Origin of the sequence: Aquibium oceanicum (assembly GCF_001889605.1) — a bacterium.
GTDB classification, from domain to species: domain Bacteria; phylum Pseudomonadota; class Alphaproteobacteria; order Rhizobiales; family Rhizobiaceae; genus Aquibium; species Aquibium oceanicum.
On sequence record NZ_CP018171.1, the window covers coordinates 4618796 to 4675484 of the forward strand.

The window sequence follows — 56689 nt, forward strand, 5'->3', positions numbered from 1 at the left end:
CATCGCGGCCCGGGCGTGCGGGTTGCACGGCGCAGTCGAAGCGCGGGCTGACGGTGCGGTCGCGATTGCCTTTGACGCCGGCCGGCCCGAGGCAACGGATCTCTTCGCCGCGATCCCGAAGCGGCAGTGCACCCGCTCGGACTATTCCGGCCGGGCGGTGACGGGATCCGACCTCGCCCTGCTCGAGCAGGCCGCGGCGGGAGACGGAATCCGCCTCGTCTTCCTGCTGGAAAAGCCTCGGATCGAAAACGTCCTGGAGTACGTCCTTTCGGCGAACACGGCGCAGATGGACGACGACGCCTTCATGAGCGAACTGAAGCACTGGCTGCGTTTCAACGAGGCCCAGGCGCTCGCCGCCCGCGACGGCCTGTTCTCCGCCTGCTCGGGCAACCCGACACTGCCCGGCTGGCTGGTCCCGCTGGTCTTTCCCTTCGCCTTTACCACGAGCGCCGAGAACGACCGATATGCGGCGCAGATCCGCTCGTCCTCCGGCATCGCCGTCTTCATCTCCGCCAGGGACGACCGCGCCCACTGGATCGAGGCGGGCCGGAGCTTCCAGCGCTTTGCCCTGAAAGCCACCGCTCTCGGCATCGCCCACGCCTTCGTCAACCAGCCCGTGGAGGTCCCAGCGAGCCGCTCCGAGTTTGCAAGTTGGCTTGGTCTGGGCGCTGAGGAGCGGCCGGACTTCATCGTCCGCTTCGGCTACGCTCCACCATTGCCGATGTCCCTGCGCCGCGACGTGAGGGACATTCTGGTCTGACTATTCGCGGCGCCAGCGGAGTTTTCAGGCCGTCGCCAGCGCCGCCAGGATCTCCGCCGCCGCGAGTGCCGCGATCACCGCCGGCCGCTTGTCGCGCACGGCGTCGCCCCCGATCGGGCAGACCAGACGCGCGAATGCGTCTTCGCTGCCGCCGGCGTTCTTCAGGTACCAGCTCTTGAATGTCGCCTTCTTGGTCGCCGAGCCGATCATCCCGACATAGGCGGTGTCGGTTCGCCGCAACGCCTCGGCGACGATGAGGAAATCGAGCGCATGGTCGTGCGTGAGCACCACGAAGGCCGAGCCGGCCGGCGCCTCGCGCACGATCTCTTCCGGCACCGCCGTCAGCCGCGTCTCGATGTCGAGGGGGAAATCCAGGATGGCGTCCGCGCGCGTCTCAACGATTGTCGCCCGCACCGGCAGCAGCGCCAGCGTCTGCGCGAGCGCATGCCCAACATGCCCGCCGCCGAAGACGTAGACGGCGGGCAGCCGTGCATCCTCAGCTTCCGTCTCGGCCATCAGCACTGCCCGGACCCCGTCGTCCACGACGGAGATCGCCAGCCCCACGCGCCCGCCGCAGCACTGGCCGATTTCCGGGCCGAGCGGAATGTCGAGCAGGGCGCCAGCCCCCCCTTCTCCCCGTTCACGGGGAGTAGGTGCCCCGAAGGGGCGGATGAGGGGCGCTGCCGGCCCTGCTCCGCTGCGTCGATCCTTGTTCTCTTCCGGAGAGGGAGCGGAGGCAGGCGGCGATTCCGGCGCCAGCATCTCCCGCGCCTTGTCGATCGCCATGAATTCGAGCTGCCCCCCACCGACCGTTCCGAAGATCGCAGCGGGAGCCACGAGCATCCACGTGCCCGCCTCGCGCGGCGTCGATCCCTTCGCATCGGTCACTTCGACCCGGGCGACGAGCGGGTTCGCGTCAAGGAAGGCACGGAGGTTTGGCGAGGAAGCCGGCATCAGGTGATGTCTCCTCCGGGAAGGCCTCGCGCAGGCGGACGCGACCCCCTCCCCCTTGAGGGGAGGGTTGGGGTGGGGGTCTGCGCGCAGCGCAAGAAAAACAGGGATACGAAGATCCTTCGGGCCCTTCGGGCAGACCCCCACCCCCCACCCCTCCCCTCAAGGGGGAGGGGAGTTCCGGTCGCAAGGCCCGGCCCCCAACACTCCTGCGAGACTCCATCAGGCATACCGGACAATGGCACGAACGCCCGAAACACATCGGGCAGCTTCGCAGGCCAAAACGGGATCGAGTGAGGAACGGTCATAGCCGGAACCTAGTCGCCCGGAAGCCGCAGCGCTACTTCGCCGCCTCCTTCCGCAACCGCTCCACCGCCATCAGCACCCTTTCCGGCGTCGCCGGCGCGTCGAGGCGCGGGCAGATGCGATGGTCCGCAACGCTCGCCACCGCATCCGACAGCGCGTGCAGCACCGACATGGCCAGCATGAAGGGCGGCTCGCCCACGGCCTTGGAGCGGTGGATCGTCGGCTCCGTGTTCTCCGGCCAGTCGGCCAGCGTCACGTTGAAGATCTTGGGTCGGTCCGAAGCGAGCGGGATCTTGTAGGTCGAAGGCGCGTGGGTCCTCAGCCGGCCCTTGTCGTCCCACACCAGCTCTTCGGTCGTCAGCCAGCCCATGCCCTGGATGAAGCCGCCCTCGATCTGGCCGAGGTCGATCGCCCGGTTCAGGGAGCGCCCCGTCTCGTGCAGGATGTCGACCCGCTCGACCATGTATTCGCCGGTCAGCGTGTCGATCGACACCTCCGCGCAGGCGGCGCCGTAGGCGAAGTAGTAGAATGGATGCCCCTCGCCCTTGTCGCGGTCCCAGCGCACCTTCGGCGTCTTGTAGAAGCCGGTGGCCGACAGTTGCACGCGCGCCATGTAGGCCTGCTGTGTCAGGTCGCCGAAGGCGATCTCCTGGTTTCCGACCCGCACCCGGTTCGGCAGGAATTCGATCTGCTCGGTCGGCACCTGGTAGCGCTCGGCCGCGAAATCGATCAGACGCTGCCTGATCGTGCGCGCCGCCGCCTGCGCCGCCATGCCGTTCAGGTCGGTGCCCGAGGAGGCCGCCGTCGCCGAGGTGTTGGGCACCTTTCCCGTCGTGGTCGCCGTGATCTTCACCTGGCCGATGTCGATCTGGAACTCCTCGGCCACGACCTGTGAGATCTTGACGTAGAGCCCCTGCCCCATCTCGGTGCCGCCATGGTTCAGGTGGACGGACCCGTCGGCATAGACGTGCACCAGCGCGCCGGCCTGGTTGAAGTGGCTCGCGGTGAAGGAGATGCCGAACTTCACCGGCGTCAGCGCAAGTCCCCGCTTCACGTATTGCGAGCGCGCGTTGAAGTGGCTGATCTCGTCGCGCCGCGGCCCGTAGTCGGCGCTGAGTTCCAGCTCCGAGACGATCTCGCGCACGATGTTGTCCTCCACCGTCTGGTGGTAGGGCGTCACGTTTCGGTCGCTCGTGCCGTAGAAGTTCCGCTTGCGGATCTCGAGCGGGTCCTTGCCCAGCGCGAACGCGATCTCCTCGATCACCCGCTCGCACCCGACCATGCCCTGCGGCCCGCCGAAACCGCGAAACGCGGTGTTGGACACCGTGTTGGTGTAGAGCGGCGCCGACTGTGCATGCACGGCCGGATAGAAGTAGGCGTTGTCGCAGTGGAACAGCGCCCGGTCCGTCACCGGCCCCGACAGGTCGGAGGAATAACCGCAGCGCGCCGCGTAGAGATAGTCGACGCCGAGAATGTTGCCGTCGTCGTCGAAGCCGACTTCGTAGTCGACCACGAAGTCGTGCCGCTTGCCGGTTGCCGTCATGTCGTCGTCGCGGTCGGGGCGGATCTTTACCGCCCGCCCGAGCCGCTTTGCCGCCACCGCCGCGATCGCGGCGAACTGGTTGCCCTGCGTTTCCTTGCCGCCGAAACCGCCGCCCATGCGCCGCACCTCGACGGTGACGGCGTGGGAGGGCACGCCGAGCACGTGGCTCACCATGTGCTGGATCTCGCTCGGATGCTGGGTCGAGGAATAGACCGTCACGTCCATGTCCTCGCCCGGGACGGCCATGGCGATGTGGCCTTCCAGGTAGAAATGGTCCTGCCCGCCGATGCGCATCGTTCCCTTGAGACGCCGTGGCGCCGCCTCGATCGCGGCCGCCGCGTCGCCGCGCTTCAAGGTCAGCGGCGGCGTCACCAGCTTGCCGTTCTTCCGGTCGATGTCCCACACGTCGGTGACGAACGGCTCCTCGTCATAGTCGATCTTCGCCAGCCGGCACGCCCGGCGCGCCTGCTCGCGCGTCTCGGCGATCACCGCGAAGATAGCTTGGCCGTAGAATTCGACCTTGTCCTCGGCCAGCACCGGCTCGTCGTGACGGTGCGTCGGCGAGATGTCGTTGGAGGCGGGCATGTCGGCCGCGGTCAGCACCTCCACCACGCCCGGCGCGGCATGAACCGCCGAAAGGTCGACCGAGCGGATGGTGCCGTGTGCGCAGGTCGAAAGGCCGAGGCAGCCATGCAACAGCCCCGCAGGCTCGGGCATGTCGTCGATGTAGACCGCCTGCCCGGTGACGTGCTTGTGCGCGGAATCGTGACGTTGGTCGGTGGCGACGCCGCCGACGATTGCCTTGGCCTTGGGGGATGGCGTGGCGTGTGTGTTCATCACGCCGCCCTTTCCCGGCTGACCGTGACATGCGCCGCCCCGGTCGTTTCGAGGAAGAACCGCTTGAGCAGGTTCCTCGCCGCCAGCAACCTGTACTCGGCCGAAGCCCGCATGTCCGAAATGGGTGCGAAGTCGGTCGAATATGCCTCCATCGCGGCCTCTATGGTCTCCAGCGTCCAGGCCTTGCCGACCAGCGCGGCCTCGACGGCTAAAGCCCGCTTCGGCGTCGCCGCCATGCCGCCATAGGCAATGCGGGCCGACCGCACCGTGCCGTTTTCGACCACGACATTGAACGCGCCGAGCGCCGCCGTGATGTCCTCGTCGCGCCGCTTGGTCACCTTGTAGGCGGCGAAGAAGGCGTCTTCGGCCGGCAGCGGCACGTGCACGGCCTCCACGAACTCGCCGGCCTGCCGGTCCTGCTTGCCGTAGGCGATGAAGAAGTCTTCGAGCGGAATGGTACGCCGCTCCGACCCCTTGCGCAGAGTGAGGCTCGCCCCCAGCGCAATTAGCGGCGGCGGCATGTCGCCGATCGGCGAGCCGTTGGCGACGTTTCCGCCGATCGTGCCCATGTTGCGCACCTGGTCGCCACCGATCCGGTCGATCAGCCTTCCGAGCGCCGGAATACGCGAGGAGAGCGCGGCGAAGGCGTCGGTGTAACTGACGCACGCGCCGATCGTGATCGTGCCGTCCGTCTCGGTCACGGTACTGAGTTCGTCGAGATGCGCGATGAAGACCACCGGCGCGATGTCTCGCATGAACTTCGTCACCCACAGTCCGACGTCGGTCGAACCCGCGACGATCGTCGCCTTCGGCTCGGCGGCCAGCACCGCCGCGAGGTCGTCGACGTTCGCGGGAATGACGAACCGCTCGTTACCCGTGCCGATCTCGACGCGCCCGCCTCGCCGAATTTCGGCAAGCTTTGCCGAGACCGCCTCACGCTCGCCCGCCAGCGGATCGTTTTCCGCCATGCCGTAGCTCGAGACGGCCAGCGCCGCCTTGACGATCGCCTCGTAGCCCGTGCAGCGGCAGAGATTGCCTTGCAGCGCCTTCTCGATCGCGCCGACCGAGGGCTCCGGCGTGCGCATCCACAGTGCGTAGAGCGACATCACGAATCCCGGCGTGCAGAACCCGCATTGCGAGCCGTGGAAATCCACCATCGCCTGCTGCACGGGATGCAGCGCGCCGTCCGTGCCCTTCAGGTGCTCGACGGTCACGACGTGGCAGCCATGCACCGAGGCCAGGAACCGGATGCAGGCGTTCACCCCCTCGTAGACCAGTCCCTCCGGCGTCGGCCGCCCGACGAGCACCGTGCAGGCCCCGCAATCCCCTTCCGCGCAGCCCTCCTTCGTGCCCTTCAGCGAACGGCGCAGCCTGAGATAGTCCAGGAGCGTCTCGTCGGGACGGACGTCGGACAGCGCGATCTCTGCGCCGTTGAGGAGGAAGCGGATTTTCCCTGTATCCGTGGCCAAATTCATGAGCCATGCCCCCAATGTGACGACGAGCGACCCCCACCCCTAGCCCCTCCCCTCGAGGGGGAGGGGGATACCACCGCAACCGTTTCCGCACCACCGCCACCAAGCCGGCTTAGCGGCGAGGAGGCAGCCCTCCCCTCCCCCTCGAGGAGAGGGGTTGGGAGTCCGGTGGTGAAGCTGTGTTCCAAGTCTAACTCCCCCTGTAGGTCGAATAGCCGAACGGCGATAAGAGCAGCGGCACGTGGTAGTGCGTCTCCTCCGCCATGCCGAAGCGGATCGGAATCTCGTCGAGGAAGGCCGGCTCCAGAAGCGCCACCCCGCTGCGCCGCAGATATTCGCCGGCGAAGAAGACGAGTTCGTAGGTCCCGGTCCGGAATTCCTCGCCCTGAAGCAGCGGCGCGTCGCAGCGGCCGTCGGCATTGGTCTGGACCGTCTTGAGCTTGCTGTGCGAATTGCCGCTCACGCGATAGAGGGAGATGGAAAGCCCCGCCGCCGGCTTGCCGCTGGCCGTGTCGAGAACGTGCGTGGTCAGTCTTCCGCCCGTCATGGCTGGCTGTCTCTCCGCTTGCCCGATCGATAGTGCATGAAAAGGCCCGATCGGATAAGCATAAGCCGGACTGTGCACTGCGAAAAGACTTTCAAATTTTTCTGCGGGAAAATCGCGGATCGCCTTTGCTAGTGTTGAAAGAACGCTGGCGCGAAGCCGGCGGGAGTGAAGCATGAACCCACCTCGTTATCCCCGCGACATGCGCGGCTACGGCGCCAACCCGCCCGATCCGAAATGGCCGGGCGGCGCGCATGTCTGCATCCAGTTCGTGGTGAACTACGAGGAGGGCGGCGAAAACAACGTGCTCCACGGCGACGCCGCCTCTGAGGCCTTCCTGTCGGAGATCACCGGTGCGCAGCCATGGCCGGGCAAGCGCCACTGGAACATGGAGTCCATCTACGAATACGGCGCCCGCGCCGGCTTCTGGCGGCTGCACCGCATGTTCACCCAGGCCGGCGTGCCGGTCACCGTCTACGGCGTCGCCTCCGCGCTCGCCCGCTCGCCCGACCAGGTGGCGGCCATGGCCGAGGCAGGCTGGGAGATCGCCTCCCACGGCCTGCGCTGGATCGACTACCGCGACCATGACGCCGAAACCGAGCGCGCCGACCTCGAGGAAGCGATCCGGCTGCATGCCGAGGTCGTCGGCGAGCGCCCCACCGGTCTCTATCTCGGCCGCACTTCCGTCAACTCCGTCCGCCTCGCCTGCGAGGAAGGCGGCTTCGCCTACATCTCCGACACCTATGACGACGACCTGCCCTACTGGCTGGACCATGACGGCCACGGCAACGCGATCAAGCCGCAACTCGTCATCCCCTACACGCTCGACGCCAACGACATGCGCTTTGCCATCCAGGCGGGCTTCACCGAAGGCGACCAGTTCTTCACCTATCTGAAGGACGCCTTCGACACGCTCTATGCTGAAGGCAAAAGTGGACGCGCCGGCATGATGAACGTCGGCCTGCATTGCCGGCTCATCGGCCGCCCCGGCCGCGCGGCGGCGCTGAAGCGCTTCATCGACTACGTCCAGGGCCACGAGAAGGTCTGGATCGCCCGCCGCATCGACATCGCCGACCACTGGATCGAGCATCATCCCTACGCGCCCCCCGCCCTGCGCCCCTCGCGCATGGACCGCGCGGCCTTCGTGGAGAGGTTCGGCTCCATCTTCGAACATTCGCCGTGGATCGCCGAACGCGCCTTCGAACTTGAACTCGGGCCGGCGCACGATTCGGCTGGCGGGCTTCACAACGCGCTTGCCCGCATCTTCCGCTCCGCCAGCGAGGACGAGCGTCTCGGCGTCCTCAAGGCGCATCCCGACCTCGCCGGCAAGCTCGCCGCGGCAAAGCGACTGACGGCCGAATCCTCCGCCGAGCAGGCCTCCGCCGGGCTCGACGCGCTGACCGATGCCGAGCGGACCCGCTTCAGCGAACTGAACGAGGCCTACACAGAAAAATTCGGCTTCCCCTTCATCATCGCCGTGAAAGGCCTGACCAAGGGCGACATCCTTGCCGCCTTCGAGACACGCATCGACAACGACCGCGCCGAGGAGTTCGCCACCGCCTGCCGGCAGGTCGAACGCATAGCGCTGCTGCGGCTGCGCGACATCCTGCCGGCCTGAGGATTTACAATCATGGCCGGGCCGCAATACGTCGTCACACATGGCGGTCACCCCGCGCAGAGCGAACTGCACACGGGCCGCGCCATCTTCACCGAGGCTTATGCCGTCATTCCCAAGGGGGTGATGCGCGACATCGTCACCAGCGCGCTGCCGTTCTGGAACGAAACCCGCGCCTGGATCATCGCGCGGCCCCTGTCCGGCTTCTCCGAGACCTTCTCGCAATACATCATGGAAGTCGCGCCGGGCGGCGGCAGCGAAAGGCCGGAGCCGGAGGCGGGCGCTCAGGCCGCGCTGTTCGTGATGGAAGGCGAGATCGTCGTAACGGTCGGCGGCGAGCGCCACCGGCTCCAGCCCGGCGGCTTTGCCTGGCTGCCGCCCGGAAGCGAATGGACGCTCGCCAATGAAGGCAGCCGCCACGCCGCATTCCACTGGATCCGGAAACTCTATGACCGCGTCGAAGGTATAGACGTGCCAGAGCCCGTTTTCGGCAACGAGCAGGACATCGTACCGCTCTCCATGCCGGGCACCGCGGGCCGCTGGGCGACGACGCGCTTCCTCGACCCCGACGACATCCGCTACGACATGCACCTGAACATCGTCACCCTCGAGCCGGGCGGTTTGATTCCCTTCGAGGAGACGCACGTGATGGAGCACGGCCTCTACGTGCTGGAAGGCAAGGCCGTCTACAAGCTGAACCGGGACTGGGTCGAGGTCGAGGCCGGCGACTTCATGTGGCTGCGCGCCTTTTGCCCGCAGGCCTGCTATGCTGGCGGCCCCGGAAAGTTCCGCTACCTGCTCTACAAGGACGTCAACCGCCACACAAAGCTCGGCGGGTTCGGGCGGTGACCCGCACCATCCTCGCCACCCCCCTCACCCGCGAGGCCTTCGCTCCCTTCGGCGACGTCATCGACACCGACGGCGCCGAGCACTTCACCATCAACGGTGGCATGTGCGAGCGCTACCACGACCTGGCGAAGGTCGAGACCGCCGGCCCCGGCGCCCGCGTGCTGGTCTCGATCTTCAAGGGCAAGCCCTATCCCTTCCCGCTCGAACTCACCCTCGTCGAGCGCCATCCGCTCGGCAGCCAGGCCTTCGTGCCGCTCTCGCCCGCCCCGTTCCTCGTCGTCGTCTGCTCCGACGGGCCGGACGGACCGGAGATGCCGCGCGCATTCCTCACCCGACCCGGCCAGGGCGTGAACTACAGCCGCAACACCTGGCACGCGGTCCTGACGCCGATCGGCCAACCTCAGGATTTCCTGGTCGTCGACCGCGGCGGCGACGGCAACAATCTCGAAGAACATCGTTTTTCGGAGCCATGGACGATCCACCTTTCGGAAGGGACCCGCGCATGACCGACGCATCGCTGATCGACCGGCTGCTCGACGTCATCAAGCGCGACATCCTGCCGATGACCGCGGCCGGCGTTCAAAAAGGCAACAAGCTCTTCGGTGCCGCGATCCTGAAGAAGTCCGACCTGTCGCTGGTGCTCGCCGAAACCAACAACGAGATGGAAAACCCGCTCTGGCACGGCGAGGTGCACGCGCTGAAACGCTTCTACGAAATGCCGAAGAATAGCCGTCCCGACACAAAGGACTGCGTTTTCGTCGCCACGCACGAGCCCTGCTCGCTCTGCCTCTCGGCCATCACCTGGACCGGCTTCGACAACTTCTACTATCTCTTCAGTCACGAGGATTCGCGCGACTCTTTCGCCATCCCGCACGACCTGAAGATCCTGAAGGAGGTCTTCACCCTCGACCCCGGCGGCTACAACGCCGACAACGCCTACTGGAAGAGCCATTCCATCCGCCGCGAGGTCGAAGCCCTCGCCGAGCCGGATCGCACGCGCCTTCAGGCCCGCATCGCGGCGGTCTCGAAAAGCTACGACGACCTCTCCGCCGTCTACCAAGAGAGCAAGGCGGAAAACGACATCCCGCTGAATTGACGCTTGATGAATTTGACACCATAATGGTGGCATAGGATGGAGAAGCGGAAACCGAGCTACCGTCTCGCGGACATCCGGGCAGCGCTTGGCTCTCCCGAGACGCTCGCGATGACGCTGTCCGCGTTTCGCGACGCCACTTTGCTGGGTTTTGATCGTGCGGCCATCGTCGATGTCATCGGTTCGATCAAAGAGAGCATGTTCGTGAAGTCCATGACGACTTACGCCGACCATCGGGTCTGGCAGGACGTGTATCACGTGCCGGTGGATGATCTGGTCCTCTACATCAAATTCCAGGCCAACACGGTCACCACTTTTACGGTGATGTCATTCAAGGAGAAATGACGATGCGGACGTCATCCGACATGCCGGATCACATGGTCTCGCCGGAAACGGGCGAAACGCTTCGGCGCGGAACGCGGCCCTTTCCGGTGACCTACAAGGGCGAGACGATCGTGGTCGATCTGCCTGGCTACTACGGCGAGTCGGATGGCGACGGCGTGCTTGTTGGCGACGATATGAAGGCCGCGGACGAGGCGTTGCGTCTCCTGAAGGAGCGGGTGGACGGCGTTCCCACCCCGGACACCATAAGGCGCATCAGGCAGAAACTGAGGCTTTCCCAGCGCGATGCCGGCCGCGTTTTCAAGGTGGGCGAGAATGCTTTCGACAAGTATGAACGCGGACTTATTCAGCCCAGCGGGCCGACAGTACAACTGATGGCACTCCTCGACCGACACCCGGATCTGCTTGAGGAATTGCGTTAAAGCGAAGTGGCGACGTCGCATACCGGTCTTGCTTCCGTGACCGCTCGGGTGTCCCTTGGCCACTATGAAAACCGTCACCACCTTCCCCCGTAAAGTCATCGAGCATCCCGACCTCGGCATCGTCATGCCCGACGGCTGCCGTCTTTCGGTGCGCGCCTGGATTCCGGAGGACGCGGCGGAGAACCCGGTGCCCGCGATCCTGGAGCATCTGCCCTACCGCAAGCGCGACGGCACCATCGCTCGCGACAATCTCACCCATCCGTACTTCGCCGGCCACGGCTACGCCTGCCTGCGCGTCGACATGCGCGGCAACGGCGATTCCGAAGGACTGATGGAGGACGAATATTCCGAGCAGGAGTTGCAGGACGCCTGCGATGTCATCGCCTGGGCCGCGCGCCAACCCTGGTGCAATGGCAATGTCGGCATGATGGGCATCTCCTGGGGCGGCTTCAACGCCCTCCAGGTGGCCGCGAAGCAGCCGGACGCGCTCAAGGCCATCGTCACGATCTGCTCCACCGACGACCGCTATGCCGACGACATCCACTACAAGGGCGGGCTGCTGCTCAACGAGAACCAGGGCTGGGGCGCCACCATGCTGTCCTACTCCTCGCGCCCGCCGGACCCGGCGCTCGTCGGCGACAGCTGGCGCGACATGTGGCTCGATCGGCTGGAGAACGAGCCCTTCCTCCCGGCGGTCTGGCTGTCGCACCAGACCCGCGACGCCTACTGGAAGCGCGGCTCGGTCTGCGAAGATTTTTCGCGGATCAAGGCAGCGACGCTCACCGTCGGGGGCTGGGGCGACGCCTACAAGAATGCCGTCGCGCGCCTCGTCGCCGGCATCAGCGAAGCCCCCGCCAAGGGCATCGTCGGTCCGTGGATCCACAAGTATCCCCATTTCGCCGTGCCGAAACCCGCCATCGGCTTCCTCCAGGAAGCGCTGCGCTGGTGGGACCGCTGGCTGAAAGGCGTAGACACCGGCGTCGAGAACGATCCGGCGATGCGGCTCTACCTGATGGATTCCGCCCCGCCGCGCGACTGGTACGAGGAGCGGCCGGGCCGCTGGATCGCCGAAACGGACTGGCCGGCGCCCGGCATCGAGAGCCGCACCTTCGGGCTCGGCCAGAACGGAACTCTGGCGGCCGGCGCGCAAGGTCCGGTCGATTGCGAAATCCGCTCCCCGCAGGACTGCGGCATGGCGGGCGGCGAATACTGCGCCATCTGGCTCGGTCCCGAACTGCCGGGCGACCAGCGGGTGGACGACGACAAATCCTGCGGCTTCGATGGCGCGCCGCTGGACGAGGCGCTCGACATCGTGGGCGGTCCGGTCGTGCGGCTGAAACTGTCGGCGAACCGCCCGACGGCCATGGTCGCGGTGCGGCTCTGCGACGTGCAACCCGACGGCGCTTCCACCCGCATCACCTACGGCGTCTTCAACCTGTGCCACCGCAACTCGCGCGAATTCCCGGACCCCGTCGTGCCGGGCGAGACCATGGAGATCTCCGTCCGCCTCGACGATGTCGCCTATTCGATCAAGCCCGGCCACCGCCTGCGGGTCGCGGTCTCGTCGACCTACTGGCCGATGGTCTGGCCATCGCCGGAAGAGGTGACGCTCACGCTGCAAGAGGGTTCGCTGGATCTGCCGGTGAGACCGTCGGGCGGCGCCGGGGACGAATGGACCTTCGAGGAACCGGAAGGCGCGGAGCCGTGGCGCACCGAGACCATCCGCCCGGCCTCCAACCGACGTCAGGCCGGGCGCGATCCGGCCACCGGGCTCGTGACGCTGGAGATCGAGGACGACTTCGGCGAAGTCCGCGATCTGGAGCACGGGCTGGCATGCGGTAGCATCGCACGTGAAAAATGGTCGATCGACCCCGCCGATCCCCTGAGCGCCAGGGGAGAGACCCACTGGACCGAGACCCTGTCGCGCGGCGAATGGCAGGTGCGCACCGAAACTGTCACCAGCATGCGCAGCGATGCCGTGACATTCTTCCTGACAGGACGAATCGACGCTTTCGAGGGGGAGAAGCTTGTATTCACACGAGAATTCGTTAATGAAATCAGCCGTGATCATATCTGATCGCGCCACCCTTGGTCCAAATGCGCCATACAATTTACGCCAGGGAATGTCGCTTTCGGTCTTGTAGACCGGCCATCCTTGGCGCCAATATTCCTGTCACGAAGAGGCCTTCCAATGGCCCAGGGGCAACATAATCACAGTGAGGAGCATTCCATGTCGAAAGAACTCGAATTTCTGAGCCGCAACGTCGCGCTCGGCAGGCTGAGCCGGCGCGATTTTCTCGGCCGGGCTGCCGCGTTGGGCGTGGCCGCTCCCTTCGCGAATTCCCTTTTGGCCAGCGCCGCCTTCGGCCAAGAGCCGGTCAAGGGCGGCACCCTGAAGGCGGGGTTGCAGGGCGGCGAGGCGACGAACAGCCTCGATCCGGCGTCCTTCCTGAGCCAGGTGCCGTTCTCCTTCGGCAAGTGCTGGGGTGACTATCTGGTCCGCCTCAACCGCGACGGTTCCCTCCAGAACAGGCTCGCCGAGGAAATCGGCGCTTCCGACGACGCCATGACCTGGACCATGAAGATCAAGGAGGGCGTCGAGTTCCACAATGGCAAGACGGTCACCGCGGACGACGTGGCGGCAACGATCGAGCGCCATGCGGACGAGAACTCGAAGTCGGGGGCGCTCGGAATCCTGAAGAACATCACTGGCGTCAAGGCCAGCGGCAACGAGGTGATCGTCACGCTCGGCAGCGCCGACGCGGACTTCCCCTACCTGATGGCCGACTATCACCTGATCATCCAGCCGAACGGCGGCAAGGACGATCCGACGGCGGGCATCTCCTGCGGTCCATACAAGGTCACCGTCAACGAGCCGGGCGTGCGCCAGGGCGGCGAGAAGTTCGCCAACTACTGGGGTGGCGACGATATGGGCCATGCCGATCAGGTCGAGATCATCGTCATCAACGACGCGACCGCGCGCACCTCGGCCCTTCAGGGCGGCCAGGTGCACATGATCAACCGCGTCGAGCCGAAGATCGTCGAACTGATCAAGCGCGTTCCCGGTGTCACGATTCAGAACGTCTCGGGTCGCGGCCACTACGTCTTCATCATGCATTGCAACACCGCGCCGTTCGACAACAACGACCTTCGCCTGGCGCTGAAATACGCCATGAACCGCGAGGAGATGCTGGACAAGATCCTGTTCGGCTACGGCTCGATCGGCAACGACTTCCCCATCAACAAGGCCTATCCGCTGTTCACCGAACTCGAGCAGCGCACCTACGATCCGGACAAGGCGAAGTTCCACTTCAAGAAGTCCGGACACGATGGCCCGGTGCTGCTGCGCACCTCCGACGTCGCCTTCTCCGGTGCCGTCGACGCCGCGCAGCTCTACCAGCAGTCCTGCGCTGCTGCCGGCATCACCATCGACGTCAAGCGCGAGCCGGGCGATGGCTACTGGTCGGAAGTCTGGAACAAGCAGCCCTTCTCCACCTCCTACTGGGGCGGACGTTCCACGCAGGACCAGATGTACACCACCGCCTACTATTCCAAGGCCGACTGGAACGACACGCGCTTCTTCAACGAGAAGTTCGACCAGATGCTGCTCGCCGCGCGCAGCGAGCTCGACGAGGCCAAGCGCAAGCAGATGTATGCCGACATGGGCATGCTCGTCCGCGACGAAGGCGGCCTGATCCTGCCGATGTTCAACGACTTCATCGATGCGTCCGGCGCCAAGGCGGCCGGGTACGACCCGCATCCGGCGGGCGAGATGATGGACGGCTACGCGCTGGCCGAATGCTGGCTCGCGGCCTAGGCGGGCCGGGGGCGTGGGGGGCTCTCCGATCCTGAAGATGATCGCCCAGCGCATCGCGCTGGGCGTCATCCTGCTGTTTGCGGTGTCGGCGCTCATCTTCGCCGGCACGCAGATCCTTCCAGGCGACGTCGCACAGTCGATTCTCGGCCAGTCGGCGACGCCGGAATCCCTCGCGAACCTTCGCGAGGAACTCGGGCTCAACCAGCCCGCAATCGTACGCTATTTCGTCTGGCTGGGCGGAGTGGTCACCGGCGACCTGGGGACCGCGCTCACCACGCGCCAGGACATAGCGACAACCCTGCTGCCGCGGCTGTGGAACACCCTGTTCCTGGCGTTCTGGGCGGCAATCGTTTCCGTGCCGCTGGCGATCGTCCTCGGCCTCCTCGCTGTGCGCTACCGCAACGGCCCCATCGACAAGGCGATCTCCGGCTTCGCACTGGCATCGACGTCGCTGCCCGAATTCTTCGTCGGCTACCTGCTGATCTTCTTCGTCGCCGTGAAGCTGCAGTGGTTCCCGTCCATCTCCACCGTCTACGACGGAATGCCCTTCCTGCAGAAGCTGCAGGCGATCGTGCTGCCGGCAACCGTGCTGACGCTCGTCGTGCTGGCGCACATGATGCGCATGACCCGCGCCGCGATCCTGAACGTGATGCAGTCCGCCTATATCGAGACCGCCGAACTCAAGGGCCTCTCGGCCTTCGACATCATCCGCAAGCACGCCTTCCCGAACGCGATCGCACCGATCGTCAACGTGGTGATGCTCAATCTCGCCTTCCTCGTCGTCGGCGTCGTCGTGGTCGAGGTCATCTTCGTCTATCCCGGCATGGGCCAGTACCTGGTGGACCACGTCGCCAAGCGCGACGTTCCGGTCGTGCAGGCCGTCGGCCTGATCTTCGCTGCTGTCTACATCAGCCTCAACATCATCGCGGACATCGCGGCCATCCTGGCCAACCCGCGACTCAGGCATCCGAAATAGGGGCGGGCAGATGCTGGACTTGAGACACATTCCGGCCGGAGCGCTGCTCGGCCTCGTCATCACCGCGCTCTTCCTCTTCACCGCGATCTTCGCGCCGCTGCTTGCGCCTTATGGCGGCGGTCAGATCGTGGGGGGCGTCTGGGAACCGATGAACGCCCAGCACTGGCTGGGCACCGACAACCTCGGACGTGACCTGCTGTCGCGCATGATCTATGGCGCGCGCATCACCATCTTCATCGCGGTGCTGGCTACCGCGCTCTCCTTCAGCATGGGTGCGATCCTGGGTTTCACGGCGGCGGTCGTCGGCGGCTGGTTCGACACAATCATGTCGCGCTTCGTCGACCTCCTGATGTCGATCCCCACCCTGATCTTCGGCCTCGTGGTGCTCTCGGTCCTTCCCTCGACCGTGGTTACGCTGATCCTGGTCATGGGCATCCTCGATTCCACCCGCGTCTACCGCCTCTCACGGGCGGTCGCTGTCGACATCAACGTCATGGACTTCGTGGAAGCGGCCAAGCTGCGCGGCGAGGGCATGGGCTGGATCATCTTCCGCGAAATCCTGCCCAACGCGCTGTCGCCGCTCATCTCCGAACTCGGCCTGCGCTTCATCTATGCCGTGCTCTTCCTGTCCGCGCTCTCCTTCCTCGGCCTCGGCGTCCAGCCGCCTGCGGCGGACTGGGGCGGTATGGTCAAGGAGAACAAGGAGGGCATCGTCTTCGGCATCTCCGCCGCGCTGATCCCCGCCGCCGCGATCGCCGCGCTCGCCATCTCGGTCAATCTGGTCGCCGACTGGATTCTCAACCGCACAACCAGCCTGAAGGGAGGGCGCGGCTGATGGCCCGGGTTAAGGCATCGAGGACGGAAGGCGGACCCCTGCTCGACATCCGCAACCTGAAGATCGAGGCAACCGTCTATCCGCCTGGCGAGGACCCGCGCAACGTCACCATCGTCGACGGCGTCTCGCTGACGCTCCAGAAGGGCAAGGTGCTGGGGCTCATCGGCGAATCGGGTGCCGGCAAGTCCACGATCGGTCTGTCCGCCATGGGCTACGGCCGCGGCGGCGTGCGCATCACCGGCGGCGAGGTCATCATAAACGGCCGCGACATCCTGAAGGGCGGCCTGGGCGGCCTGCGCAGGCTGCGCGGCAAGGAGGTCTGCTATGTCGCTCAATCGGCGGCGGCCGCCTTCAACCCCGCGCACAAGCTGATGGACCAGGTGGTCGAGGCGACGCTGCTGCACGGCGTCGCCAGCCGCGCCGAGGCCGAGAAGCGCGCCGTCAACCTGTTCCGCAAGCTCAGCCTGCCCAATCCCGAAACCATCGGCGACCGCTATCCGCACCAGGTTTCCGGCGGGCAGTTGCAGCGCGTCATGACGGCGATGGCGCTCTGCTCGGAGCCGGACCTGATCGTCTTCGACGAGCCCACGACGGCGCTCGACGTCACCACCCAGATCGACGTGCTCGCCGCCATCAAGGATGCGATCCGCGACACCGGTGTGGCCGCGCTCTACATCACCCACGACCTCGCCGTCGTCGCCCAGGTCTCGGACGAGATCATGGTGCTGCGCCACGGCAAGCTGGTCGAATGGGGCGGCACGCGGCAGATCATCAAGGAGCCGCGCCAGGAATACACCAACCAGCTCGTTTCCGTGCATCACATCGAGCACCAGGAAAAGGTGCCGGGCGAAGCCCCGTTCCTTTCCGTGAAGAACGTGACGGCAGCCTATGGCGGCGGCTCGGTCGACGTCCTGAAGAACGTTTCGGTCGACATCTACCCCGGCCAGACGCTCGCCGTCGTGGGCGAATCCGGTTCCGGCAAGTCGACGCTGGCCCGCGCCATCACGGGTCTGCTTCCCCCGCGCGAGGGATCGATCAACTTCGACGGCCGCACGCTTCCCGGAAGGCTCGCCGACCGGACAAAGGACGATTTGCGCGAACTCCAGATGATCTACCAGATGGCCGACGTGGCGATGAACCCGCGCCAGACGGTGGGCACCATCATCGGCCGGCCGCTGGAGTTCTATTTCGGCCTGCGCGGAAAGGAACGCGACCAGCGCGTGGCCGAGCTCCTCGAGGAGATCGAGATGGGCAAGGGCTTCCTCGACCGCTATCCGGCGGAGCTTTCGGGCGGCCAGAAGCAGCGTGTCTGTATCGCCCGCGCGCTGGCCGCCAAGCCCAAGCTCATCATCTGCGACGAGGTCACCTCGGCGCTCGATCCGCTGGTCGCCAACGGCATCCTGAAGCTCCTGCTCAACCTTCAGTCGGTCGAGAACGTCGCCTATCTCTTCATCACCCATGACCTCGCCACCGTGAAGTCGATCGCCGATTCCATCGCCGTCATGTACCGCGGCGCGGTGGTCCGCTACGGCCCCAAGAGCCAGGTGCTGGAGCCGCCCTTCGACGACTACACCGACCTGCTGCTCTCCTCGGTTCCCGAGATGGAACTGGGCTGGCTGGAGAAGGCGATCTCCGGGCGCAGGATGGAGGCGGCGGGGAACTGAGCCGGATCGAGTTGGCGGACAACGCGAACTTTGATAGTTTGCTGAGCATGACCAAGCACACGACGCTTTCGCTGGACGAGCATTCTGCCGAGTTCATCGAGCAGCAGATCGATGGTGGAAACTACGCGTCGGCCGACGAGGTCGTGGCAGCCGGATTGAAGCTGCTCGAAGCCGAGCAGGAATACGTCGCAGCCGTGCGTGCCGCTCTGATCGAAGGCGAAAACAGCGGACCGCCCGAGCCCTTCGATTTCGACGATTTCATCGCCCGCAAGAAAGCCAAGCGGGCGGAATGATCGGCTACGTGCTGACCAGGGCGGCTCAGGCCGACCTTGATGGCATTTGGGACTACTCGGAACTGACATGGTCCGAAGACCAGGCCGAGCGTTACGTCGCCGCGATCCGCGACACCTGCCTGGCCCTCGCGAACGGTGAAAAGACCGGGAGGCCGGCCGACCGGTTTCGACAGGGCTACTACAGGCAGGCCATCGGCTCGCATTTCATCTTTTACAAGATAACGGAGGACGGGCTCATCCAGGTGATGCGTATCCTGCATCAAAGGATGGACGTCGCGTCCCGCCTAGGAAAGAAGTGACGCATGCCCCTCTCCTCAAAACTCCTCCTCATCATCCTCGACGGCGTGCCCTGGCGCAACTGGCGGCGGCTGTTCGGCAATCTCGAGGGCTGGGTGCAGTCCGGCGAGGCGCGCATGTGGAAGATGCGCGCCGTGCTGCCGTCGACATCGGCCTGCTGCTACGCCTCGATCCACACCGGCGTGACGCCGCAGGTGCACGGCATCCTGTCCAACGAGGTGCGCTTCCGCGTCGCCCAGCCCGACCTCTTTTCCGAGGTGACCAAGGCCGGCGGCAAGACGGGCGCCGTCACCCATTCCTACTGGTCGGAGTTCTTCAACCGCCATCCCTTCGACCTCGTCAACGACATCGAATATGACGAACCGGGCGGGCCGATCACCCACGGCCGTTTCCACACCATGACCGGCTACGGCCACGACAACCAGATGACGCCCTCAGACGTCGATCTCTTCGCCACTTTGACCATGCTGTGCCAGCGCCACGGCATCGACTACGGCATTCTCCACACCTGCACGCTGGATTCCATGGGCCACCGCTTCGGCCACGACAACACACCGATGGACCATGCCTGCTTCGGCGCCGACGCCATGCTCGCCGCCTTCCTGCCGAAATGGCGCGCCGCCGGCTACGAGGTCATGGTCACGGCCGACCACGGCCAGACCGATCGCGGCCATCATGGTGGCCGGGAGGACCTGCAGCAGGATTTCGCGCTCTATTACTTCGGCGAGGGGAAAGGCCCGAAGGAGGACACCCTCCTCGACCAGCTGCAACTCGCGCCGACCATCCTGACGCGGCTCGGCGTGCCTGTCCCCGACACCATGAAGGCAAAGCCGTTCCTGGCCTGACCGGCCCGGCTCGACCGTCCCGGCTCAGCCGTCTGCCAGCCGGGCGCGTCGCTTGCCCCACACGGCCTCGCGCTGCGGCTTGACGTAGACCGCCACGATGTCGGGCGCCTCCTCCCTGAGACGCGCCTCGATGCGTTCGATGGTGTTCTCGATATCGTCGGCACGGGCGTCGTCGTGGAATTCGGCGCTGATGGTTGCCACGATCTGGCTCGGCCCGACATGCACGGTCATCACGCCGTTGGCGGCCGTGACCAATGGGTCCTCCGCCGCGATCCGCAGCACGGTGGCCTCGACGGCGGGCGCCGCCGCTTCGCCGATCAGCAGGCCCTTGGTCTCGCGCGCCAGGAAGATGGCGGTGAAGGCGAGCACCAGCGAAATGCCGATCGAGGCGATACCGTCGAAGATCGGTATTTCCAGGTAGTGGGCGGCGGTGACGCCGGCGAGCGCGATCACCAGGCCGAGCAGCGCGGCGGTGTCCTCGAACAGCACCGTGAAGACGCTCGGATCCTTGCTCCGGCGGATCGCCTCCACATAACCTACGTCCCCCTTGACCGACCGGAACTCCTTCAGCGCCACATACCAGGAGCCGCCCTCGAACAGGATCGCGAAGCCGAGCACCGCATAGTTCCATTCCACGCTCACGGAGGGCTCGGGATGGCGGATGTGCTGCACGCCCTCGTAGAAAGACACCCCCGCCCCGAGCGCGAAGATCAGCAGAGCCACCACGAAGCTCCAGAAATAGAGCTCGCGCCCGTGGCCGAAGGGATGGGCGAGGTCCGGAGGTTTGGCCGAGCGGCGCAGCCCGTAGAGCATCAGCCCGCCATTGCCGGTGTCGACGAGCGAATGAATCCCCTCCGACAGCATGGCGGAACTGCCGGTGAAGAAGGCGGCCAGGAACTTGGTCACGGCGATGAGGAAATTACCGATCAGCGCGGCGTAGATGACCTTCTTGGAACCCTTGTGCGCGGCCAATGCTGTCTTCCCCCATGGGCGTCACCTTGAACGCGCAATGGGCGGCCGGGTGAGCGGTTCCACGCCCGAGCGTAGGAAAATCCGTCCTACTTGCCCATCACCAGTGCCCAGTAGCGCTTGCCCTGCGCATCGCTGGCGGACGCCAGGCCGTAGCGCGTGAAGCGGGGGTCCAGCATGTTCTTCCGGTGCGGGGGCGAATCCGCCCACATCTGGAACAGCTTCGCCAGTCCCATCCCGCCATGCGCGATGTTTTCTGCGGCGGGTCCCGGCACGCCGTTCTGGCTCATCCTCGTGGCGAAGTCCCGCCCGGAACCCGTCGTGTGAACCATGCGGCCGGTCTCGGCCATATAGCGAGCCTGCTGCTGCGCGGCTTTCTCCAGCAGCGGATCGGGTCTGGCGCCCGCAAGCCCGTTCACCTGCCGGATATAGCCGAGATACTCTTCCGCGCTTGCCGAGTTTCCGATGCTCGTGGTCACGATCGGTCGGCCCGCGCAGGCGGCGGCCAAGACGAGCAGCGCGAAGAGGGCGGCATTGCGGAAGACGGACGGCACCATGGAGATACTTGCGATGAGCAAAGCGAGATCTTTTCCTCTGCCGCCCGATTGCGGCGAACGGCGGGCATAGGATCACGAAACGGCGTTAATGAAGGCTTTTCGCTGTCGCCAAGTAGGTACCCGGCGGCTCAATAAGGCCACTCGCCCCTGGCCAGCGCCGTCGTCGCTTCCACGATCCGGGAAAAACTGTCGCGCGCCCGCCCCACGGTATGCCGCGCCCGCAGATAGCCGTGCACCAGGCCCTTTTCCTCGAACCACTCCGCCTTGCCGCCGGCCGCAAGGATTGCGTCTCGATAGGCCTCGCCGTCGGAGGAGAGCGGGTCGCATTCGGCGGTGACGAGCACGGTCGGCGGCAGACCGGAGAAATCGGTGTCGTGCAGCGGCGCCGCGCGGGTGTCGCCCATCGGCTCCGCGCCGCCGAAACGGACGCCCCTGTAGAAATCGATGTCGCGCAGCGAAAGCATCGGCGCATCCGCATGGGTGACGTAGGAGCCCTTGGTCTGGTCGCCGCCGAGCCCGGGATAGATCAGCACCTGCCCGACAGGCGCGCCCGGATGTCCGCGTGAGGCATGCGCCACCGCCGCGGCGAGGTTGCCGCCCGCCGAATCCCCGGCGAGCACGACCGGTAGGCCCTGCGTGTCGGCAGCCCAGTAGAACGCGGTCATGGCGTCCTCGAAGGCGGCCGGGTGGATGTGTTCCGGCACCAGCCGGTAGTCGACTGAAACCACCGTACAGCCGGTGCGAAGGCACAGTTCCGCGCAGACGTCGTCATGGCTCTCCAGCCCGCCGACGACGAAGCCGCCGCCATGGAAATAGAGCACCAGCGCCAGAGGCTTCGTCCCCTCCGGCCTGTAGATGCGGATCGGGACGCGATGCGTGTCGGTGCCGAGCGCGGTGGTCTCCACCGTGATCCCGTCGGGATAGCCGGCATGAAACTCCCGGCACATCCGGTCGTAGATTTCGCGCTGGCGCTCGATGCCGTAGTCGACCGTGTCGGGCGGATAGAACGAGTTCGTCCGCTCGATGAAGGCCCATGTCTCGGCGTCGATCAGGCTGGTGTAGTCGGTCATCGAACTGTCATCGCCCCTTCCACACCGGATCCCTCTTCTCTGCAAACGCGCGAAACCCTTCCATGTTGTCCTCCGAGGCGTAGAGCGCGTCGACCGTACGGAACTTGCGCTTGGTGATCCAGTTCATCGCGTCCTGGAACCCCATCGCCTCCGCCTCGCGCGCCACTTCCTTGATGGCGGCGAAGACCAGCGGCGGCCCGCCGGCCAGAAGCCGGGCGACCTCCCATACGCGCGCCTCCAGCCGGTCCGCCGGCACCACCTCGTTGACGAGGCCCCAGCGGTGCGCCTCGGCGACGTCCATCCAGCGCCCGGTGAGCAGGAGGTCCATGGCGACGTGATAGGGGATGCGCTTCGGCAGCTTGACTGTGGCGGCATCCGCCAGCGTACCGGCGCGGATTTCGGGCAGGGCGAAGGACGAGTGGTCCGAGGCGTAGATCAGGTCGCAGGAGAGTGCCAGTTCGAAGCCGCCGCCGACCGCCATGCCGTTGACGCAGGCGATGACCGGCTTGTTCATGTCGATGAGTTCCTGCAGGCCGGCGAACCCGCCGACGCCGTAGTCGCCGTCGACCGCATCGCCGCCCGCCGCCGCCTTCAGGTCCCATCCGGCCGAGAAGAACTTTTCGCCCGCCGTCTTGACGATGGCCACGCGCAGCGCGGGATCGTCGCGGAAGGCCCGAAAAGTCTCGCCCATCAGCCGCGAGGTCGCCAGGTCGATGGCGTTGGCCTTCGGCCGGTCGAGCGTGATCTCCAGAACCGCGCTTTCGGTTCGGGTGGTGATGACGTCGGTCATTCGATGCTCCTCGTCTGTGTCGCCGACGAAGCCGGCGTCGTGAATACCATCAGCGCGTCCGCGATCCACGCGCCTTGCTCGCATGCGATCAGAGGGTTGATATCGAGCTCTTCAAGCGTCCCCGCGTTCGCCATGGCAAAATCCGCGATCCCCAGAACCGCATCGACCACCGCATCGATGTCCGCCTTCGGCCGGCCGCGAAACCCGTCCAGCAGCGGGAAGAGCTTCAACCCGCGCAGCGCCACCTCGACATCCTCGCGCGATGCCGGCAACAGCAGCGTCGCGGAATCCTTCAGAAGCTCCACCATGACGCCGCCAGACCCGACCGTCATCACCGGCCCGAACAACGCGTCGCGCGTGATGCCCATGATGAGTTCGGCCACCCCGCCGGTCACCATGCGCTCGACATAGAGGCCGGATCCCAGCCCCGCCATCGCCCGCGCCGCGGCCCCCACCGCCTCCGCGTCGCACAGGTTCAACCTCACCGCGCCGGCTTCCGACTTGTGGGCGATCCCCAGCGCCTTCACCGCGACCGGATACCCGAGCGCCACCGCCGCCGCCACCGCCTCGTCTGGCGTCGCCACCCGCCGGCCCTCAGGCACCGGCAGCCCCGCCGAGGCAAGCATGGCTTTTGCGGTTGCTTCGTCCGGCTGACCCGCATCCTCTCCCCCCGTCGGGGGGAGAGGTGGCCCGGCGAAGCCGGGACGGAGAGGGGGAACCCGCCGAGCTCGACGCCAGTCCCCCTCTCCGCCTCGCTACGCTCGGCACCTCTCCCCCCAATGGGGGGAGAGGATGGAAGACCCCACGCCTCCCCCACGCCCGCCGCCGCCTCCGCCGCATCCACTGCCTCGGCGATCCCGTAGAGCGGCACGATCCCGCGCGAGATCAGCCCGGCGCAGTATTCCTCCGGCAGGTTCTCCGGCATGGAAGTGACGATCGCGCCCTTGCCGCCGTTGGCCTTCAGCGCCGCCTCGAAGGCGTTCACAGTCGGCCACCAGTCGACGTCCGTGCAGCGGTCGTTGCGCGGGAAGTCGAGCACGAGCATGTTCAGGTCGAAGCCGCCCGAGACCATGGCCGAAAAGGTGGCGGTCATGGCCGGCAGGTTATTCCAGATGAAGGTGTGGTAGTCGAGCGGATTGGCGACCGCCACCAGCGGCCCGAGCGTGGCTTTCACCCGCGCCCGGTGCTCGTCCGATAGCTTGGGAAAGCGCACCCGCCGCCCCTCGACGCTGTCCGCCATCACCGAGGCCTCGCCGCCGGAACAGCTCATCGATGAAAGCCGGTTTCCGCCGATCGGACCGGCGACGGCGAGCAGCTTCAGCGCCTCCAGGAAGGACGGGATTGTCGCCACGCGCGCGATGCCGAGCCGCTTCAGGAAGGCGTCTGATGCCGCGTCCGATCCCGCGAGCGAGGCGGTGTGCGACACCGTCGCCATGCGCGCCTGCTCCGAACGGCCGACCTTCATAGCCACGATCGGCTTCTTCAGTTCCCGCGCACGCGCCGCCAGCAGCTCGAAACCCTCGACTGAATCGAACCCCTCGATGTGGAGGCCGAGCGCCGACACCCGCGAATCCTCGATCAGCCCCAGCGCCATCTGGGACAGCCCGGTCTGCGCCTGATTGCCTGCCGTCATGATGTAGGCGACCGGCAGCCCGCGCTTCTGCATCGTCATGTTGATGGCGATGTTGGAGGACTGCGTGATAATCGCCACGCCCCGCGCGCCTTCGGCGAGCCGCTCGCCGCCGTGCTGGTCGGGCCACAGCAGCGCCCCGTCGGCATAGTTGATCAGCCCGTAGCAGTTAGGCCCGATCACCGGCATGTCGCCCGCCGCGGCGATCAGGTCGGCCTGCAGGCGCGCCCCGTCGGCGTCGTCCGCGCCGGCCTCCAGGAACCCCGAAGCGAAGCAGATCGCGCCGCCGGCGCCGCGGGCCGAGAGCTCGCGCACCATGTCGATGGTCAGATGACGGTTGACGCCGATAAAGGTGGCGTCCGGCACGCCGGGAAGATTGTCGATCGAACGGTAGGCCGGTAGGCCCTCCACGACATCCTTGGTCGGGTGCACCGGCCAGATCGTGCCGGCGAAGCCCATCTTCAGCGACTGCCTGACGACGTTTGACCCGAAGAATCCCCCGCCGATCACCGCGATCGTCTTCGGGCGCAGCAGGCGGGAAAGATCGCGCGGCGCGTTCATTGTCCCGCTCCGGTCTGCGGCAGGTCGGCGAAGGGGCGCGCGGTCGAGAGCTTTCCAAGTTCGGACCCGTAGTCGACGATCGCTTCCGTCCCCTTCGGGCTCAGGCCATAGACGCCGGTCCCGACGCGCTCGAACCAGCCGTAGTGATTGTCGGCCATAAGCCTCCGGGCGTGTCCGACGCCCGTATAGCGCGCGACCAGCGCCGCCTTGGTCGGCCCCAGCACGTTGAGCAGGCTGAGGCACAGCAGCGCCTCCTGCCGGTAGGCCGTCACGAGGTTGCGCCGTGTCGTCCCGCCGGTGTTCGGATCGCCGACCAGCTTGGCGAACTCCTTCAGCAGCCGCCCCCGACGCGCCTTCGACTGGCGCGGACGGTAGGGCTCGGGATCGCAGTGGATCTCCACGAACCCGTCTGCCAGCTTCACCGTCAGCAGCCCGAGCCCGAGCCGCCGGCAGAGCTTCCGGTTCTCCGCAAGCGCCTTCAGCGAAGCCCGTCCCGTGCCGCGCGGCACGGCGATGTAGACGGCGTCGGTCAGCGCCTGCCGATCGATCGCCTGATGGTAGAGCGACAGCGAGAACCCCGATTTCAGCTCCACGACCACCGGCTCGTCGCCGTCGCGCACGGCCACGAGATCGGCAGCCCCGATCTCGCCCTTCACCTCGTAGCCCTGCCCTTCGAGCATGCGCTTGACCGGCAGATAGAGGTCCGCTTCGCGGATCGCCGCTTTCGCCATCGGGCGGACTAGCCTCCCACCGCCCTGAGCAGTGCGCGCGAGATGATGTGGCGCTGGATCTCCGAGGTGCCCTCCCAGATGCGCTCCACCCGCGCGTCGCGCCAGATACGCTCCAGTGGCAGGTCGTCCATCAGGCCCATGCCGCCGTGGATCTGGATCGCCTCGTCGGCCACGAAGGCGAGCATCTCGGTCGCCTTCAGCTTGGCCATGGCCATGTCCTCGTCGGTTACCGTGCCGGCGTCATACTTCCACCCCGCCTCGAAGGTCAGGAGGTTCGCCGCCTTCAGTTCCGTCGCCATGTCGGCGAGTTTGAAGGAGATACCCTGGAACTTTCCGATCTGTTGGCCGAACTGCTGGCGCTGCGCGGCATAGTCGATCGAATGCGCCAGCGCCCGCTCCGCCCGGCCCAGGCATGTCGCGGCGACCTGGAGCCGCGTCGCGCCAAGCCACGAATTGGCGACCTCGAACCCTTTGTGAACCTCGCCCAGCACCTGGCTCGCCGGCAGCCGGCAGTCGTCGAATTCCAGCACCGCGTTGGTGTAGCCGCGATGCGAGACGTTGCGGTAGCCCTCGCGCACCGAAAATCCCGGCGTTCCCTTGTCGACGAAGAAGGCGGTGATCTTCTTGCGCTTTCCCCGTGGCGTCTCCTCCTCGCCCGAGGCCATGAAGACGATGGCGAAGCCGGCGATGTCGGCATGGCTGATGAAATGCTTGGTGCCGTTCAGCACCCAGTCGGTCCCGTCCTGAACCGCGCTCGCCTTCATGCCGCGCAGGTCGGAGCCGGCGCTTGGCTCGGTCATCGCCAGGCAGTCCCAGGTCTCGCCGCGGATGCAGGGATAGAGATACTTCTCCTTCTGCTCGTCGGTGCCGGCAAGAAGGATGTTGGAAGGCCGCGCAACGCAGGTCCAGTGCAGCGCGTAGTTGGCGCGACCGAGCTCCTTCTCGTAGAGCAGCCAGGTCAGCGTATCGAGCCCGGCGCCGCCGACCTCTGTCGGCATGTTGGCCGCGTAGAGCCCCGCTTCCATCGCCTTCTTCTGCAGCTCACGGATCAGGTCCATCTCCAGCCGCCCCGAGCGCTCCACCTCGCGCTCGTGCGGATAGAGCTCGTTCTCCACGAACGCCCGCGTGGTCTCGACGATGAGAGACTGTTCCTCGGTCAGGCCGAAATTCATGTCGTCACCAACTCCCGCTTCATCCGTGCACGTCGCCCAGGTCCCAGGCCTTCAGGAGGATCGGCTGCATCCGGTTCCAGTCGGCGACGCCCGTCGCCTCGGCCCAGCCTTCGTAGTCCCGCGTCAGGCGCGCGGTCAGCGGCTCGTTGCGGCCCATCATGTCGTTCAGTTCCGTGCGGTCTTCCTCCATGTCGTAGAGTTCCCACGGCTGATTGAACTTCCGGACGAGCTTGAACTTGCCGTCGCGTATCGCGCAGTTGCCCTCGTGCTCGAAGAAGAGCGGACGTTCCCGCTCCCAGGATCGGCCTTCCAGCAGCGGCAGGATGTTTTCGCCGTCCATCGCCTGGATCGCCTCGCCGCCGAGTTCGGATGGATAGCCGACGCCGGTCGCGGCGAGGATGGTCGGTAGGACGTCGATCACGTGGCACGGTGAATGGACCACCGTCTGCGGGCGGAACCGCTTCGGCCATTGCACGATGAGTGGCGTCGAGATGCCTCCCTCGTGCACCCAGTGCTTGAATAGCCGGAACGGCGCGTTGGAGACGTTGGCCCACGGCAGGTCGTAGCTCATGAAGGTCAGCGGACCGCCGGGCCTCAGCGTCGGCCGGTTGCCGATCTCGATCTTGCGGCCGTCATTGTGCCGGTCGGAGTAGTACTTGCCCCAGCCGTCCTCCGCCATGAACTCCGCACAGCCGCCATTGTCGGACAGGAAGAGGATCAGCGTGTCGTCGAGAATGCCGAGTTCCTTCAGGCGGGAGGTGACGCGCCCGATGTTCTGGTCGAGCCGGTCGATCATCGCGGCATAGGCGGCCATGCGGGCAGCCTCCCAGTCCTTGACCTTCACGTCTCCCCAGCCCGGCGCCGCCTCGTCGCGCGGCGAGATGTTCCATTTGTGTTGTAGCACCCCGCGCGCCTGCATCTCCTCGTGCCGCGCCGTGCGCGTGGCGTCCCAGCCGCCGGAATAGACACCGTCATAGCGCGCGATGTCCTCTTCCGGCGCCTGCAGCGGCCAGTGCGGCGCGTGGTGGGCCAGATAGAGGAAAAACGGCTGGTCGAGGCTGACGCTCTCGTCGATCATCTGGATCGCGTTGTCGGTGATTGCATCCGTCAGGTAGAAGTCGGACGGCGACACCTCGACGCGGGAATCGTCGCGCATCATGTAGTGCGGCGAGAAGAAGTTCATCACGCCATCGACGAAGCCGTAGAAGCGGTCGAAACCGCGCTGGCGCGGCGTCGGATGTTCGACGTCGCCCACACGCCAGCTGTCGACGAGTCGCGCTGTGTAGTCGCCGCCGACGTGCCACTTGCCCGACATCAGCGTCCGATAGCCGCCGAGCCGCATCAGTTCGGCAATCGTGGCGGCATCGTTGCGCAGGAACCCCTGGTAGGCCGGGGTTCCGAGATTGGTCCCCATGTGACCGATCCCGGCCTTGTGCGGATAGAGCCCGGTGAGCAGGGAGGCACGCGTGGGGCAGCAGCGCGCGCAATTGTACATCGCCGACAGGAGCACGCCGTTGTGCGCCAGTGCGTCGATGTTTGGCGTGCGGATCTCCGATCCCATGATGCCGAGATCGGAAAACCCCATGTCGTCGACGAGCACCAGAACGACGTTCGGCCGCTCCGTTCTGCCCGTTTCGGTCTGCCCTGGCTGCATCATGCGCTTCCCCTATCTTACGGCCCGGATCTCCCGGGGCCCAGCGGTATTCCCGGATACGAAGACTACCCCCTCTTTCCCTTCGCGGCTCCCTTCTTCTTTGCCTTCTCGGCCTTTGCCTTCTCGGCCGCCTTCGACACCTTCGCCTTCGCCGCCTTGCCGAGCTGCTTCACGTAGGCATTGTGCAGTTCGCCGGCGCCCCAGCCCTTGCCCTTCTCGGCCTTCGCCAGCGCTTCCATGATCCCGACCAGGTTCTCGTCGCGGATCTTTTCCAGCTCCCGGATCGACCATTTGCCGGACTGCTCGTCGGACTGGGTGGCGACCAGGTCGACGAGTTCGTCGTTGAACTCAGGAACGTCCATCAGCTTGGTCCAGGGCCAGGCCAGTGCCGGGCCGAACTGGGCCATGAAGTGGCGCATGCCGGCCTCGCCGCCCGCGATGCGGTAGGTTTGGAACATGCCCATCTGCGCCCAGCGCAGGCCAAAGCCGTAGCGCATGATGTCGTCCAGTTCCTCGACCGTGCAGATGCCGTCCTTGATCATCCACAGCGCCTCGCGCCAGGCCGCCTCCAGCAGGCGGTTGCCGACGAAGGCGTCGATCTCCTTGTTGATGACGACGCATTTCATGCCGATCGAGGTATAGGCCTCCCGCGCGCGTTCGACGAACTCCTTGCCCGTCTTCTCTCCGGGCACCAGTTCGTTGATCGGCAACAGATAGACCGGGTTGAACGGATGGGCGACGAGGAAGCGCTCGGGGTGCTTCATGTCCTTCGCCATGTCGGTCGCCTTGAAGCCGGACGTCGAGGAGCCGATCAACGCATCGGCGGGCGCCGCGGCCTCGATCTCGGCCAGCGTCTTCAGCTTCACGTCAAGCCGCTCCGGCACGCTCTCTTGGATGAAGTCGGCGCCCGAAACCGCATCGGCGATGGAGCCCGCATAGGTGATCCTGCCCTCCTTCGGCAGCCCCTTCACCGCCATGCGCTTGTAGGCGCGCCGCGCGTTCTTCATCACCTCGTCGACCTTGCGCTTGGCCTCGGGGTGCGGGTCGAACACCGTAACGTCAATGCCGTTCAGCGCCAGCCGCGCGATCCACCCGCCGCCGATGACGCCTCCCCCGATGCAGGCGGCCCTGGTGATGGTCATGCGGATGCTCCGTTTCTTTCTCTTGCAGTTTCGGGATCGCTCAGGGGCACGCGTTCGCCCGGCCGCATGACGGACGGGTCGTAGGCCTTGCGCGAGAATACCTCGGTCACAAAGGGACGGAAGAAATCGATCGGCAGTGTGTCGTAGCCGGGATCGAAGCTCGTCTGGTCCCAGCGCTCGCAGAATTGGTCGCAATCGTCGAAATAGGGGTGACCGGCGAACTTGTCCCGCGCGTGCGGATCGCCGCCGACATGATGCGCATAATACTTGCGCTGGAAGTCGCCGTGCTTTTCGACCACCCATGTGCACTGCTCGCGCACGAAGGGCTTCAGGATGGCCGCGGCGTATTCGTCGTGATTGTATGGCGCGTAGATGTCGCCGACGTCGTGCAGCAGGGCACTGACGATCCAGTCTGTATCGGCGCCATCGCGCCAGGCGCGCGTCGCGGTCTGCAAAGAATGCCCGAGGCGGGTAATCTTGTAGCCCGACAGGCTCTCATCGAGTTTCACCAGCGCCTCGAGCAGCCTGTCGCCGGTCTTGGCGGCGAAGCCGATCTCATGCTCGTTGAGGAACTCGTAGTCCTCCCGATCGCCGTCCTTCATCGCGGTGAACTTGACCGTCTTCAACGAAGAGCCTCCTCAGTCTGAGTGGTCGCAAAATCCGCGCGTCAGGCAGATACCGGCGCCCGCTTGGTGAGCCCCAGCTTCTTGCGCACCTCGTCCGGCCCGATCACCCGCGCGCCCATGTTCTCCACGACCGTTACGGCGCGCTCGACCAGCTGCGCATTGGTCGCCAGCACACCCTTGTCGAGCCACAGATTGTCTTCCAGCCCCACGCGCACGTTGCCGCCAGCCAGCACCGCGGCGGCGGCATAGGCCATCTGGTTGCGCCCGAGCGAGAATGCCGACCAGGTCCAGTCCGCCGGCACGTTGTTGACCATGGCCATGAAGGTGTTCAAATCGTCCGGCGCGCCCCAGGGCACCCCCATGCAGAGCTGCACCAGCGCCTGTGGCGCCAGCGTGCCCTCCTTCACCAGTTCCTTGGCGAACCACAGATGACCGGTGTCGAAGGCCTCGATCTCCGGCTTCACGCCGAGTTCGGTCATCATGCCGCCCATGGCGCGCAGCATCCCGGGCGTGTTGGTCATCACGTAGTCGGCCTCGGCGAAGTTCATCGTGCCGCAGTCGAGCGTGCAGATCTCCGGCAGGCATTCGGCCACGTGCTTCACGCGTTCGGCCGCGCCCGCCATGTCGGTGCCCTTGGGGTTCAGCGGCAGCGGCTTCTCGGTCGGACCGAACACCATGTCGCCGCCCATGCCGGCCGTGAGGTTCAGCACCACGTCGACCTCCGCCTCGCGGATGCGCTCGGTCACCTCGCGGTAGAGCGCCACGTCGCGGCGCGGCGCGCCCGTCTCGGGATCGCGCACGTGGCAATGCACGATCGCCGCCCCCGCCCGCGCCGCATCGATCGCGGACTCCGCGATCTGCTTGGGCGAGCGCGGCACGTGCGGGCTGCGGTCCTGCGTGGCACCAGAGCCGGTGACGGCGCAGGTGATGAAGACCTCGCGGTTCATGGTGAGCGGCATGGAACGATTTCCTCCAGATGCGCCGAAGCAACCCCTCTCCGTTTGCCTTCGGCAGCCACCTCTCCCGGGGGAGAGGAGACGCAGCCGGAAGCCTTGATACCCATCCTCTCCCCCTCGCGAAGTGATGGAGAGGTGGCACGGGCGAAGCCCGAGACGGACAGGGGGAAGCCGGTCGATGTCCATGCAACTTCCGCCTCCTTGCATCTCCATGCTTCACATTTTACGAATTCATCATGTCAAAAAGCGAAACGCGATCCATCTTCCTCCCGGACCCTGCGCCGCTCCGCCTGACCTTCCTCGTTTTCTCCGGCGCCTCCATCATGTGCGTCGCCTCGGCGATCGACCCTCTGCGCGCGGCCAACCGGGTGGCGGGAAAGACGCTGTTCGACTGGTCGATCGTGTCCGCCGACGGCAAGCCGCCGGTCACCACCTCAGGCTTGCCGGTCGCGGTGGCGGGAAAGTTCGATCCGACGGCCCGCGCAGACGTACTGGTGGCCGTCGGCGGTTTCGGCACTCGCGCTGGCTCGTCCGGAACGCTGCCGACCGCCTTTCGGCGCGCGGCGCGCTCGGCGCGCGCGGTCGGCGGCGTGGAAGCCGGCGGCTGGCTGCTCGCCCGCGCCGGTCTTCTTGACGGCCGCGCCGCGACCACGCACTGGGAGGATCTGGAGGATTTCTCGGCCGCCTTTCCCGACGTCGACGTCCGGCCCGACCGCTACGTCATCGACGGCCCGGTCTTCACCACCGGTGGCGCCTCGCCGACCTTCGACCTGATGCTGCACTTGATCCGGTCTCGGCTCGGCATGGCGGTGGCGCTCGATGTCGCATCGGTCTTCATCTACGACCAGGCGCGCGCCGCGACCGACGCGCAGCCGCTGGTCTCGCTCGGCCGTCTCGACGGCTATGACCCGCGGCTGGCCCAGGCGATCCGCCTGATGGAAAGCCATGTTGACCGGCCGCTGCCGGTCTCGGCCATCGCGCTGCGCGCCGGCGTCACGGCGCGGACACTGGAAAAGATCTTCGCCGCGGCGATCGGCGAGACCCCCGGCGCCTACTATCTGCGCCTGCGCCTCAACGCCGCCCGCCGCCTCGTGCTCGACACTTCCGAGCCCATGGCCGACATCGCCGCGCGCACCGGCTTCTCCTCCTCCGCCGCCTTCAGCCGCGCCTTCTCCCGCGCCTTCGGCAAGGCGCCGGTGAGGATGCGGCGGGGGTGACGCCTTCCACGCCCCGTCCTGGTGGTATATATCGAGGGTCTAGACCAGCGGAGGAAAGCACGATGAACGAGCAGCCCCGCAAGACGGCAAAACTCTTCATGAACGGCCGCAGCCAGGCCGTCCGCCTGCCTGCTGAATTCCGTTTCGAGGGCACCGAGGTGGAAATCCGGCGGGATCCGGCGACCGGGGAGGTTGTTCTGTCGCCGATTCTCGAGCGTACCGGCAGCTGGGATCGCTTCCTTGACGCGGTGAGCAAAGTTCGGCCGGAAGACGTGCCGGATGGTTTCCCATGGAGGGATACGCGGCAACATGATCGCGACCCGTTCGAATGAACGGCCCCTATCTGCTGGACACCAACATGATCAGCTACGCCGCTTCTGGCCGATCGCCCGAGGCTATACGCCGGATCACGTCCCGACAGGCCGGAGACATACTGATCTCCGTCATCTCATACGCGGAAGTCAGATATGGATTGGTGCGTCGCCCGGGTGCCACGAGACTGGAAACTGCAACCAGGGCGCTCTTCGCTGAGTCGATCATCTTGCCCTGGACGACATCGACCGCCGACCTCTACTCGGATCTGCGTTCTACGATGGAGCGGGACGGCAAGTCGCTCACGCCCCTCGACATGTTCATAGCTGCGCACGCACTCGAAGCGGGCGCCACATTGGTCTCCGCCGACACGGCATTTCGCCATGTGCCGGAGCTTATGGTCGAGGACTGGTCGGTCGTCTAGATTTGCGAGCGGCACGGGCGCGTAGACGAAGGCACAGGCCGGTCGCGATGCGCATTGCCATGGGGGCATAGGGAAGGAAACATGACCGAAATGCTCTCCAGCCCCCCTGCCGATCCGGACGTCGCCTCGATGCTCGACCGACCCGCCTGGACTGCCCTCACCACCCTTCATGCCCACCTCGCCGAAGGCGGAGACCTGGCGCGGCGGTACGATCCCTCGATCGTCCCTTTCGCCGCGACGCTCGACGACAGCCCCGAGTGCCTTGCCGCGCTGGCGGCGCTGCCGGCGCCCGGCGAGTCGATGCTGTTCCTGCAGGCCGATCCGGTCGCCCTACCGGCGAACCTCACCGCGACGCTGGAAGCGGACGGAGTGCAGATGATCGCCATGGACGACCTGCCCGCGATCGAGGACCCGCGCATCGTTCAACTCGGCGAGGCCGACGCTTCCGACATGCTGGAACTCGCCACGCTGACGAAACCGGGACCCTTCACGCTGAAGGCGCTGCGCCTCGGCGGGTTCTGGGGCATCCGCCGCGATGGCCGTCTCGTCGCCATGGCGGGCGAGCGGATGAAACAGCCGGGCTTCACCGAGATTAGTGGTGTCTGCACCCACCCGGAAGCGCGCGGCAATGGCTACGCCCGCCTCCTGTCGCTGTTCGTCGCCGGACGCATCGCCGCCAGTGGCGAACGGCCCTATCTGCACGCCTGGGCCAGCAATGCGGCGGCCATCCGGCTCTACGAGAGCCTCGGCTTCACCCTGCGCAGGAAGATGCACGTGACGATGGCGGTGCGGACGTCGTAGAGGCGGCGGCTGCCCGCCGCCTCCATGGGGTTCCTCAGGCGGCCTTGTCGGTGGCGACGGGATAGTCGATGTAGCCCTTGGCGCCGCCGCCGTAAAATGTCGCCCGGTCGCCTTCATTCAGGGGCAGGTCGCGGCGCAAGCGCTCGACCAGGTCCGGATTGGCGATGAATGGACGGCCGAAGGCGACGAGGTCGGCCCGGCCGCTCGACACGGCCTCCTCGGCCAGGGCCTTGTCGTAGCCATTGTTGACGATCCAGGCACCCTTGCCGCAGGCCTCGCGATAGGCCGCCTTCAGCGCCGCCCAGTCGAACGGCGCCTCGCCCTGGTTGAAGTCTCGCGCGCCGCCCGTGGCGCCCTCGACCAGATGAATATAGGCCAGGCCACGCTTGGCGAGCCCGCGAACGACGTGCTCGAAAAGCGGCTGCGGATCGGGGTCGGAGGCGTCGTTGGCAGGCGTCACCGGCGAGAGCCGGATGCCGGTTCGCGCAGCGCCGGCGCCCTCGATGACGGCGTCCACCACCTCGAACAGGAAGCGGGCCCGGTTCTCGATCGAGCCGCCGTAGTCATCGGTGCGCCGGTTGCTGCCCGAACGCAGGAACTGGTCGACGAGGTAGCCGTTCGCGCCGTGGATTTCGACGCCGTCGAAGCCGGCCTCGCTCACCGCGGCCTTCGCGGCCTTCCTGTAGTCGTCGAGGATGCCGGGGATTTCCGAAGCATCCAGCGCCCTCGGCTCGGAGGTTTCCACGAACGCGCCGGAGCCGTCCTCGCCGAGGACGTAGGTCTTCGACTTCGCGGTGATGGCAGAAGGCGCCACCGGCTTGCCGCCGTCCGGCTGCAGGCTGACATGCGAGATGCGGCCGACATGCCAGAGCTGGGTGACGATCTTCCCGCCCGCCGCGTGCACGGCATCGGTGACCTTGCGCCAGCCGGCAAGCTGGTCGGCGCCGTAGAGGCCGGGCACGTCGGCATAGCCCTGGCCCTGGTGGCTGATGGCAGTCGCCTCGGTGATCACCAGCCCGGCGGTCGCGCGCTGCGAATAGTATTCGGTGGCAAAGGGGCCGGGCACCGCGCCCGGCGAACGGTTGCGCGTCAGCGGCGCCATGGCGATGCGGTTGGAAAGCCGGATGTCGCCGACCGTGGTCGGATCGAAAAGCGTGGTCATGGGAAGTCCTTTCGGAAGGATACTGGAGGAAGATCAGAGATCGTCGAGCGAGGCGCGGAAGGCCGCGATCGCCGGCTCGTTGCGGGTGTAGAAGGCCCACTGTCCGACGCGCCGCTGGGTCACCAGTCCGCTGGCGACGAGCGCGGTGAGGTGGGATGAGACCGTCGACTGGGAGAGCCCGCAGCGCTCGAACTGGCGCGCGCAGATGCCCATCTCGAGCGGGTGATGCTCACCGGAAAAGTGCTTCTCCGGCTCCTTCAGCCAGGCGAGCATGTCCCGCCGCACCGGGCTCGCCAGTGCCTTGAGGATCGCGTCCCGATCGATGTCGATCTTAGTATCGGTCATGATCGATATATGGATCGGGCATCATCGATTATCCAGGGAACGTCATCCCATATTCAGCGCCCCAAGAGTTTTCCATTCCCCGCCACCGCGTTCCCGAAACGCAAGAGCCGCCCCGTCCGGCAAGGACGAGGCGGCTCGGAGGAACCGGAGGCTCGGGCGGAAGCAGCTTTAGACCCGCTCCAGCGCGATCGCGATGCCCTGGCCGACGCCGATGCACATGGTGGCGAGCGCCAGCTTCGCGCCGCGCTCCCTGAGTTCCAGCGCCGCCGTGCCCGAAATGCGCGCGCCGGACATGCCGAGCGGATGGCCGAGCGCTATGGCACCGCCGTTCGGGTTGACGTGCCCCGCGTCCTCGGCAATCCCGAGATCGCGGAGCACGGCGATGCCTTGGGAGGCAAAGGCTTCGTTGAGTTCGATCACGTCGAAGTCCGACGGCTTCATGCCGAGCCGCGCGCAGAGCTTCTTCGAGGCTGGCGCCGGCCCCATCCCCATGATGCGCGGTGGCACGCCGGCCACGGCACCGCCAAGCACGCGCGCGATCGGGGTCAGTCCGTATTTCTTCACTGCCGCTTCCGAGGCGACGATCAGCGCGGCCGCGCCGTCATTGACCCCCGATGCGTTGCCGGCCGTCACCGTGCCGCCCTCTTTCTTGAAGGGCGTGCCGAGCTTGGCGAGCGTCTCGACCGTGGTGCCGGCGCGCGGGTGCTCGTCCTTCGACACGACGACCGGGTCGCCCTTGCGCTGCGGAATGGTGACCGGGACGATCTCCTTGGCCAGGCGCCCGTTCTCCTGCGCGGCGACCGCCTTCTCCTGGCTGCGCACCGCGAAGGCATCCTGGTCGGCGCGGCTGACCTTGAAATCCGCAGCCACGTTCTCGCCCGTCTCGGGCATCGAATCGACACCGTACTGCTTCTTCATCAGCGGGTTGACGAAGCGCCAGCCGATCGTGGTGTCGTAGATCTCGGCATTGCGCGAGAAGGCCGTGTCGGCCTTGGGCATGACGAAGGGCGCGCGGCTCATCGATTCGACGCCGCCCGCGATCATGATCTCCACCTCGCCGGCCTTGATGGCGCGCGCGGCGATGGTGACGGCATCCATGCCGGAGCCGCACAGGCGATTGACGGTCGAGCCCGGCACCGCCGTCGGCAGCCCGGCCAGGAGTGCCGCCATGCGCGCCACGTTGCGGTTGTCCTCGCCGGCCTGGTTGGCGCAGCCATAGACGACGTCGTCGATCGCTTCCCAGTCGACCTTGCCGTTGCGCTCCATCAGCGCCTTGATCGGAATCGCGCCGAGGTCGTCGGCCCGGACGGAGGAGAGCGACCCGCCGAAGCGGCCGATCGGGGTGCGGACGTAGTCGCAGATATAGGCTTCGGACATCTCAGAGCTCCGGTACGTTGAGTTCGCCGACCGTGTCGCCGACGACGAGCGTTGCGCCGGTCACGGCCTGCAGGTCCTCGAGGCTGATCGAGGCCAGCTTTTCGCGCAGCACGAAGCGCTTGTCGACGATGTCGATGACGGCGAGGCTGGTGAACACCGTCGTCACGCATCCAACGCCGGTCAGCGGCAGCCGGCATTTTTCGAGCAGCTTGGGCTCGCCCTTCTTGGTGACGTGGTCGGTGACCACCCAGACCTGCTTCGCCCCATGCACGAGGTCCATCGCGCCGCCGACGGCGGGCACCGACTTGGGGCCGGTGCTCCAGTTGGCGAGGTCACCGGTCTCGGCCACCTCGTAGGCACCGAGCACCGCGACGTCGAGATGGCCGCCGCGCACCATGGCGAAGCTGTCGGCGTGGTGGAAGAAGGCCGCACCCGGGTTCAGCGTCACGGCCTTCTTGCCGGCGTTGATCAGGTCCCAGTCCTCATCGCCCGCCGGCGGGGCCTCGCCGAAATCCAGGATGCCGTTTTCGGTGTGGTAGACCACCTCCCGCCCCTTCGGCTTGAAGGTAGCGATCATCTCGGGAAAGCCGATGCCGAGATTGACGTAGGAACCGTCGGGCAGGTCCTGCGCCGCGCGCCAGGCGATCTGCGCGTTGGAAAGCTTCGAGACCATCACTTGGCTCCCTCGCGCAGCAGCGCCTCTTCCTGTGCCGGATCAGGGACTTCGACCACGCGGTCGACGAAGATGCCCGGCGTGATGACGGCCTCCGGATCGATCCCGCCCGGCTCGACCACCCGGCTCGCCTGCACGATGGTCGTGGCGGCGGCCATGGCCATCAGCGGCGAGAAATTGCGGGCCGCCTTGCGGTACGTCAGGTTGCCCTTGCGGTCGGCGAGTTCGGCCTTGATCAGCGCCACGTCCGCCTTCAGCCACCGCTCCCGAACATAGGGACGCCCGTCGAACTCTTCGACCGGCTTGCCCTCGGCGAGCTGCGTGCCGTAGCTGGTGGGCGTATAGAACGCCGGGATACCCGCCCCGCCGGCACGGATCCGCTCCGCCAGCGTGCCCTGCGGCACGAGTTCGAGCTCGATTTCGCCCGCCAGATACTTGTCGGTGAACGCCTTCGGGTCCGACGAGCGCGGGAAGGAGCACACCATCTTGGCCACCATGCCGGCGTAGATCATCGCCGCGATGCCCACCGCGCCGTTGCCGGCATTGTTGTTGATGACGGTGAGGTTCCCCGGCGCGCCGGTCGTCTTGTACCGCTCGACCAGCGCGTGGATCAGCTCGATCGGCGCGCCGGCGCCGCCGAAGCCGCCGATCATCACCGACATGCCGTCCTCGACCGCTTCGAGCGCATCTTCGATGCCTGGATAGATCTTGTTCATCGTCGGTCGGTCCCGCCGCTGCCGGACGGCTCAAGGCCGCCCAAGAAAGTTCGCATTGCGAACTCATGTTTCCTATGCGATACTTTCTATGTGAGCGACGATCCGAAGTCAATGCGGGAGGTCCCGGCCGGACGCGATGCGGACGAGACTCGCATGCGCGACCTGGTCGGATCGCTGACGCGCGGGCTCGGCGTCATGGAAATACTCGCCGCGCATCCGCAGGGACTGACGCTGACCGAGACGGCGGAGAAAGCCGGCCTCACACGCGCCGGCGCCCGCCGCTTCCTGCTCACCCTCGTCGCTTCGGGCTATGCCGTGCAGGACGGACGCACCTTCCGCCTGTCCTCGCGGTTGATCTCGGTCGCCCGCGCCTGGCTCGGAGGCGCCTCCCTCTGGGCCTTCGCCGAACCCTTCATGCGCGAGGTTTCGACCCGTTTCGGCGAGGCCTGTTCGGCCGCCGTGCTGTCGGGCGAGGACGTCGTCTACGTCGCCCGCGTGCCCGGCCGGCACATCCTCTCGGTCGCGCTGCACGTGGGCACGCGCCTGCCCGCTTTCTGCACCTCGATGGGCCGCGTGCTCCTGTCCGATCTCCCGCGGGGCGACCTCGACCGCTTCCTCGCCCGCGCGGAACTGAGGCCTCTGACCGCCAGGACGCTGACCGACCGGGCGGACCTGCGCGCCGCGATCCTCTCGGCGGCGGCCGGAGGCTACGCGCTGGTCGACGAGGAACTGGAACCCGGCCTGCGCTCCATCGCCGTGCCCGTGCGCGATCGCACCGGCCGCGCCGTCGCCGCCATCAACGTCTCCACCCAGTCGGCGAGGCTGTCGGCTCAGACCATGACCGCCGACGTCCTGCCCGCCCTGCGCGACGCGGCGCGGCAGATCGAGGATTTCTTCGTGGTGCAGTGAGGTGGATGGGAGGCGGTGCAGAGAAAGACGCCTCTTCCGTCCCTTAACACGCGCGTTGCCCGCGATGCGCTCCCCCGCGACCCCTGCACTCGAACAGACAAAATAGGCAGCAGCCATCGTCGATTCTGTCCACGTGCATCTCCAGTGCCGCATACTCCCCCTGTCTTTCCACCGGGCTTCGGGTGGCTGCCGGGCCGACCGGGGGGGAAGGCGGCGTGCGGGATTGGCCTCGTCCGGTTGGCGGGGTCGGGGATTGCCTCGGTAAGGCCCCACGGTCCCGGCCCCTCCTGCGCTGGCGACCTACGGCTTTCGAGCACAGGGTGAGTCAGAGGGGGGCAGCAGCGTCGGCGGTGCGCGTCTGACGGGCATCGTTCTAGAAAAACAGCGCTGTCGGACCGTCCGCCAGCGCGCGCACCGTTTCCTTCTGCGGAGGGTTTTTCAATGGCCAGACGCTTCAGGCGGGCGTGGCGATGATGAAACGCGCCCGCGCACCCTCCCAACTGCAGGGAGGATTCCGCGAACAGATGGCGCACATCGCTGGGAGAAGAGATTAGGGCGGATGCGGAACCTGGAGCTCGTTTCCGAGCGATCGCGTTTCGCGGTTCAACTCACCCCGGACCTACGGTCCGACCTTCCCCGCAAGGGGGAGGGTTATCAGCTCCCGCTCTCCCAACCCCCTTGCCGCGAGCGCTATCTCCGGGCGGCCTCTGCCGGTCCAGCGTTCTTCCGCCGAAAGCCGCGCTGTCTGCGCGTCCCACTCCGCGCGGCAGGCGACCAGAGAGGCGTCCCGGTCGCGAAAGCCCCAGCCGAGGCCGTCGTCGAAGAAGATCTCGGTGTCGTTCGTGCCCGCCTCCGCCCCGGCAAACAGCGTCAGGTCGACGGCCGTGGCGTCGTGCGGGGCCGTGTCCGGCCATCGGGTGGCGAGCGGCAGGATCGCGCCGGAGCGCACCATCACGGGCAACTGGCCGAGCGGGGCGGCGACCTGCGCCACCTGGCCGCCTTCGAACACTTCGCCGGAATGGAAATCGTGCCAGCCGCCCGGCGTGCGCGGCAGGAAGACGCGGGCGTGATAGGTGCCCTGCTCGACCACCGGCGCGACCAGCACGTCCGGTCCGAGCATGAAGCAGGTCGCGTCCGCCCGGCATTCGACGTCGTCGAAATGGTAGAAGGCGGGCGCGATCACCGGTGTGCCGTCGCGGTGCGCTTGGAACGCAAGCGAATAGAGAAGCGGCATCATCCGGTAGCGCAGCGCCAGCGCGGCGCGCACCCGGTCCGTGACGTCGGGGTGCATCCACGGCGTATTGGTCGGATCGGTAAGCTGCGGCTTCCACGAATTCATCACCGCGCGCGGATGCAGCGACATCATCTCGACCCAGCGCACAAGGAGTTCCGGACCGGCCTTCGGCCCGTCGAAGCCGCCGATGTCGTGGCCGGTGAAGGGCATGCCCGACAGGCTCATCGACAGGCCCTGGCGCAGGTTCCATTTCAGCGTGTGCCAGCTCGTGCGATTATCGCCAGACCACGTCTCGCCATAGCGCGCGATGCCGATCGGCCCGGCGCGAGAGATGGTGTAGGGCCGCCTGTCCGGCGCGCGCTCCAGCGTGACCTCGAAGGTGGCGCGGCTCATCAAAAGCGCGTGCAGCGGCCTGACCTCGATCGCCGGAAGCGGAGCGCCGAAGCCGTCGACGGTGGCCGTCTCGTCCCACAGCTCGCATTCGTTGTTGTCGTTCCACGCGGCCGTGAAGCCGGCATCGAGCACCTGCGCCGTGATGCCTTCCTTCCACCAGGCGATGGTCGTCTCGTTGGTGAAGTCGAGGCTTGAGCCCTTGCCGCCCCAGAACATCTCCACCGCCGGCTGGCCATCGGCACGGCGGATGAACCAGCCCTCGGCCGCGGCCCGCGGATAGGCGGGATGTTCGGTCAGGAGCACCGGCTTGACGTTGGCACAGGTGTTGAACCCGAGCTCGCCGAGGCGACCAAAGAAGCCGGCGCGGTCGGGAAACTTCTCCTCGTTCCAGGTGAAGACGTAGCGGCGCCCATCGGCCTTCGTGGTGTATCCCGAGCCGGAATGGATGGCGCTGATCGGGATCGCGTCGGCGCGGCAACGCTCGGCGAAGCCGGCGATCACCTCCTGCGCATTGGGAGCGTCGGCGTGGTGCATGGTGGTGAAGGAAAAGCCCATCGACCAGCGCGGCGCGAAATGCGGCCGGCCGGTGAGATGCATCAGCCTCGGCACGACGTCGCGCACCTTCGGCCCGGCGATGACGTAGAGGACCAGTCCCTTCTCCTGCACGTCCACGTGCCGGTAGTGCGGGTGGTAATTGGAGTGCTCGGCGCCGAGGTCGAAGGTGATCTCCGACAGCGTGTCGTAGAGGAGCCCGGCCGCGCCGCCGGCCTCGCTTTCGGCGATGACGAAGGGCGCGTGCTTGTAGAGCGGGTCCTGGGTCTCGGCATCGTAGCCGAGTGCATCAGTCTGCAGGCACCTGAGCCGCTTGCCAGTGTGGTCGAGCGGCCCGGCCTTGTCGCCGAGCCCGTAGTGCCGGTCGTCCAGCGTGCGGGCGTGGAAATGGCGGAAGACGCCGCGTTTCTCGAACCACTGGTAGGCGCCAGTGGGACGATCTGCCACCACCGTACGCCACTCGTCACCCTCGCGGCGGCGCACGGTCAGCGCCAGCGGGGACGGTTGTATGGAGATCTGCCAATCCTCGTCGAACTGAAACGTGTGCGGGTCCTCGCCGCTCGCCGCGAGCGGTTCGAAACCCTCGGTCGAAAGCCGGTCGCGACCGGACCATGGCACGTCGCCTTCCGGCGCGATCATCCAGGTGCGGTCGACGGCGAACCCGCCTTCCGGCACGACCGCGATGCGCAGCAGCCAGCCGGCGAGCGCGTCGATGCGCAGCGTGAATCCGGAGGAGAGCGGGGCAGAGAGGCCGCCTGCCCCGACCGTGAGAGGTTTTGCGAGAGAGATGAAAGACATTGAGGGCTACACCGCCTCCCCGATCACCAGCCGCTTCTGCGCGACGCCGTCCGACTGCCGGAAGAGATGCGTGAATTCTGGCCGTAGGACGAAGTGGGTTGTGCCGCCGCGGCGGATCGCGGTCTGGCCGGGAATGTGCGCCGTGAGCTTCGTGCCGTCGGCCGCCTCGCAGTAGAGATAGGACTCGCCGCCGAGCTGCTCCACCGAATGAACAGTGACGGGATTGCCCTCCCCGCCGCCGATCTCCAGATGGTCGGGCCGGATGCCGAGCTGCACGGCTTCGCCCGTCTTCAGCACCTCGCCCGAGACCGCGGCGCGATAAGCGTTGCCCGCGGCGTCCTTCAGCCCGACGCCCTCGGCGTCTATGTCGGTCACGGTGACGTCGATGAAGTTCATGCGCGGCGAGCCGATGAAGCCGGCGACGAAGGCGTTGGCCGGCGTGTTGTAGAGGTCGAGCGGAGACCCCGCCTGTTCGATGCGGCCGTCGCGCAGCACCACGATCTTGTCGGCCATGGTCATGGCCTCGACCTGGTCGTGCGTGACGTAGATCATGGTGTTGCCGAGGCGCCGGTGCAGGCCGGAGATCTCGCCGCGCATGGTGACGCGCAGTTCCGCGTCGAGGTTCGACAGCGGCTCGTCGAACAGGAACACGCGCGGCTCGCGCACCACCGCCCGCCCGATCGCCACGCGCTGGCGCTGGCCACCGGAAAGCTGCTTCGGCCGCCGGTCGAGATAGGCCTCGATCTGCAGCATGCGCGCGGCCTCCGCCACCCGTGTCTCGATCTCGGGCTTCGGCGTGCGGATGTTTTCGAGCCCGAAGGCGAGGTTCTGGCGCACCGTCATGTGCGGGTAGAGCGCGTAGGTCTGGAACACCATGGCGAGCCCACGCTCCGAGGCCCGCTGCTCGTTGACGCGCTGGCCGTCGATCCTCAGTTCGCCGCCGGTGATGTCCTCCAGCCCGGCGATCATCCTGAGCAACGTGGACTTGCCGCAGCCCGACGGCCCGACGAAGACGCAGAACTCGCCGTCCTCGACTTTCAGGTCGACCCCGTGGATGGCACGCACCTGGCCATAGTCCTTGACGAGATTGTCGAGCTCGACGACGGCCATCACTTCACTCCCGACTGCGCGATGCCCGCAGTGATGTATTTCTGCAGCACGGCGAAGACCAGCGTGATCGGCAGGAGCGTCAGCACCGTCATGGCGAGCAGCGGCGCCCAGCTGGTCTGGAGATCGCCCTGGAAGGAGTTCAGCGCGAGTTGCAGCGTGAACTCCTCCGACCGGTTGAGCACGATCAGCGGCCACAGGAACTCGTTCCAGCGCCACATGACCGAGAAGATGACGAGCACGGCGAGCGCGGGGGCGGCGAGCGGCAGCACGATGCGCCAGTAGACCCGCCATTCCGATGCGTGGTCCATCCGCGCCGCGTCGAGCAGGTCGTCGGGGATGGTGAGCATGTATTGCCGCAGAAGGAAGACGCCGGTGGGCGTCGCCACGGCCGGCCAGATCACGCCCCAGGGCGAGTTCACCAGCCCCAGCTCCGACACGACGAGGAAGATCGGTACGAGGTTGATCGTGGGCGGGATCATCAGCGTCGCGATGATGAGAATGAAGACGGCGGTGCGGCCCCGGAAGCGGTATTTCGAGAGCGCGAAGGCGGCCATCGAGTTGAACAGCACCGTGATGATCGTCGCCACCACGGTGATGAAGACCGAATTCCAGAAATAGAGCGCGAAGTTGAAGCGCTCGAACAGCACCGTGTAGTTCTCGGCCGCCAGCGCGAACTCCCGCACCGGCACCCGGTCGTTGATGTTGACGTTGATCCGCTCGCCCGGATTTTCCGGATCGACCATCTGCGAATTGAGCCCGATGCGGCGGATCTGCGCCAGCACCTCGCCCGCGCGCTCGCCGCCTGTGACCCTGAAGAGCTGCAGCGGCTCCTCGTAGCCTTCGACGGTGACGCTGACGGGCGCCAGCGGCAGCAGGCTCGGCGGGTATTCCTGGAGCGCGGATTCGGTCTTGAACGACGACAGCGCCACCCAGAACACCGGCCCGAACATCAGGACCACCGCCAGCGCCAGATAGCCCCAGGTCAGCCAGTCCGTCAGGTCGAACCGTCCGCGTCCGCGCGTGCGGGTGAGGAAGGAGAGGACGTTGCTCATTCTATCCCTCCGCCTGCCGCCGCGTCGCGGCGAGTTGGAGCAGGGTAAGCACCAGAAGCACGGCGGCCATCAAAAGCGAGGCAGCGGCGGCGAGGCCGAAGAGTTGCGGGCGGTAGGCGAAGCCGGTCTCGTAGATGTACTGCAAGAGCAGCGTCGTGGCCGAGCCGGGGCCGCCGCCGGTCAGCACGAATATCTCGTCGAAAGCCTGCACGGCGCGGATGAGCGAAAGCACGATGACCACCACCATGGTCGGCATCAGGAGCGGCATGGTGATCTTCGAAAACACCCGCCACTTCGAGGCACCATCCATCTCCGCCGCCTCGTAGACGTCGGAGGGGATTGCCTGCAATCCGGCGAGCAGGATCAGCGTGTAGAAGCCCATGTGCGCCCAGATCGACACGAAGACGATCCAGAAGAAGGCCCAGTCGGCCTCCACCAGCCAGTTGGTCACCGGAAGCTCCCAGGCTTCCAGGCCGGCGTTGAGCACGCCGTAGCGCTGCAAGATCCATTTCCAGATCAGCGCCACGACGACCGGCGAGAGCAGCACCGGATAGAAGAAGACGGAGCGGAAGAACCCGCGCAGCGGGATGTCGCGATTGAGCACCATCGCGGTGACCAGCGAGAACAGGATCATGAATCCCACCTGCAGGATCACGAACCAGCCGGTGTTGTGGACCGCACGCCAGAAGATGTCGCGGGCGCAACTGTTGGGGTCGAGATAGCTCTCGCAGGCGAGCAGCGACTGGAAGTTTTCGAGCCCCACATAGGGACGGTCGGGAAGAAGGATACGGTCGCTGCCCGTCGTGGCGTAGAAAAAGTTCAGGAAGATTGGCAGGAAGGTGAAGAGGCCGAAGATCAGCAGGTTGGGGAACAGGAAGACCCAGGCGATCCTCTGCGCGCCGGTCATCTTCTGGAGCGCCAGCATCGGCCGCTCGAACAGCTCGAAGGCGCCGCGATAGAGCCAGGAGGCTCCTGCCGTCACCGGTGCGAACATGGCCGTCCCATCGCCTGGCGGTCTCCTCGGCGGGACCTTCCCCCCGCTGGCGGGGAGAAGGAGGCTTCGATGGCTTGGTTGGGCGGTTACTTCGCCGCCGCGACCGCTTCCTTGACGTCCGTGTCAACGCGCTCCAGCGCCTCGTCCAGCGTGGATTCGCCGACGATCGCCTGCGTGACGCGCGTGGCGATGGCGTTCATGATCGCACGGTTGTTCTTGTAGCCCTGGAACTGGAAGGCCACGGGCGAGAACTCGGAAAGCGCGCTGGCGAAGGTCGTCAGCGCCGCCTTCTCGTCTTCCGACGCGTTCTCGTAGTCGATGCCCTTGACCTGCAGCGACTGGTTGGCCGGGATGTTCTTGGTCTTGGCCAGCACTTCGGCCTGCACGTCCTCGCGCGAGATGAACTCGATCAGCTTGCCGAGTTCCTCGGGCGACTTGGTGTGCTTGAAAGCCGCGATCGCCGCACCGCCGGGGATGCCGGTGCAGCCGCCGGGACCGCAGGGTGCCGGCACGGCCACCCAGTCGAAGGCGTCGCCGATATCGCGGCCGAAGCGGCCGATCTGCCAGGAGCCGGAGACGTACATCACCAGCGAGCCGTTGGTGAATTCCTTGGCCGCGTCCTGATAGGACGATCCGCCGGCGCCGGCCCAGACTTCCTTGGCCACCGTGCCATCGTTGTTCCACTCGACGAACTGCTCCGACCAGCCGCGGAAACCGTCGTCGACGGTGATCGGGTTGCCCTGGTCGTCGAACACCTTGGCACCGTAGGAGATGGCCGGACCCATGTAACGGTGGCCGGAGCGGTCCATGGCCATCGGATAGGGCGTCTGGGTCTTTTCGGCGACTTCCTTGGCGGCCTTGGCCCAGTCCTCGTAGGTCGCGCCTTTGCCAGGCATTTCCACGCCGGCCTGGTCGAACAACGTCTTGTTCACGAAAGGCCCGGTCGCCGTCTGCTGGTCCATGATGGCGTAGATGCCCTTGTCGTCCGGGCCGTTGACGCGGGTCCAGGCCAGCGTCTTGCCGTACTGCTCCTCGATCTTGGCGGCATCGGAGACGTAAGGCGTCACGTCGAGCATGTACTGCGCGAGACCCCCGAGATCGGTGACGCGGGCGAGGTCCGGCCCTTCGCCTGAGGCGAGTTGCAGCGGCAGGCCTTCCACGATCGACTTGTAGGGCACGACGTCTACGGCGACGGTGGTGCCGGGATTCTCGCTCTCGAAAGTCTTGAACGCTTCCGACCAGGCGTCGCATTCGACGCCGTCCTGATAGCAGGCGAAGCGCAGCTCGGCTGCCGAAACGGGCACGGCCGCGAACATGGCTGCGAAAGCAATTCCGGAGAGCAGGTGGCTGGTTTTCATGTCTTCCTCCCTGGGGTGCATCGGCGCATTCGGCGGTGTGGCCGACTGTCTCGGTGCTGCGAAATTCGTATCTTGTGTCTTATACAAGAGTCAATCGAACGCTCCCGAGGACAGGGCAACAGGCGCCCCGCTCCGCCAAGCGAGCGGTTCGAACGATCATCTTTTCATGACAGGACCATGAAGGCCAGAGCCTACGAGACGTTCGGCGGAAGCCGTGGCGCTAGCCACGAATGGCAGCCGCTTCCGCTGAGATCGCGGCGCGCATGCCCTCGGAAAGCATTCGGTCCAGCCTTCCGGTGAGGGCTTCCCGCCAGTCGCCAGAGGCGGCGAGCTTCTCGGGAAACAGGCCGGGAAGCGCGAGCAGTTCTCGGACCAATGCCGCGGCGTCCCCTCCCGCGCTGGCGATCCGTCCGGAGATTTCGCCCTCGCGAGGGTCGCGCAGGAGGTAGGTCTCCCCGCGCTCGTTGACGCCGGTCGCATAGCGCATCCAGGCGGCGACCGAGAAGGCATAGGCATCGATCGGCTGGCCGCGTTCCTGTGCCACCAGGGCCGGCTCGAGCAGCCGCTGCGGCAGCTTCTGCGTCCCGTCCATGGCGATCTGATAGGTCTGGTGCGCGATGGCGGGGTTGGCGAAGCGCTCCCTCAGGTCCCGCGCATAGTCCGCGAGGTCGATGCCGGGCACCGGATCGAGCGTCTTCGCCGCCGCGTCCATGTGGCGTTCAATGACCGTGACGAGGTCGGCATCCTTCATGCAGTCGCGCACGTAGCTGTGCCCGGCGAGGTAACCCGCATAGGCCAGCGTGGAATGCGCGCCGTTGAGCATCCGGAGCTTCATCTTCTCGTAGGGCGCGACGTCCGTCACGAACAGCGCGCCGCCGGCCTCCCAATCCGGGCGCCCGGCGACGAAGTCGTCCTCGATGATCCACTGCGTGAAGGGCTCGGTCTCCACCGCCGCGCGATCCTCCTGGCCGGTCAGGCGGGCCGCGTCGGCGAGCGTGGTATCGGTGCCGGCCGGCGTGATGCGGTCGACCATCGTGGATGGGAAGCTGACATTGGCCTCGATGAACGCGGCGAGACCGACGTCGCGCTCGCGCGCGAACTCCAGCACCAGCCGCTTCACGACCTTGCCGTTGCTGGGGAGGTTGTCGCAGCACAGCACCGAGAAGCCCGGCCGGCCGCTTTCCTTGCGCAGCCGCAGCGCCTCCACGATGTAGCCGACCGCGCCGACAGGGTGTTCAGGGTCTCTCAGGTCGGCGGCGATCGCCGGATGCCCCCGGTCGAGACCGCCGGTGCGCCCGTCGAGCCCGTAACCCTTCTCCGTGATGGTGAGGCTGACGATCCGCGTTTCGGGTGCGGCCATCGCGGCCAGCACCGCGTCCGATTCCCGCGGCGCCACCAGCACTTTGGCGATGGAGCCGATCACCCGCGCCGAGACGCCTTCAGGACCGCGCACCAGAAGCGTGTATAGCCCGTTCTGCGGGTTCATGGCGTCGGCGACGTCGCCGGAGCGCAGGCTGACGCCGGTGATCATCCAGTCGCCGCCAGAGGCACCGAGCGCATCGTCCGTGCACACCGCCTGATGCGCCTTGTGGAACGCGCCGGTGCCGATATGGACGATGCCGGATTTGAGGGCGGCGCGGTCGTAGGCGGGGGTGGCGACGGTGGAGGGCAGGTCCGATGCGACGGAGAGGCGGGTGGTCATCGGGCGGAACGCATGTGCAGGTTTGCAGTCCGGTTGTCCCAACGTCTCAAAAGGCTGTCGGGTTCAGACATTTCCTGCGCGAACGGCGGACGAATCTCGCATGACTCGTGGGCTGCAGAAAGCACCCCCTCACCGCCTCGCTTCGCGAGCCACCTCTCCCCCTGCTCGGGGGAGAGGATACGCAGCTTCGGCATCGCGCCAATGCCTTTGCGCACGAGCGAGATTGGGGCGGCGCTTTTCCTCTCCCCCGGGCAGGGGGAGAGGTGGCCCGAAGGGTCGGTGAGGGGGTGCTTTGCGATGCCGGCAAGAGTCATGAGAGTTTCACCGCCCAAAATTCAGCCCCGCCATCACCCCGCGCAGTTCCGCCAGGCCTTTCAGCCGGCCGATCGCGGGATAGCCGGGCTGGGCGCCGCGGTGGAGATCGTCGAGGATGTCCTGGCCGTGGTCGGGCCGCATGGGGATTTCGGCGTCCGCCCTGCCCTCGCCGCGCCGCCGCTTCTCCTCGTCGAGGAGGGCGGCCACCACCGCGACCATGTCGGTCTGGCCGGAAAGGTGCTCGTCCTCGAAGAAGGAGCACGGCGTCTCTTCCGTGTCGCGGCGCACGTTGCGCAGGTGCACGAAGTGAATGCGCGGCGCCAGCCGCCGCACCATCGCCGGCAGGTCGTTGTCGGGACGCGCGCCGAGCGAGCCGGTGCAGAAGGTGACGCCGTTGGCGGAGATGTCGACGGCGTCGAGCACGGCGACATAGTCCGCCTCTCGCGACATGATGCGCGGCAGGCCGAGCAGCGGGAATGGCGGGTCGTCGGGATGGCAGCAGAGCCTGAGCCCCAGCCGCTCCGCGTCCGGCGCGACCTCAGCCAGGAAGTCGATCAGGTTCTTGCGCAGCCTGTCGGGGCTGATGCCGTCATAGGTCGAAAGATGCTCCTGGAGTTCGGGCAGCGACCAGCTTTCGACCGCGCCGGGCAGACCCGCAGTGACGTTGGCGGCGAGTTCTTTTCTGCGGTCCTCGCTCATGGCGCGGAAGCGCTTTTCGCCTTCCGCCGCCACTTCCGGCAAAAAATCTTCCGCCGCGCCGGAGCGCTTGAGGATGTGGATGTCGAAGGCGGCGAAGTCGAAAAGGTCGAAGCGCATCGCCTTTCCGCCATGCGCCACCGGCCAGGCGAGGTCGGTGCGCGTCCAGTCAAGCACCGGCATGAAGTTGTAGCAGATCACCTCGATACCTGCTCGCGCCAGGTTTTCGAGGCTGCGGCGGTAGTGCACGATATGGGCGCGCCAGTCGCCGGTCTGGGTCTTGATCGCCTCGGAGACGGGTAGGCTTTCCACAACCTCCCACTTCAGGTGGTTCATCGAGCCGTCGCCGGCAAACGCCACCTCGCGCTGCCGCTTCTCGATCTCCTCGGGCCGCCAGATCTCGCCGGTCGGGACATGATGAAGCGCGGTGACGATGCCCTCGACGCCCGCCTGGCGCGCATCGGAGAGCGTCACCTTGTCCCTAGGACCGAACCACCGCCACGTCTGCCGCATCGAACCTCCCCGCAAGCGCAAGCATGTATCGGGTTTTTGCCCGGCAAGTGCAATGGGGACGGCGATTCCGGCCCGTCTTCCGGCGTGGATATGTAAGCGCGCGGCGTCAGTACTTCTTAGGCACGTAGAGCTCCGGCGGCAGGGTGGCGCGCTCGTAGTTCGGGTTGAACACCCGGTCCGGCAGCGTGATCTCCTCGTGCGGGACCGGCTCGTAGGGAACGAGGCCGAGCAAATGGTCCATGCAGTTCAGCCGCGCCCGCTTCTTGTCGTTGCCCTCCACGATGTACCACGGCGCCTCGGGAATGTTCGTGCGCGCGAACATTTCCTCCTTGGCCTTGGTGTAGGCCTCCCAGCGCACGCGCGACTGGAGGTCCATCGGCGACAGCTTCCACTGCTTCATCGGGTCGTGGATGCGCATCAGGAACCGCATCTGCTGCTCCTCATCGGTGATAGAGAACCAATATTTGACCAGTCGGATGCCCGACCGCACCAGCATGCGCTCGAATTCGGGAACGTCGTCGAAGAACTGTTCCACCTCGTCGGGCGTGGCGAAGCCCATGACGCGTTCCACGCCGGCGCGGTTGTACCAGGAGCGGTCGAACAGCACGATCTCGCCGCCGGCCGGCAGATGCGGCACGTACCGCTGGAAATACCACTGCGTCTTCTCGCGGTCCGACGGCGCGGGCAGCGCAACGACGCGGGCGATGCGCGGATTGAGCCTCTGGGTTATGCGCTTGATGACACCGCCCTTGCCGGCCGAATCGCGGCCCTCGAAAAGGACGACGATCTTCTCCTTGGTATGGGCGACCCAGTCCTGCAGCTTGATCAGTTCCGACTGGAGCCGGATCAGCTCGCGGAAATAGGTCTGGCGCTCGATCGTGTCGGGATGCGCCTTGCGGTAGATCTTGCGGATCTCCATCGAAAGCGCCGGCTCGGAGAGTTCGAACTCGTAATCCTCGTCGATCGTGTCGGCGAGTTCCGCCTCCAGCCAGTCGAGGCCGTCGGCCGCTCCGTTTTCCCTGTTCATCCCGTCACTCCGCCCCGGTTTCTCTGCGATCGCGTCGTCACCCATATGTCGCGGCAATGACGGAATTATTGCAAACGCCCGCGATCCGGCAGCGGACCGCGGGCGCCTGGAAAGGGGCGCGGAAGCGTCAGACGTAGCGGTTGACGATGTTCTCCAGATACTCCTGCCGGCCCGACTTCGGCTGCGGCTCGATGCCGTTCGACAGAACGTGCTCGGAAATCTGCTCCAGCGTGCCGTTGCCCGACAGCATCGCCTTCGCCTCGCCGGACTTCCAGCCGGCGTAGCGCTCCTCGAGCGGACCCGACAGTGCCTTGTCCTCGATCATCCTGGCGGCGGCCTTGAGGCCGCGAGCGCAGCAGTCCATGCCGCCGATATGGGCGTGCAGCAGGTCCTGCGGGTCGAGCGACTGGCGGCGCAGCTTGGCGTCGAAATTGGTACCGCCTGTCGTGAAGCCGCCGCCTTCCAGGATCTGGTAGAAGGCGAGCGCCATCTCCGGCACGTTGTTGGGGAACTGGTCAGTGTCCCAGCCCGACTGGTAGTCGTTGCGGTTCATGTCGATGGAGCCGAAGATGCCGAGCGCATTGGCCATCGCCAGCTCGTGCTCGAACGAGTGCCCGGCCAGGATCGCGTGGCCCTGCTCGATGTTGACCTTGACCTCGTTCTCCAGCCCGAACTTGCGCAGGAATCCATAGACTGTCGCCACGTCGTAGTCGTACTGGTGCTTGGTCGGCTCCTGCGGCTTCGGCTCGATGAGGATCGTGCCCTCGAAGCCGATCTTGTGCTTGTAGTCGACGACCATCGCCAGGAAGCGGCCGGCCTGCTCCATCTCGCGCTTCAGGTCGGTGTTGAGCAGCGTCTCGTAGCCTTCGCGGCCGCCCCACAGCACATAGTTCTGGCCGTCGAGGCGCTTGGTGACGTCGATGCAGCTCTTCACCGTCGCGGCGGCGTAGGCGAAGACGTCCGGATCGGGATTGGTCGCGGCACCCGCCATGTAGCGGCGGTGCGAGAAGAGGTTGGCCGTGCCCCAGAGCAGCTTGACGCCGGTCTCCTCCATTTTGCCGCCGAAATAGTCGGCGATCTCGTCGAGCCGCGCGATGCTCTCCTTCAACGTCTCGCCCTCCGGCCGCACGTCGGCGTCGTGGAAGCAGAAGAATGGGGTACCGAGCGCGGAGAACATCTCGAAGGCGACGTCGGCCTTGAGCCGCGCGAGGTCCATCGTGTCCGTGCCGCCGGCCTGCGGAAACCACGGCCGCTCGAACGTCTGGCCGCCGAAGGGGTCGCCGCCGGGCCAGGCGAAGGAGTGCCAGTAGGCGACGGAGAAGCGCAAATGGTCTTCCATGCGCTTGCCCATCACCACTTCGTCCTTGTCGTAGAAGCGGTAGGCGAGCGGATTGGTGCTGTCCGGCCCCTCGAATTCGATTTTGGCGACGTCGCCGAAGAAACCGGTGCTCATGGCGTAACTCCCTTGATGGCAGGATAAAGCGCGCGGAAGCGCCCGTAGGCTTCCGCATAGGCGTCGGCGAGGCCGCCGTCGGGCTCGATGGTCTCGGCCGTGTCCGGCGCGGTGCAGACGGCGACCGGATCGGCGCCGGTGGCCGCGATCAGCCCGAGTCGTGCCGCCCCGAAAGCGGCGCCGAAATCACCGTCGGCCGGCAAGTCCACCGGAACGCCGAGCGCCGTGGCGATCGATTTCAGCCAGTAGCGCGAGCGCGATCCGCCGCCGATGGCGGTGACGCGATCGAGCGTGGTCCCGGCGGCTTTCAGCGCCTCGAGATTGTCGCGCAGCGCGAATGTGACGCCCTCGACCACCGCCTGGGTCAGCTCCTTCTGACCGGACTGGTGCCCGAGACCGACGAAGGCGCCGCGGATCGCAGCGTCGTTGTGCGGCGTCCGCTCGCCCGAGAGGTAGGGAAGGAAGGTGACGCCCGTCGGCGCCTTGAGGTCGTCGCCGAGTTGCTGCGTCAGGTCGCCGGCACTTTTCCCGGTGACGCCCGAAAGCCAATTGAGCGAATCCGTCGCCGACAGGATCACGCCCATCTGGTGCCAGGTGTCCGGCAGCGCGTGGCAGAAAGTGTGGACCGCGCTTGCCGGGTTGGGCAGGTAGGCATCGGTGGCCGCGAAGAGCACGCCCGAGGTGCCGAGCGACACGAACGCATGGCCGTGCCCGACCGTGCCCATGCCGCAGGCCGAAGCCGCGTTGTCGCCGGCGCCTCCCGCCACGACCACGCCGCCGCCCATGCCCCATTCGGAGGCGAGTTTGCCGCGCAGCGTGCCGCCGGGTGCAGTGCCTTCGACGAGCCCGGGCATGTGGCTCTCGTCGAGCCCGGTCGCGGCGAGGAGTTCGCCAGACCATCTGCGCTGCGCGACATCGAGCCAGGCGGTGCCGGCCGAGTCCGACATCTCGGAAATGTGCTCGCCGGTGAGCCAGAGGCGCAGATAGTCCTTCGGCAACAGCACCTTTGCGACCTTGCCAAAAATGTCCGGCTCGTTGTCCTTCACCCAGACGAGCTTCGGCGCGGTGAAGCCGGGGAAGACGATGTTGCCGGTGATCTCGCGAAAGCGCGGGTCGGCGTCGAGCCGCGCCGCCTGTTCGTGGCTGCGCGTGTCGTTCCATAGGATGCAGGGGCGCAACGGCTGGTCGGCGGCATCGAGCAGCGTCGCGCCATGCATCTGGCCAGACAGGCCGATGCCCCTGACGGCAGCGAGGTCGCGCCCGTGCGAGGCCTTGAGCGCGCCGACCGCTTCCTGGGTAGCGCGGATCCAGGCGGCAGCGTCCTGCTCGGACCAGCCCGAATGCGGCCGCGATACGTCGAGCGCGCCGGTCGCTGAGGCGAGGATGCGCTGATCGGCGTCGATGAGGAGCGCCTTGACCCCCGACGTTCCGAGGTCGAGCCCGAGATACATGCGTTTCTCCTCCCGGCGCGCTTCTTGCCGACGCGCCGCATCTCCCTCGCCGGCCCGTGGATCTGGTCGGACCAGAGTGAGCCGGCACGTTACTCATAGCAAAAAACGCCCCGCTGAAAACCGGGATTCCGGCCAACCGCGAAGATTTTTTTCGTCCGTCGGAATAATTCAGCGCGACAGCGCGGGAGTGGCCATGTCCTCGGCCCGGCTGGCGAAGAGCTGCGACAGCGGACTGTCGGGCCGCAGTTCCTTCCGCTCAGAGGCGAGCGCCACGGCGAGCGGACGGTTGCCCGACCGCAACGCAGCCTCGATCAGCGTCAGGTCGAGCACGTCGCGCTGGGCATGGCTGCCGCCGAAGCGGTGCGCCAGGCCGCGCAGCGGCTTCAGCAGGCGAACGGTGGTGGCGAAATCGCCGTCGCCGAAGGCCTTGATCGCCCGCGCCGCCGGCAGACCCACGTCGCGCGTGAAGGACGCGTTGTCGTCGCCGCGCGAAACCGCCTCCTCCTGCGCCCGCAGGAGGGTATCGGCGAGATCGGAGCGCCCCGCGCCCACAAAGGCCATCATCGCGTGTGCGTCGTTGAAGGCATAGTTGCCCGCGGTGGCGAAGGGCGCCCAGAGGTCCGCCAGCCGCGCCCAGCGCCTGCCGGCATCGACGCCGCGCAGGTAAAGCCGCCACAGCAGCGCGGAGGCGTCGACCATGTTGAGCACGAAACTCGACTGACCGCCCTCGACCGGACCATCGTAGAGCGCCAGCATCTCGTCGTGGTCACCGAGATCGTAATGGAAGAGCGACAGGTGCCACCAGTTGTGGACCTTCATTAGGCTGTCCGTCGACCAGCGGTCCGGGTCGTTGCGCATCCAGGCGATGCCGTCTTGCTGGCGGCTCTGCATCTCCATGACGTGTGCCACCGCGTGCTGGCCCCAGCCGTCGCGCGGCTCGAGTTCCACCGCGCGGCGCCCGACTGCCTCGGCGCGGGCATAATCCCCGGTCTCCTCCAGCCCGAAGGCATAGGCCGACAGGATGGCGTGGTAGCCCGGCATGGCCTCGTCCCATTCCGGCACCGCGCGTGCGATGCGGTCGCGCAGCATGCGGGCATTGCCGGTGAAGAAATCGATCTGGTGGCCGGCCTGCAGGGCAAGCGCGTCGCGCGGATGCTCGAGCGTCAGGTCTTCCAAAATCTCGGACGCCCGGTGCCAGTGCCCGTCAACCAGGGCGCCGAGCGCGGCGACATGGCCTTGTTCGCGTGCATTGGCAGGCAGCGCTGCCACCGCCGCATGGATGTCGCGCGCCGCCGCGGTGGCGGCCGGATCGGTGGCGAGCCCGAAGAGCCAGCCCTTCAGCACATGCGCCATGACGAAGCCCGGGCTCTGCGCGATCGCCGCGTCGGCATGGGCGACCGGGTCGCCCACGAAACGCTGAAGTCCGGACAGCCCGGCCTCGTAGCGTTCCGCGCTCGCCGTGTCGGCCCCCGAGAGGGCAAATCCCAACCGGTCGTGCATGGTCATGAAACCCTCAGTTTCCCGTCCGGACGGCAACCGTCGCCACGCCCGCCCCGATCAGCAGCGCTCCACCGGTCCGGTTGAAGGCGGAGACGATCTTCGGATTGCGGATCGCGTTGCGCGCCCGCGACGCCACCAAGGCGTAGCCGAAGGCGTTGGCGAAAGCGAGGCAGAGGAAGGTCGTCTCGAAGATGACCATCTGCGCGAGGAAATCGCCGTGCCGGTCGATGAACTGCGGCAGGAAGGCCACGAAGAAGGTGATGCTCTTGGGGTTCAGCGCCGTGACCAGCCAGGCATGCGAGAGCATGCGCACGGACGAGACGCTGTCGGTGCGCGGGCTGGCGTCGAGCCTGCCGCCGGCCCGGAAGAGCTTGATGCCGAGCCAGACCAGATAGGCGGCGCCGATCCACTTGAGCACCGTGAAGACGGTGGCCGACGCCATCAGCAGTGCCCCGATGCCGAGCATGGAAAGCGTCATCGCGGTGAAGTCGCCGAGCGCCACGCCGGCTGCCATCGGCAGGGCGGTGCGCCACCCCTGCCCCAGCGCGTAGGAGACGACGAGCAGGATCGTCGGCCCGGGAATGACGAGCAGCACCGCGGACGCGGCGACGAAGGCGAGCCAGGTTTCGAAGGACATCGGCGAACGCTCCGGTGAAGCCGAAAGCAATCCACAGCCGCGCAAGGCTGTCCAGCGGAAAAGAACACCTACTTCGGTCGTCGGTCGCCCGGACGACCGGGTCAGCCCTTCGCGTGCTTTTCCAGGAACGGCAGCATCGCGTCGAGGGTCTCGCGGGGATTTTCCTCCACGATGAAATGCCCGGCCTGGACACCCTTTCCTTCAACCGAGACGCACCAGTCGCGCCAGGCATCGAGCGGCGTCGAGGCTTGCGCCGGAAACCCCTCGTCACCCCAGAGCGCTAGCGTCGGGCAGGCGATGCTGCTCCCGGCCGCTATGTCTGCCTCGTCGATCTCGCGGTCGATGGTCGCGCCGGCGCGGTAGTCGTTGCAGGCGCCGTGGACGTGGGCCGCATCTGCGAAGCACGCACGGTAGTCGGCGAGCGCATCCGGATGGAAGGCCGAAAGATCCTTCGAACGCGTCCAGCTCGCGATCGTGTAGTCGAGAAAGCCCTCCGGATCGCCGCAGATCAGCCTTTCGGGCAGCGGCTCGGGCTGGGCGAGCATGAACCAGTGGTAGGCGTTCATGGCGAAGGCTACGCTCATAGCTCGCCACATGACCGCGGTCGGGACGATGTCGAGCACCACCAGCGCCGTCGTCGATTTCGGAT

Annotated in this window: 52 protein-coding genes and 1 pseudogene (2 of these 53 cut by a window edge); 20 read left to right on the plus strand and 33 right to left on the minus strand. The window is 66.5% G+C overall.

All coding sequences use genetic code 11. The features are described from left to right. Positions 1-760 carry the 3' portion of an Acg family FMN-binding oxidoreductase gene (locus BSQ44_RS22525; protein WP_235633288.1) on the plus strand. It extends 242 nt beyond the left edge of the window, so the window shows 760 of its 1002 coding nt (coding positions 243-1002); the start codon falls outside the window, past its left edge; it ends in the stop codon at positions 758-760. Positions 761-784: 24 nt separating this feature from the next. On the opposite strand, the gene xdhC is transcribed toward BSQ44_RS22525, so the two are convergent. The 4 genes from xdhC to uraH all read right to left on the minus strand — a co-directional run bounded on the left by xdhC (position 785) and on the right by uraH (position 6416). After that, on the minus strand, positions 785-1714 hold the full coding sequence (gene xdhC, locus BSQ44_RS22530) for a xanthine dehydrogenase accessory protein XdhC (RefSeq protein ID WP_072607308.1): 930 nt from the start codon (positions 1712-1714) through the stop codon (positions 785-787). A gap of 337 nt (positions 1715-2051) precedes the next feature. Continuing rightward, positions 2052-4397 (minus strand): xanthine dehydrogenase molybdopterin binding subunit, encoded by a 2346-nt coding sequence (xdhB, locus tag BSQ44_RS22535; RefSeq protein WP_072607309.1) that lies wholly within the window; start codon positions 4395-4397, stop codon positions 2052-2054. After that, positions 4397-5872, minus strand: a complete 1476-nt coding sequence (xdhA, locus tag BSQ44_RS22540; protein WP_072607310.1) for a xanthine dehydrogenase small subunit — start codon at positions 5870-5872, stop codon at positions 4397-4399. Before xdhA ends, xdhB begins: the two co-directional genes overlap by 1 nt. A gap of 187 nt (positions 5873-6059) precedes the next feature. Beyond that, positions 6060-6416 (minus strand): hydroxyisourate hydrolase, encoded by a 357-nt coding sequence (gene uraH, locus BSQ44_RS22545; RefSeq protein WP_072607311.1) that lies wholly within the window; start codon positions 6414-6416, stop codon positions 6060-6062. A gap of 172 nt (positions 6417-6588) precedes the next feature. Between uraH and puuE the strand changes: the two genes are divergently transcribed. The 14 genes from puuE (at position 6589) to BSQ44_RS22615 (ending at position 19461) form a co-directional block, all read left to right on the plus strand. Then, complete coding sequence (gene puuE / locus BSQ44_RS22550) at positions 6589-8031, plus strand: allantoinase PuuE (protein ID WP_235633289.1); 1443 nt, start codon at positions 6589-6591, stop codon at positions 8029-8031. 12 nt (positions 8032-8043) lie between these two features. Further along, positions 8044-8877 (plus strand): bifunctional allantoicase/(S)-ureidoglycine aminohydrolase, encoded by an 834-nt coding sequence (locus tag BSQ44_RS22555; RefSeq protein ID WP_072607313.1) that lies wholly within the window; start codon positions 8044-8046, stop codon positions 8875-8877. Beyond that, positions 8874-9383, plus strand: coding sequence for an ureidoglycolate lyase (locus tag BSQ44_RS22560; protein WP_072607314.1), 510 nt, complete (start codon positions 8874-8876; stop codon positions 9381-9383). Before BSQ44_RS22555 ends, BSQ44_RS22560 begins: the two co-directional genes overlap by 4 nt. After that, entirely contained in the window at positions 9380-9973 is a 594-nt protein-coding gene (locus BSQ44_RS22565) for a nucleoside deaminase (RefSeq protein WP_072607315.1), read from the plus strand. Before BSQ44_RS22560 ends, BSQ44_RS22565 begins: the two co-directional genes overlap by 4 nt. A 36-nt stretch (positions 9974-10009) precedes the next feature. Further along, positions 10010-10315, plus strand: a complete 306-nt coding sequence (locus tag BSQ44_RS22570) for a type II toxin-antitoxin system MqsR family toxin (RefSeq protein WP_072607316.1) — start codon at positions 10010-10012, stop codon at positions 10313-10315. A 2-nt stretch (positions 10316-10317) separates the two neighbouring features. Continuing rightward, entirely contained in the window at positions 10318-10734 is a 417-nt protein-coding gene (locus tag BSQ44_RS22575) for a type II toxin-antitoxin system MqsA family antitoxin (RefSeq protein WP_235633290.1), read from the plus strand. Positions 10735-10798: 64 nt separating this feature from the next. Next, positions 10799-12811, plus strand: coding sequence for a CocE/NonD family hydrolase (locus tag BSQ44_RS22580; protein WP_072607318.1), 2013 nt, complete (start codon positions 10799-10801; stop codon positions 12809-12811). Positions 12812-12964: 153 nt separating this feature from the next. After that, positions 12965-14551 (plus strand): ABC transporter substrate-binding protein, encoded by a 1587-nt coding sequence (locus BSQ44_RS22585; protein ID WP_072607319.1) that lies wholly within the window; start codon positions 12965-12967, stop codon positions 14549-14551. A 37-nt stretch (positions 14552-14588) separates the two neighbouring features. Further along, entirely contained in the window at positions 14589-15527 is a 939-nt protein-coding gene (locus BSQ44_RS22590) for an ABC transporter permease (protein WP_072608227.1), read from the plus strand. A 10-nt stretch (positions 15528-15537) separates the two neighbouring features. Then, positions 15538-16362, plus strand: coding sequence for an ABC transporter permease (locus BSQ44_RS22595; protein ID WP_072607320.1), 825 nt, complete (start codon positions 15538-15540; stop codon positions 16360-16362). Further along, complete coding sequence (locus BSQ44_RS22600) at positions 16362-18026, plus strand: ABC transporter ATP-binding protein (RefSeq protein WP_072607321.1); 1665 nt, start codon at positions 16362-16364, stop codon at positions 18024-18026. Before BSQ44_RS22595 ends, BSQ44_RS22600 begins: the two co-directional genes overlap by 1 nt. Positions 18027-18073: 47 nt before the next feature. Next, positions 18074-18319 (plus strand): type II toxin-antitoxin system ParD family antitoxin, encoded by a 246-nt coding sequence (locus BSQ44_RS22605; RefSeq protein WP_072607322.1) that lies wholly within the window; start codon positions 18074-18076, stop codon positions 18317-18319. Continuing rightward, entirely contained in the window at positions 18316-18618 is a 303-nt protein-coding gene (locus BSQ44_RS22610) for a type II toxin-antitoxin system RelE/ParE family toxin (RefSeq protein WP_072607323.1), read from the plus strand. Before BSQ44_RS22605 ends, BSQ44_RS22610 begins: the two co-directional genes overlap by 4 nt. 3 nt (positions 18619-18621) lie before the next feature. Beyond that, positions 18622-19461: an alkaline phosphatase family protein gene (locus tag BSQ44_RS22615; protein ID WP_072607324.1), complete on the plus strand. Its 840-nt coding sequence runs from the start codon at positions 18622-18624 to the stop codon at positions 19459-19461. A 24-nt stretch (positions 19462-19485) separates the two neighbouring features. Here BSQ44_RS22615 and BSQ44_RS22620 read toward each other — a convergent pair whose 3' ends face one another. The 11 genes and pseudogenes from BSQ44_RS22620 to bcoG all read right to left on the minus strand — a co-directional run bounded on the left by BSQ44_RS22620 (position 19486) and on the right by bcoG (position 31322). After that, positions 19486-20433, minus strand: coding sequence for a cation diffusion facilitator family transporter (locus BSQ44_RS22620; protein ID WP_072607325.1), 948 nt, complete (start codon positions 20431-20433; stop codon positions 19486-19488). Between the two features lie 86 nt (positions 20434-20519). Beyond that, positions 20520-21008 carry a CAP domain-containing protein gene (locus BSQ44_RS22625; RefSeq protein WP_235633291.1) on the minus strand — a complete coding sequence of 163 codons (489 nt, stop codon included), beginning with the start codon at positions 21006-21008 and terminating at the stop codon, positions 20520-20522. Positions 21009-21115: 107 nt separating this feature from the next. Further along, entirely contained in the window at positions 21116-22057 is a 942-nt protein-coding gene (locus BSQ44_RS22630) for an alpha/beta hydrolase (protein WP_072607327.1), read from the minus strand. Between the two features lie 7 nt (positions 22058-22064). Then, positions 22065-22847: a carnitinyl-CoA dehydratase gene (locus BSQ44_RS22635; protein WP_072607328.1), complete on the minus strand. Its 783-nt coding sequence runs from the start codon at positions 22845-22847 to the stop codon at positions 22065-22067. Then, positions 22844-25038: pseudogene (locus BSQ44_RS22640) on the minus strand (acetate--CoA ligase family protein). The gene BSQ44_RS22635 and the pseudogene BSQ44_RS22640 overlap by 4 nt, the downstream one beginning before the upstream one ends. After that, entirely contained in the window at positions 25035-25769 is a 735-nt protein-coding gene (locus BSQ44_RS22645; RefSeq protein WP_072607329.1) for a DUF2161 domain-containing phosphodiesterase, read from the minus strand. Before BSQ44_RS22645 ends, BSQ44_RS22640 begins: the two are co-directional and overlap by 4 nt. Positions 25770-25777: 8 nt before the next feature. Next, the gene (locus BSQ44_RS22650) at positions 25778-26941 is read right to left on the minus strand and encodes an acyl-CoA dehydrogenase family protein (RefSeq protein ID WP_072607330.1); all 1164 of its coding nucleotides are present in this window, start codon (positions 26939-26941) and stop codon (positions 25778-25780) included. A gap of 19 nt (positions 26942-26960) precedes the next feature. Beyond that, on the minus strand, positions 26961-28598 hold the full coding sequence (locus BSQ44_RS22655; RefSeq protein WP_210187899.1) for an arylsulfatase: 1638 nt from the start codon (positions 28596-28598) through the stop codon (positions 26961-26963). 62 nt (positions 28599-28660) lie between these two features. After that, a complete protein-coding gene (locus tag BSQ44_RS22660; RefSeq protein WP_072607331.1) occupies positions 28661-29737 on the minus strand; it encodes a 3-hydroxyacyl-CoA dehydrogenase NAD-binding domain-containing protein in 1077 nt (358 codons plus the stop codon). Continuing rightward, the gene (locus BSQ44_RS22665; RefSeq protein WP_072607332.1) at positions 29734-30363 is read right to left on the minus strand and encodes an HD domain-containing protein; all 630 of its coding nucleotides are present in this window, start codon (positions 30361-30363) and stop codon (positions 29734-29736) included. Before BSQ44_RS22665 ends, BSQ44_RS22660 begins: the two co-directional genes overlap by 4 nt. Positions 30364-30404: 41 nt before the next feature. Further along, the gene (gene bcoG, locus BSQ44_RS22670; RefSeq protein ID WP_072607333.1) at positions 30405-31322 is read right to left on the minus strand and encodes a 3-dehydrocarnitine:acetyl-CoA trimethylamine transferase BcoG; all 918 of its coding nucleotides are present in this window, start codon (positions 31320-31322) and stop codon (positions 30405-30407) included. Between the two features lie 233 nt (positions 31323-31555). Between bcoG and BSQ44_RS22675 the strand changes: the two genes are divergently transcribed. The 4 genes from BSQ44_RS22675 (at position 31556) to BSQ44_RS22690 (ending at position 34073) form a co-directional block, all read left to right on the plus strand. Further along, entirely contained in the window at positions 31556-32536 is a 981-nt protein-coding gene (locus BSQ44_RS22675) for a GlxA family transcriptional regulator (RefSeq protein ID WP_072607334.1), read from the plus strand. 62 nt (positions 32537-32598) lie between these two features. Next, positions 32599-32868, plus strand: a complete 270-nt coding sequence (locus BSQ44_RS22680) for an antitoxin (RefSeq protein WP_072607335.1) — start codon at positions 32599-32601, stop codon at positions 32866-32868. Continuing rightward, on the plus strand, positions 32865-33272 hold the full coding sequence (locus BSQ44_RS22685) for a type II toxin-antitoxin system VapC family toxin (RefSeq protein WP_072607336.1): 408 nt from the start codon (positions 32865-32867) through the stop codon (positions 33270-33272). The genes BSQ44_RS22680 and BSQ44_RS22685 overlap by 4 nt, the downstream gene beginning before the upstream one ends. Positions 33273-33353: 81 nt before the next feature. Beyond that, positions 33354-34073, plus strand: coding sequence for a GNAT family N-acetyltransferase (locus BSQ44_RS22690; protein WP_235633292.1), 720 nt, complete (start codon positions 33354-33356; stop codon positions 34071-34073). Between the two features lie 34 nt (positions 34074-34107). Here BSQ44_RS22690 and BSQ44_RS22695 read toward each other — a convergent pair whose 3' ends face one another. The 5 genes from BSQ44_RS22695 to BSQ44_RS22715 all read right to left on the minus strand — a co-directional run bounded on the left by BSQ44_RS22695 (position 34108) and on the right by BSQ44_RS22715 (position 38346). After that, positions 34108-35235, minus strand: coding sequence for an alkene reductase (locus BSQ44_RS22695; protein WP_072607337.1), 1128 nt, complete (start codon positions 35233-35235; stop codon positions 34108-34110). Positions 35236-35268: 33 nt separating this feature from the next. Then, positions 35269-35559, minus strand: a complete 291-nt coding sequence (locus BSQ44_RS22700) for an ArsR/SmtB family transcription factor (protein ID WP_072608230.1) — start codon at positions 35557-35559, stop codon at positions 35269-35271. Between the two features lie 189 nt (positions 35560-35748). Beyond that, positions 35749-36957, minus strand: a complete 1209-nt coding sequence (gene pcaF / locus BSQ44_RS22705; protein WP_072607338.1) for a 3-oxoadipyl-CoA thiolase — start codon at positions 36955-36957, stop codon at positions 35749-35751. A gap of 1 nt (position 36958) precedes the next feature. Then, a complete protein-coding gene (locus BSQ44_RS22710) occupies positions 36959-37630 on the minus strand; it encodes a 3-oxoacid CoA-transferase subunit B (RefSeq protein WP_072607339.1) in 672 nt (223 codons plus the stop codon). Next, positions 37630-38346: a 3-oxoacid CoA-transferase subunit A gene (locus BSQ44_RS22715; RefSeq protein ID WP_072607340.1), complete on the minus strand. Its 717-nt coding sequence runs from the start codon at positions 38344-38346 to the stop codon at positions 37630-37632. Before BSQ44_RS22715 ends, BSQ44_RS22710 begins: the two co-directional genes overlap by 1 nt. Before the next feature lie 153 nt (positions 38347-38499). Here BSQ44_RS22715 and BSQ44_RS22720 point away from each other — a divergent pair, with 153 nt between their 5' ends. Next, positions 38500-39255, plus strand: a complete 756-nt coding sequence (locus BSQ44_RS22720) for an IclR family transcriptional regulator domain-containing protein (RefSeq protein WP_114580105.1) — start codon at positions 38500-38502, stop codon at positions 39253-39255. Between the two features lie 619 nt (positions 39256-39874). Here the strand turns inward: BSQ44_RS22720 and BSQ44_RS22725 are convergent. The 13 genes from BSQ44_RS22725 to BSQ44_RS22790 form a co-directional block, all read right to left on the minus strand. Beyond that, entirely contained in the window at positions 39875-42232 is a 2358-nt protein-coding gene (locus BSQ44_RS22725; RefSeq protein ID WP_072607342.1) for a glycoside hydrolase family 31 protein, read from the minus strand. 6 nt (positions 42233-42238) lie between these two features. Further along, on the minus strand, positions 42239-43342 hold the full coding sequence (locus BSQ44_RS22730; RefSeq protein ID WP_072607343.1) for an ABC transporter ATP-binding protein: 1104 nt from the start codon (positions 43340-43342) through the stop codon (positions 42239-42241). Further along, complete coding sequence (locus BSQ44_RS22735) at positions 43342-44394, minus strand: carbohydrate ABC transporter permease (protein ID WP_072607344.1); 1053 nt, start codon at positions 44392-44394, stop codon at positions 43342-43344. Before BSQ44_RS22735 ends, BSQ44_RS22730 begins: the two co-directional genes overlap by 1 nt. 1 nt (position 44395) lies before the next feature. Next, positions 44396-45319 carry a carbohydrate ABC transporter permease gene (locus BSQ44_RS22740; RefSeq protein WP_072608231.1) on the minus strand — a complete coding sequence of 308 codons (924 nt, stop codon included), beginning with the start codon at positions 45317-45319 and terminating at the stop codon, positions 44396-44398. 155 nt (positions 45320-45474) lie between these two features. After that, positions 45475-46746 carry an ABC transporter substrate-binding protein gene (locus BSQ44_RS22745; RefSeq protein ID WP_072607345.1) on the minus strand — a complete coding sequence of 424 codons (1272 nt, stop codon included), beginning with the start codon at positions 46744-46746 and terminating at the stop codon, positions 45475-45477. 220 nt (positions 46747-46966) lie between these two features. Continuing rightward, the gene (locus BSQ44_RS22750; protein ID WP_072607346.1) at positions 46967-48448 is read right to left on the minus strand and encodes a mannitol dehydrogenase family protein; all 1482 of its coding nucleotides are present in this window, start codon (positions 48446-48448) and stop codon (positions 46967-46969) included. Positions 48449-48769: 321 nt separating this feature from the next. Then, a complete protein-coding gene (gene uxuA, locus BSQ44_RS22760; protein ID WP_072607348.1) occupies positions 48770-49972 on the minus strand; it encodes a mannonate dehydratase in 1203 nt (400 codons plus the stop codon). A 106-nt stretch (positions 49973-50078) separates the two neighbouring features. Then, positions 50079-50999, minus strand: coding sequence for a polyphosphate kinase 2 (gene ppk2 / locus BSQ44_RS22765; protein ID WP_072607349.1), 921 nt, complete (start codon positions 50997-50999; stop codon positions 50079-50081). 127 nt (positions 51000-51126) lie between these two features. Continuing rightward, the gene (xylA, locus tag BSQ44_RS22770; protein ID WP_072607350.1) at positions 51127-52452 is read right to left on the minus strand and encodes a xylose isomerase; all 1326 of its coding nucleotides are present in this window, start codon (positions 52450-52452) and stop codon (positions 51127-51129) included. Then, positions 52449-53903, minus strand: a complete 1455-nt coding sequence (xylB, locus tag BSQ44_RS22775; RefSeq protein WP_072607351.1) for a xylulokinase — start codon at positions 53901-53903, stop codon at positions 52449-52451. Before xylB ends, xylA begins: the two co-directional genes overlap by 4 nt. A 168-nt stretch (positions 53904-54071) precedes the next feature. Next, positions 54072-55409 carry a tetratricopeptide repeat protein gene (locus BSQ44_RS22780; protein WP_072607352.1) on the minus strand — a complete coding sequence of 446 codons (1338 nt, stop codon included), beginning with the start codon at positions 55407-55409 and terminating at the stop codon, positions 54072-54074. A 7-nt stretch (positions 55410-55416) separates the two neighbouring features. After that, positions 55417-56040 carry a LysE family translocator gene (locus tag BSQ44_RS22785; protein WP_072607353.1) on the minus strand — a complete coding sequence of 208 codons (624 nt, stop codon included), beginning with the start codon at positions 56038-56040 and terminating at the stop codon, positions 55417-55419. Between the two features lie 101 nt (positions 56041-56141). Further along, positions 56142-56689, minus strand: the 3' portion of a protein-coding gene (locus tag BSQ44_RS22790; RefSeq protein ID WP_072607354.1) for an alpha/beta fold hydrolase. 358 nt of this gene lie beyond the right edge of the window; 548 of the gene's 906 nt are visible here — the last part of the coding sequence; its start codon lies off the right edge, out of view — the gene reads right to left on this strand; it ends in the stop codon at positions 56142-56144.

What these genes read in the sequence shown, in the direction of transcription:
- BSQ44_RS22750 (WP_072607346.1), bottom strand. Translation starts at nt 48,448, where the DNA reads ATGACCACCCGCCTCTCCGTCGCATCGGACCTGCCCTCCACCGTCGCC.
- BSQ44_RS22600 (WP_072607321.1), top strand. Translation starts at nt 16,362, where the DNA reads ATGGCCCGGGTTAAGGCATCGAGGACGGAAGGCGGACCCCTGCTCGAC.
- BSQ44_RS22630 (WP_072607327.1), bottom strand. Translation starts at nt 22,057, where the DNA reads ATGACCGACTACACCAGCCTGATCGACGCCGAGACATGGGCCTTCATC.
- BSQ44_RS22710 (WP_072607339.1), bottom strand. Translation starts at nt 37,630, where the DNA reads ATGGTCTCGAAGCTTTCCAACGCGCAGATCGCCTGGCGCGCGGCGCAG.
- xdhA (WP_072607310.1), bottom strand. Translation starts at nt 5,872, where the DNA reads ATGAATTTGGCCACGGATACAGGGAAAATCCGCTTCCTCCTCAACGGC.
- xdhB (WP_072607309.1), bottom strand. Translation starts at nt 4,397, where the DNA reads ATGAACACACACGCCACGCCATCCCCCAAGGCCAAGGCAATCGTCGGC.
- BSQ44_RS22585 (WP_072607319.1), top strand. Translation starts at nt 12,965, where the DNA reads ATGTCGAAAGAACTCGAATTTCTGAGCCGCAACGTCGCGCTCGGCAGG.
- BSQ44_RS22650 (WP_072607330.1), bottom strand. Translation starts at nt 26,941, where the DNA reads ATGAATTTCGGCCTGACCGAGGAACAGTCTCTCATCGTCGAGACCACG.
- bcoG (WP_072607333.1), bottom strand. Translation starts at nt 31,322, where the DNA reads ATGCCGCTCACCATGAACCGCGAGGTCTTCATCACCTGCGCCGTCACC.
- ppk2 (WP_072607349.1), bottom strand. Translation starts at nt 50,999, where the DNA reads ATGAACAGGGAAAACGGAGCGGCCGACGGCCTCGACTGGCTGGAGGCG.
- BSQ44_RS22785 (WP_072607353.1), bottom strand. Translation starts at nt 56,040, where the DNA reads ATGTCCTTCGAAACCTGGCTCGCCTTCGTCGCCGCGTCCGCGGTGCTG.
- BSQ44_RS22685 (WP_072607336.1), top strand. Translation starts at nt 32,865, where the DNA reads ATGAACGGCCCCTATCTGCTGGACACCAACATGATCAGCTACGCCGCT.
- xdhC (WP_072607308.1), bottom strand. Translation starts at nt 1,714, where the DNA reads ATGCCGGCTTCCTCGCCAAACCTCCGTGCCTTCCTTGACGCGAACCCG.
- uxuA (WP_072607348.1), bottom strand. Translation starts at nt 49,972, where the DNA reads ATGCGGCAGACGTGGCGGTGGTTCGGTCCTAGGGACAAGGTGACGCTC.
- BSQ44_RS22730 (WP_072607343.1), bottom strand. Translation starts at nt 43,342, where the DNA reads ATGGCCGTCGTCGAGCTCGACAATCTCGTCAAGGACTATGGCCAGGTG.
- puuE (WP_235633289.1), top strand. Translation starts at nt 6,589, where the DNA reads ATGAACCCACCTCGTTATCCCCGCGACATGCGCGGCTACGGCGCCAAC.
- BSQ44_RS22715 (WP_072607340.1), bottom strand. Translation starts at nt 38,346, where the DNA reads ATGAACAAGATCTATCCAGGCATCGAAGATGCGCTCGAAGCGGTCGAG.
- BSQ44_RS22740 (WP_072608231.1), bottom strand. Translation starts at nt 45,319, where the DNA reads ATGCTGGCGCTCCAGAAGATGACCGGCGCGCAGAGGATCGCCTGGGTC.
- BSQ44_RS22605 (WP_072607322.1), top strand. Translation starts at nt 18,074, where the DNA reads ATGACCAAGCACACGACGCTTTCGCTGGACGAGCATTCTGCCGAGTTC.
- xylA (WP_072607350.1), bottom strand. Translation starts at nt 52,452, where the DNA reads ATGAGCACCGGTTTCTTCGGCGACGTCGCCAAAATCGAATTCGAGGGG.
- BSQ44_RS22735 (WP_072607344.1), bottom strand. Translation starts at nt 44,394, where the DNA reads ATGAGCAACGTCCTCTCCTTCCTCACCCGCACGCGCGGACGCGGACGG.
- BSQ44_RS22635 (WP_072607328.1), bottom strand. Translation starts at nt 22,847, where the DNA reads ATGACCGACGTCATCACCACCCGAACCGAAAGCGCGGTTCTGGAGATC.
- BSQ44_RS22725 (WP_072607342.1), bottom strand. Translation starts at nt 42,232, where the DNA reads ATGTCTTTCATCTCTCTCGCAAAACCTCTCACGGTCGGGGCAGGCGGC.
- BSQ44_RS22580 (WP_072607318.1), top strand. Translation starts at nt 10,799, where the DNA reads ATGAAAACCGTCACCACCTTCCCCCGTAAAGTCATCGAGCATCCCGAC.
- BSQ44_RS22590 (WP_072608227.1), top strand. Translation starts at nt 14,589, where the DNA reads ATGATCGCCCAGCGCATCGCGCTGGGCGTCATCCTGCTGTTTGCGGTG.
- BSQ44_RS22645 (WP_072607329.1), bottom strand. Translation starts at nt 25,769, where the DNA reads ATGGCGAAAGCGGCGATCCGCGAAGCGGACCTCTATCTGCCGGTCAAG.
- BSQ44_RS22610 (WP_072607323.1), top strand. Translation starts at nt 18,316, where the DNA reads ATGATCGGCTACGTGCTGACCAGGGCGGCTCAGGCCGACCTTGATGGC.
- BSQ44_RS22680 (WP_072607335.1), top strand. Translation starts at nt 32,599, where the DNA reads ATGAACGAGCAGCCCCGCAAGACGGCAAAACTCTTCATGAACGGCCGC.
- xylB (WP_072607351.1), bottom strand. Translation starts at nt 53,903, where the DNA reads ATGTATCTCGGGCTCGACCTCGGAACGTCGGGGGTCAAGGCGCTCCTC.
- BSQ44_RS22575 (WP_235633290.1), top strand. Translation starts at nt 10,318, where the DNA reads ATGCGGACGTCATCCGACATGCCGGATCACATGGTCTCGCCGGAAACG.
- BSQ44_RS22615 (WP_072607324.1), top strand. Translation starts at nt 18,622, where the DNA reads ATGCCCCTCTCCTCAAAACTCCTCCTCATCATCCTCGACGGCGTGCCC.
- BSQ44_RS22595 (WP_072607320.1), top strand. Translation starts at nt 15,538, where the DNA reads ATGCTGGACTTGAGACACATTCCGGCCGGAGCGCTGCTCGGCCTCGTC.
- BSQ44_RS22695 (WP_072607337.1), bottom strand. Translation starts at nt 35,235, where the DNA reads ATGACCACGCTTTTCGATCCGACCACGGTCGGCGACATCCGGCTTTCC.
- BSQ44_RS22720 (WP_114580105.1), top strand. Translation starts at nt 38,500, where the DNA reads ATGCGCGACCTGGTCGGATCGCTGACGCGCGGGCTCGGCGTCATGGAA.
- BSQ44_RS22570 (WP_072607316.1), top strand. Translation starts at nt 10,010, where the DNA reads ATGGAGAAGCGGAAACCGAGCTACCGTCTCGCGGACATCCGGGCAGCG.
- BSQ44_RS22780 (WP_072607352.1), bottom strand. Translation starts at nt 55,409, where the DNA reads ATGACCATGCACGACCGGTTGGGATTTGCCCTCTCGGGGGCCGACACG.
- BSQ44_RS22690 (WP_235633292.1), top strand. Translation starts at nt 33,354, where the DNA reads ATGACCGAAATGCTCTCCAGCCCCCCTGCCGATCCGGACGTCGCCTCG.
- pcaF (WP_072607338.1), bottom strand. Translation starts at nt 36,957, where the DNA reads ATGTCCGAAGCCTATATCTGCGACTACGTCCGCACCCCGATCGGCCGC.
- BSQ44_RS22660 (WP_072607331.1), bottom strand. Translation starts at nt 29,737, where the DNA reads ATGACCATCACCAGGGCCGCCTGCATCGGGGGAGGCGTCATCGGCGGC.
- BSQ44_RS22565 (WP_072607315.1), top strand. Translation starts at nt 9,380, where the DNA reads ATGACCGACGCATCGCTGATCGACCGGCTGCTCGACGTCATCAAGCGC.
- BSQ44_RS22675 (WP_072607334.1), top strand. Translation starts at nt 31,556, where the DNA reads ATGTCAAAAAGCGAAACGCGATCCATCTTCCTCCCGGACCCTGCGCCG.
- uraH (WP_072607311.1), bottom strand. Translation starts at nt 6,416, where the DNA reads ATGACGGGCGGAAGACTGACCACGCACGTTCTCGACACGGCCAGCGGC.
- BSQ44_RS22655 (WP_210187899.1), bottom strand. Translation starts at nt 28,598, where the DNA reads ATGATGCAGCCAGGGCAGACCGAAACGGGCAGAACGGAGCGGCCGAAC.
- BSQ44_RS22745 (WP_072607345.1), bottom strand. Translation starts at nt 46,746, where the DNA reads ATGAAAACCAGCCACCTGCTCTCCGGAATTGCTTTCGCAGCCATGTTC.
- BSQ44_RS22555 (WP_072607313.1), top strand. Translation starts at nt 8,044, where the DNA reads ATGGCCGGGCCGCAATACGTCGTCACACATGGCGGTCACCCCGCGCAG.